This window comes from Streptomyces clavuligerus (genome assembly GCF_005519465.1).
Classification (GTDB): domain Bacteria; phylum Actinomycetota; class Actinomycetes; order Streptomycetales; family Streptomycetaceae; genus Streptomyces; species Streptomyces clavuligerus.
Genome location: NZ_CP027858.1, coordinates 573,614 through 631,284, shown reverse-complemented (window position 1 = coordinate 631,284; position 57,671 = coordinate 573,614). Strand labels below are relative to the sequence as shown.

General features: G+C 74.4%; 44 protein-coding genes and 1 pseudogene (1 of these 45 cut by a window edge). 33 read left to right on the top strand and 12 right to left on the bottom strand.

What is annotated here, in order from left to right:
• Positions 1–574 carry the 3' portion of an endonuclease V gene (locus tag CRV15_RS02545; RefSeq protein ID WP_003962468.1) on the top strand. It extends 164 nt beyond the left edge of the window, so only the last 574 of its 738 coding nucleotides appear in the window; the start codon falls outside the window, past its left edge; its stop codon occupies positions 572–574.
• Positions 575–1,017: 443 nt separating this feature from the next.
• Here CRV15_RS02545 and CRV15_RS02540 read toward each other — a convergent pair whose 3' ends face one another.
• Positions 1,018–2,217, bottom strand: coding sequence for a saccharopine dehydrogenase family protein (locus CRV15_RS02540; RefSeq protein ID WP_003962469.1), 1,200 nt, complete (start codon positions 2,215–2,217; stop codon positions 1,018–1,020).
• Between the two features lie 442 nt (positions 2,218–2,659).
• On the opposite strand from CRV15_RS02540, the gene CRV15_RS02535 reads away from it, so the two are divergent.
• From CRV15_RS02535 to CRV15_RS02525, 3 genes are all read left to right on the top strand, one after another.
• The gene (locus tag CRV15_RS02535) at positions 2,660–3,844 is read left to right on the top strand and encodes a CaiB/BaiF CoA transferase family protein (protein ID WP_003962470.1); all 1,185 of its coding nucleotides are present in this window, start codon (positions 2,660–2,662) and stop codon (positions 3,842–3,844) included.
• A 1-nt stretch (position 3,845) separates the two neighbouring features.
• Complete coding sequence (locus tag CRV15_RS02530) at positions 3,846–5,060, top strand: acetyl-CoA C-acetyltransferase (RefSeq protein WP_009997986.1); 1,215 nt, start codon at positions 3,846–3,848, stop codon at positions 5,058–5,060.
• Between the two features lie 88 nt (positions 5,061–5,148).
• Positions 5,149–7,398: a 3-hydroxyacyl-CoA dehydrogenase NAD-binding domain-containing protein gene (locus CRV15_RS02525; protein WP_003962472.1), complete on the top strand. Its 2,250-nt coding sequence runs from the start codon at positions 5,149–5,151 to the stop codon at positions 7,396–7,398.
• Between the two features lie 232 nt (positions 7,399–7,630).
• Here CRV15_RS02525 and CRV15_RS02520 read toward each other — a convergent pair.
• Positions 7,631–8,332, bottom strand: a pseudogene (locus tag CRV15_RS02520) (MerR family transcriptional regulator); the annotation flags it as partial.
• Positions 8,333–8,535: 203 nt separating this feature from the next.
• Entirely contained in the window at positions 8,536–9,615 is a 1,080-nt protein-coding gene (locus CRV15_RS02515; RefSeq protein ID WP_003962474.1) for a S1 family peptidase, read from the bottom strand.
• Positions 9,616–9,869: 254 nt separating this feature from the next.
• Here CRV15_RS02515 and CRV15_RS02510 point away from each other — a divergent pair, with 254 nt between their 5' ends.
• The 4 genes from CRV15_RS02510 (at position 9,870) to CRV15_RS02495 (ending at position 15,682) form a co-directional block, all read left to right on the top strand.
• Complete coding sequence (locus tag CRV15_RS02510; RefSeq protein ID WP_106432004.1) at positions 9,870–10,091, top strand: hypothetical protein; 222 nt, start codon at positions 9,870–9,872, stop codon at positions 10,089–10,091.
• 174 nt (positions 10,092–10,265) lie between these two features.
• Positions 10,266–12,278: a Xaa-Pro dipeptidyl-peptidase gene (locus CRV15_RS02505; protein WP_003962475.1), complete on the top strand. Its 2,013-nt coding sequence runs from the start codon at positions 10,266–10,268 to the stop codon at positions 12,276–12,278.
• Positions 12,279–12,415: 137 nt separating this feature from the next.
• Positions 12,416–13,711, top strand: a complete 1,296-nt coding sequence (locus tag CRV15_RS02500; RefSeq protein ID WP_003962476.1) for a M14 family metallopeptidase — start codon at positions 12,416–12,418, stop codon at positions 13,709–13,711.
• 348 nt (positions 13,712–14,059) lie between these two features.
• Positions 14,060–15,682, top strand: coding sequence for a BCCT family transporter (locus CRV15_RS02495; RefSeq protein ID WP_009997989.1), 1,623 nt, complete (start codon positions 14,060–14,062; stop codon positions 15,680–15,682).
• A gap of 121 nt (positions 15,683–15,803) precedes the next feature.
• Here the strand turns inward: CRV15_RS02495 and CRV15_RS02490 are convergent, their stop codons facing one another.
• Complete coding sequence (locus CRV15_RS02490; protein ID WP_003962478.1) at positions 15,804–16,772, bottom strand: FAD-dependent oxidoreductase; 969 nt, start codon at positions 16,770–16,772, stop codon at positions 15,804–15,806.
• A gap of 65 nt (positions 16,773–16,837) precedes the next feature.
• On the opposite strand from CRV15_RS02490, the gene CRV15_RS02485 reads away from it, so the two are divergent.
• Positions 16,838–17,908 (top strand): hypothetical protein, encoded by a 1,071-nt coding sequence (locus CRV15_RS02485; protein WP_003962479.1) that lies wholly within the window; start codon positions 16,838–16,840, stop codon positions 17,906–17,908.
• A gap of 41 nt (positions 17,909–17,949) precedes the next feature.
• Here the strand turns inward: CRV15_RS02485 and CRV15_RS02480 are convergent, their stop codons facing one another.
• Positions 17,950–20,310 (bottom strand): Tex family protein, encoded by a 2,361-nt coding sequence (locus tag CRV15_RS02480; protein WP_009997991.1) that lies wholly within the window; start codon positions 20,308–20,310, stop codon positions 17,950–17,952.
• A 270-nt stretch (positions 20,311–20,580) separates the two neighbouring features.
• Here CRV15_RS02480 and CRV15_RS02475 point away from each other — a divergent pair, with 270 nt between their 5' ends.
• Together CRV15_RS02475 and CRV15_RS02465 are read left to right on the top strand one after the other, a co-directional pair.
• The gene (locus CRV15_RS02475; protein ID WP_009997992.1) at positions 20,581–21,549 is read left to right on the top strand and encodes a GlxA family transcriptional regulator; all 969 of its coding nucleotides are present in this window, start codon (positions 20,581–20,583) and stop codon (positions 21,547–21,549) included.
• Between the two features lie 935 nt (positions 21,550–22,484).
• A complete protein-coding gene (locus CRV15_RS02465; RefSeq protein ID WP_009997993.1) occupies positions 22,485–23,129 on the top strand; it encodes a DJ-1/PfpI family protein in 645 nt (214 codons plus the stop codon).
• Positions 23,130–23,198: 69 nt separating this feature from the next.
• Here CRV15_RS02465 and CRV15_RS02460 read toward each other — a convergent pair whose 3' ends face one another.
• Positions 23,199–24,044: an enoyl-CoA hydratase/isomerase family protein gene (locus CRV15_RS02460; RefSeq protein WP_003962483.1), complete on the bottom strand. Its 846-nt coding sequence runs from the start codon at positions 24,042–24,044 to the stop codon at positions 23,199–23,201.
• Between the two features lie 80 nt (positions 24,045–24,124).
• Here CRV15_RS02460 and CRV15_RS02455 point away from each other — a divergent pair, with 80 nt between their 5' ends.
• Together CRV15_RS02455 and CRV15_RS02450 are read left to right on the top strand one after the other, a co-directional pair.
• The gene (locus tag CRV15_RS02455) at positions 24,125–24,709 is read left to right on the top strand and encodes an HdeD family acid-resistance protein (RefSeq protein ID WP_009997994.1); all 585 of its coding nucleotides are present in this window, start codon (positions 24,125–24,127) and stop codon (positions 24,707–24,709) included.
• Positions 24,710–25,003: 294 nt separating this feature from the next.
• Positions 25,004–25,456, top strand: a complete 453-nt coding sequence (locus CRV15_RS02450; RefSeq protein WP_003962484.1) for an ATP-binding protein — start codon at positions 25,004–25,006, stop codon at positions 25,454–25,456.
• Between the two features lie 29 nt (positions 25,457–25,485).
• Here the strand turns inward: CRV15_RS02450 and idi are convergent, their stop codons facing one another.
• The 3 genes from idi to galE all read right to left on the bottom strand — a co-directional run bounded on the left by idi (position 25,486) and on the right by galE (position 28,615).
• Positions 25,486–26,109, bottom strand: a complete 624-nt coding sequence (idi, locus tag CRV15_RS02445) for an isopentenyl-diphosphate Delta-isomerase (protein ID WP_009997996.1) — start codon at positions 26,107–26,109, stop codon at positions 25,486–25,488.
• A 277-nt stretch (positions 26,110–26,386) separates the two neighbouring features.
• Entirely contained in the window at positions 26,387–27,328 is a 942-nt protein-coding gene (locus CRV15_RS02440) for a cation diffusion facilitator family transporter (protein ID WP_003958865.1), read from the bottom strand.
• A gap of 291 nt (positions 27,329–27,619) precedes the next feature.
• On the bottom strand, positions 27,620–28,615 hold the full coding sequence (galE, locus tag CRV15_RS02435) for a UDP-glucose 4-epimerase GalE (protein WP_003958864.1): 996 nt from the start codon (positions 28,613–28,615) through the stop codon (positions 27,620–27,622).
• Between the two features lie 911 nt (positions 28,616–29,526).
• Between galE and CRV15_RS02430 the strand changes: the two genes are divergently transcribed.
• The 16 genes from CRV15_RS02430 (at position 29,527) to CRV15_RS02355 (ending at position 47,296) form a co-directional block, all read left to right on the top strand.
• On the top strand, positions 29,527–31,323 hold the full coding sequence (locus tag CRV15_RS02430; RefSeq protein WP_029183117.1) for a DUF5941 domain-containing protein: 1,797 nt from the start codon (positions 29,527–29,529) through the stop codon (positions 31,321–31,323).
• The gene (locus tag CRV15_RS02425; protein ID WP_003958863.1) at positions 31,320–32,057 is read left to right on the top strand and encodes a phosphocholine cytidylyltransferase family protein; all 738 of its coding nucleotides are present in this window, start codon (positions 31,320–31,322) and stop codon (positions 32,055–32,057) included. The genes CRV15_RS02430 and CRV15_RS02425 overlap by 4 nt, the downstream gene beginning before the upstream one ends.
• A complete protein-coding gene (locus CRV15_RS02420; RefSeq protein WP_003962487.1) occupies positions 32,045–33,106 on the top strand; it encodes an iron-containing alcohol dehydrogenase family protein in 1,062 nt (353 codons plus the stop codon). The genes CRV15_RS02425 and CRV15_RS02420 overlap by 13 nt, the downstream gene beginning before the upstream one ends.
• Entirely contained in the window at positions 33,084–33,863 is a 780-nt protein-coding gene (locus tag CRV15_RS02415) for a CDP-alcohol phosphatidyltransferase family protein (RefSeq protein ID WP_003962488.1), read from the top strand. The genes CRV15_RS02420 and CRV15_RS02415 overlap by 23 nt, the downstream gene beginning before the upstream one ends.
• 274 nt (positions 33,864–34,137) lie before the next feature.
• On the top strand, positions 34,138–35,067 hold the full coding sequence (locus tag CRV15_RS02410) for an ABC transporter permease (protein WP_003958860.1): 930 nt from the start codon (positions 34,138–34,140) through the stop codon (positions 35,065–35,067).
• Positions 35,060–35,845: an ABC transporter ATP-binding protein gene (locus CRV15_RS02405; RefSeq protein WP_003962489.1), complete on the top strand. Its 786-nt coding sequence runs from the start codon at positions 35,060–35,062 to the stop codon at positions 35,843–35,845. The genes CRV15_RS02410 and CRV15_RS02405 overlap by 8 nt, the downstream gene beginning before the upstream one ends.
• A gap of 430 nt (positions 35,846–36,275) precedes the next feature.
• Positions 36,276–37,217: a squalene synthase HpnC gene (gene hpnC, locus CRV15_RS02400; protein WP_003962491.1), complete on the top strand. Its 942-nt coding sequence runs from the start codon at positions 36,276–36,278 to the stop codon at positions 37,215–37,217.
• Entirely contained in the window at positions 37,214–38,167 is a 954-nt protein-coding gene (gene hpnD / locus CRV15_RS02395) for a presqualene diphosphate synthase HpnD (protein ID WP_003962492.1), read from the top strand. Before hpnC ends, hpnD begins: the two co-directional genes overlap by 4 nt.
• 55 nt (positions 38,168–38,222) lie before the next feature.
• Positions 38,223–39,608: a hydroxysqualene dehydroxylase HpnE gene (hpnE, locus tag CRV15_RS02390; protein WP_003962493.1), complete on the top strand. Its 1,386-nt coding sequence runs from the start codon at positions 38,223–38,225 to the stop codon at positions 39,606–39,608.
• Positions 39,609–39,646: 38 nt separating this feature from the next.
• Positions 39,647–40,714 carry a polyprenyl synthetase family protein gene (locus tag CRV15_RS02385; RefSeq protein WP_009998000.1) on the top strand — a complete coding sequence of 356 codons (1,068 nt, stop codon included), beginning with the start codon at positions 39,647–39,649 and terminating at the stop codon, positions 40,712–40,714.
• A gap of 310 nt (positions 40,715–41,024) precedes the next feature.
• Positions 41,025–43,058 (top strand): squalene--hopene cyclase, encoded by a 2,034-nt coding sequence (gene shc / locus CRV15_RS02380; protein ID WP_003962495.1) that lies wholly within the window; start codon positions 41,025–41,027, stop codon positions 43,056–43,058.
• Positions 43,058–43,795: a phosphorylase family protein gene (locus CRV15_RS02375; protein WP_009998002.1), complete on the top strand. Its 738-nt coding sequence runs from the start codon at positions 43,058–43,060 to the stop codon at positions 43,793–43,795. Before shc ends, CRV15_RS02375 begins: the two co-directional genes overlap by 1 nt.
• Before the next feature lie 5 nt (positions 43,796–43,800).
• Positions 43,801–44,823: an adenosyl-hopene transferase HpnH gene (gene hpnH, locus CRV15_RS02370; protein ID WP_003962497.1), complete on the top strand. Its 1,023-nt coding sequence runs from the start codon at positions 43,801–43,803 to the stop codon at positions 44,821–44,823.
• Positions 44,824–44,896: 73 nt separating this feature from the next.
• A complete protein-coding gene (locus CRV15_RS02365; RefSeq protein ID WP_044972271.1) occupies positions 44,897–46,324 on the top strand; it encodes an aspartate aminotransferase family protein in 1,428 nt (475 codons plus the stop codon).
• A gap of 98 nt (positions 46,325–46,422) precedes the next feature.
• Positions 46,423–47,043 carry a helix-turn-helix domain-containing protein gene (locus CRV15_RS02360; RefSeq protein ID WP_003962499.1) on the top strand — a complete coding sequence of 207 codons (621 nt, stop codon included), beginning with the start codon at positions 46,423–46,425 and terminating at the stop codon, positions 47,041–47,043.
• A 64-nt stretch (positions 47,044–47,107) separates the two neighbouring features.
• On the top strand, positions 47,108–47,296 hold the full coding sequence (locus CRV15_RS02355; RefSeq protein ID WP_009998003.1) for a DUF6126 family protein: 189 nt from the start codon (positions 47,108–47,110) through the stop codon (positions 47,294–47,296).
• A gap of 85 nt (positions 47,297–47,381) precedes the next feature.
• Here CRV15_RS02355 and CRV15_RS02350 read toward each other — a convergent pair whose 3' ends face one another.
• Complete coding sequence (locus CRV15_RS02350; protein WP_009998004.1) at positions 47,382–48,194, bottom strand: tyrosine-protein phosphatase; 813 nt, start codon at positions 48,192–48,194, stop codon at positions 47,382–47,384.
• 200 nt (positions 48,195–48,394) lie between these two features.
• Between CRV15_RS02350 and CRV15_RS02345 the strand changes: the two genes are divergently transcribed.
• The 3 genes from CRV15_RS02345 to CRV15_RS02335 all read left to right on the top strand — a co-directional run bounded on the left by CRV15_RS02345 (position 48,395) and on the right by CRV15_RS02335 (position 52,952).
• Positions 48,395–50,533, top strand: a complete 2,139-nt coding sequence (locus CRV15_RS02345) for an alpha-galactosidase (RefSeq protein ID WP_003962501.1) — start codon at positions 48,395–48,397, stop codon at positions 50,531–50,533.
• 485 nt (positions 50,534–51,018) lie between these two features.
• Positions 51,019–51,972 (top strand): peptidoglycan DD-metalloendopeptidase family protein, encoded by a 954-nt coding sequence (locus tag CRV15_RS02340; RefSeq protein ID WP_009998006.1) that lies wholly within the window; start codon positions 51,019–51,021, stop codon positions 51,970–51,972.
• A gap of 170 nt (positions 51,973–52,142) precedes the next feature.
• On the top strand, positions 52,143–52,952 hold the full coding sequence (locus CRV15_RS02335) for an SGNH/GDSL hydrolase family protein (RefSeq protein WP_003962504.1): 810 nt from the start codon (positions 52,143–52,145) through the stop codon (positions 52,950–52,952).
• A gap of 395 nt (positions 52,953–53,347) precedes the next feature.
• Here CRV15_RS02335 and CRV15_RS02330 read toward each other — a convergent pair whose 3' ends face one another.
• Positions 53,348–53,968, bottom strand: coding sequence for a TetR/AcrR family transcriptional regulator (locus tag CRV15_RS02330; protein ID WP_003962505.1), 621 nt, complete (start codon positions 53,966–53,968; stop codon positions 53,348–53,350).
• Positions 53,969–54,056: 88 nt separating this feature from the next.
• On the bottom strand, positions 54,057–55,235 hold the full coding sequence (locus tag CRV15_RS02325; protein WP_009998008.1) for a Glu/Leu/Phe/Val dehydrogenase dimerization domain-containing protein: 1,179 nt from the start codon (positions 55,233–55,235) through the stop codon (positions 54,057–54,059).
• A 503-nt stretch (positions 55,236–55,738) separates the two neighbouring features.
• Here CRV15_RS02325 and CRV15_RS02320 point away from each other — a divergent pair.
• The gene (locus tag CRV15_RS02320; RefSeq protein WP_009998009.1) at positions 55,739–57,007 is read left to right on the top strand and encodes an MBL fold metallo-hydrolase; all 1,269 of its coding nucleotides are present in this window, start codon (positions 55,739–55,741) and stop codon (positions 57,005–57,007) included.
• Positions 57,008–57,671 lie beyond the last annotated feature (664 nt).

The following is a 57,671-nucleotide window of genomic DNA, read 5'->3' as shown; positions in this document are numbered from 1 at the left end:
CGTCGCCGCGGCGGCGGTCGTGCTGGACGCGGAGACCCTGGCCGTCGTCGAGGAGGCCACCGCCGTGGGCCGGGTCGCGTTCCCCTATGTCCCCGGGCTGCTGGCGTTCCGGGAGCTTCCCGCCGTCCTCGCCGCGCTGGGGGCCCTGCGGTCCGCGCCGGGGCTCGTGGTCTGCGACGGCTACGGCCTGGCGCACCCGCGCCGGTTCGGACTCGCCGCCCACCTCGGTGTCCTGACCGGGCTGCCCGCGATCGGGGTCGCGAAGAACCCGTTCGTCCACGCCCACGGCGAACTCGGCCCGCGCAGGGGCGACACGGCCCCCCTGCGCGCCGACGACGGCACGGAGCTGGGCCGGGCGCTCCGCACCCAGCAGGGCGTCAAACCGGTGTACGTCTCGGTCGGGCACCGGGTCTCGCTCGACAACGCCTGCGCGCACACCCTCCGCCTCGCCCCCCGCTACCGGCTCCCCGAGACCACCCGGCTGGCCGACCGCCGCTGCCGGGACGCCCTCACGGCGGCCCTGACCCGCCCGGCCGACCCCGGCTCCGCGGACCCGGTCCGGGGGGTTGTCTGACGGCCGGTGCCGGACTCGTGCACTCCGGTGGCGTGGCTCTCTTCGGCCCGGTGGCCGGGGCGGTGCCTCTTTCCCGGGTGGGCGGTGCTCTCGGCCGGGCCTCATGTCCTGATCGGGGCCGGGTGGGCGGTGCCGGTCTGTGCCGTGGCACTCGGCCCGTGCTTCTCCGGGGGAGAGCCCTGGGGCAGGGGTGCCCTCCCGCGCGGGCGGGAGACGCGCCCCCCGGTCGGATCTGGTGCCCTGATCCGGGCCGGTCCGTCGGGCGGTGCCCGGTCCGTGCCGTGCCGCCCGGGCCGTGCCCGCTGGGGACCCCACGGTGCCGCGAGCGCGGAGGCGCACGCACCCGGCGCCGTGCCGCGCCGCCCACCGGCGGCCCCGCCCGCCGTCCGCGTCGGGTCGCGGGCCGGGGTCGCGGCCCGAGCGGTGCTTCCCGGCTCAGAAGGTCAGCGCTGTGCCGCGAGGCGGAAGCGGATTCCCGCCTTCTGGAGCCGGTCCAGCAGCGCGTCCCCCATCGCCGCCGCCGGGGTGACCTGCCCCGAGGAGGGCGGGAGTTCGTCGAAGGCCAGACAGAGCGCCGCCTCGGCGAAGATCTTCGCGGTCTCGTCGTAGCCGGGGTCGCCGCCGCTCACCTCCGTGTACACCGTCCGGCCGCCGCCCTCGCCGACGAACCGCACCGAGAACCAGCTCTTCGCCCGGCGCCCCGCGTCGGGCCCCTCGCCCGGTCCCAGCCGGCGCTGGAGCCAGCGCCGGGCGGCGGGCACCTGGGCCAGGCCCACCAGCGCGCAGACGGCGATCACCCCGCCCACCGCCATGGGCAGGGTCTTGACCGCCGCGTAGTGGCGGTAGCGGAAGTCGGGGCCGTACCGGGGCAGCGCCCGTGCCGAGCGGGTGACGATCTGCCTGTCCAGCAGCGGCAGCGGCAGCGCCCACGCGTGGTTCTCGGCGCTGTAGCGCGGTCCGCCGAGCGGGGAGTGCGCCCGGCGGCCGACCACCCGGGGCTCGTGCAGCCGCCGCTGACGCGCGGCCCGGAGCGACTGCCTGCCCCGGCTCATCGCGTTGAGGGCGGACGCGAACGTCCCGCCCGAGAAGGTCCCGTTGCCGCGCACGAACCCGTCCACCCTCAGCGGCACGCCCTCCGGGAGCTGCCGCACCGTGAAGTACACCCCCAGATCGCCGGGGACCGAGTCGAAGCCGCACGCGTGCACCAGCCGGGCGCCGGTCTCGCGGGCCCGCGCCTCGTGGTGGACGTACATCAGATCCACGAACTCGTTCTCACCGGTCAGGTCGAGATAGTCGGTCCCCGCCCCGGCGCACGCGGCGACCAGCGGCTCCCCGTACCAGAGATAGGGGCCCACCGTCGTCGCCACCACCCGGGCGGACTCGGCGAGCCCGCGCAGCGCCTGCGGGTCGTCCGCGCGTGCCTCGATCAACGGGAGGTCCGCACAGGACGGATGATCGGCGGTCAGCTCCTCCCGCAGCCGTTCCAGCTTGGCGCGGCTGCGGCCCGCGAGGGCCCAGCGGCAGCCGTCCGGCGCGCTCCGGGCCAAGTACCGCGCGGTCAGCACACCCACGAACCCCGTCGCCCCGAAGAGCACGATGTCATAGGGGCGCTCACCGCGACCGCTCCCGTCCTGACTGCTCACTGGTCCTCCGCCATCGGTACCGCCCGCATGCCGTCTGAGTGCCGCCCGGTGCCGTCCGGTGTCGCCCGAACGCCGTCCGAACGCCGTCTGAACACCGCCTGAGTCGTCCGTACCCGTGCCGTACCCGTGCTGTACCCGTGTCCGTACCCGTCCGGGCCGACGTCCGCACCCGACCGCCCGCCGTGCGCCGACGCGCATGGTGCCGGGGGTCCGCGAGGTGCGCGGCGGACGCCTCCGGCCCGCCGGACCGGCTCCGCCACGGCTCCGGAACCATACCGTCCCGCCCTGGAGGGAGGGTGAATCCAGGCCATCGCCCGGCTCCGGAACCTTGTACCCGGGTATGCGCGTTCTTACCATCGCTGGTGTTACATCGGTTGTGTCATGTCCAAGCTGGGGGTTCGATGGCCACGATCTCGACGACTGCGGCGAAGAGGCGGCGGCGATGACGGCGGCAGCAGCGGGATCGAACGGCCCGCTCACCGGGGTGCGGGTGGTCGAGCTGGCGGGCATAGGACCGGGCCCGTTCGCCGCCATGCTCCTCGCCGACCTCGGCGCCGACGTGGTCCGGGTGGACCGCCCCGGCGGCGCCGGCTTCGCCATCGACCCCGCGTTCGACCTCACGAACCGCAACAAACGCTCGGTGCTGATCGATCTGAAGGCCGAGGACGGCCCCGGTCAGGTGCTGGAGCTGGTCGAGCGCGCCGACATCCTGATCGAGGGCTACCGCCCCGGCGTCGCCGAACGGCTCGGCGTGGGCCCCGAGGCCGCTCTCGCGCGCAACCCCCGTCTGGTGTACGGCAGGATCACCGGCTGGGGCCAGGAGGGCCCGCTCGCCGACCGGGCGGGGCACGACATCGGGTACATCGCCGTCACCGGCACCCTCGGGATGATCGGCCGCCCCGACGAGGCGCCCACCGTCCCCGTCAACCTCGTCGGGGACTACGCGGGCGGCTCGCTCTACCTGGTCACCGGGGTGCTCGCGGCCCTGCACCACGTCCGCTCCGGCGGCGGCGCGGGGCAGGTCGTCGACGCGGCCATCGTCGACGGCGCGGCCCATCTGGCCACGATGATCCACGGCATGCGGGCCGCCGGTGGCTGGCGGGACCGGCGCGGCTCCAATCTGCTCGACGGCGGCAGCCCCTTCTACGGCTGCTACGAGACCTCCGACGGCGGCCATATGGCGGTCGGGGCGCTGGAGCAGCGGTTCTACGACGAGTTCGTCCGGGTCCTCGGCATCGCCGGAACCGTCCCCGCCCGCCAGGAGATCGAGCGCTGGGACGAGCTGCGCACCGCCGTCGCCGACGCGTTCCGCACCCGTACCCGCGCGGAGTGGACCGCCCTGTTCGAGGGCACGGACGCGTGTGTCGCCCCCGTCCTGTCGATGGCGGAGGCGCCCCGCCATCCGCATCTCGCCGCCCGGGGCACCTTCGTCGACCCCGGCGGGATCAGCCAGCCCGCCCCCGCGCCCCGGTTCTCCGGCACCCCGTGCGCCGTGCGCACACCCCCCGCGCTCCCGGGGGCCGACGCCGCCGCCGTGGCCCGGGACTGGGGGCTCCCGGCCCCTGCCGCGGGCCCCGCGCCCGATGCCCCACCCGTCGCCGCTCCCCGTTCCGCGAAAGGCCGCTGACGTGACCACCGAAGCCTATGTGTACGAGGCGATCCGCACCCCGCGCGGGCGCGGCAAGGCCAACGGCTCCCTGCACGGCACCAAGCCGATCGACCTCGTCGTCGGGCTGATCCACGAGCTGACCGCCCGGCACCCCGGGCTCGACCCGGCGGCCATCGACGACATCGTGCTCGGTGTCGTGGGCCCGGTGGGCGACCAGGGCTCCGACATCGCCCGGATCGCGGCCGTCGCCGCCGGGCTGCCCGACACCGTCGCCGGGGTGCAGGAGAACCGCTTCTGTGCCTCCGGTCTCGAAGCCGTCAACATGGCCGCGATGAAGGTCCGTTCCGGCTGGGAGGAGCTGGTGCTCGCGGGCGGGGTCGAGTCGATGTCCCGGGTGCCGATGGCGTCCGACGGCGGCGCCTGGTTCGCGGACCCCATGACCAACCACACCGTGGGCTTCGTCCCGCAGGGAATCGGCGCCGACCTCATCGCCACCCTGGAGGGCCTCGGCCGCCGCGACGTCGACGAGTACGCCGCCCTGTCGCAGGAGCGGGCCGCCGCGGCCTGGCGGGACGGCCGGTTCGCGCGCTCCGTCGTCCCCGTCCGCGACCGCAGCGGGCTGACGGTCCTCGACCACGACGAGCATCTGCGCCCGGGGACCACCGCCGACACGCTCGCCGCGCTCAAGCCCTCCTTCGCCTCCATCGGCGACCTGGGCGGCTTTGACGCGGTGGCGCTCCAGAAGTACCACTGGGTGGAGCGGATCGACCATGTGCACCACGCGGGCAACTCCTCCGGCATCGTCGACGGCGCCGCCCTCGTCGCCATCGGCTCACGGCGGATCGGCGAGCGGTACGGGCTGACGCCGCGCGCCCGGATCGTCTCCGCCGCTGTCTCCGGCTCCGAGCCGACGATCATGCTCACGGGTCCCGCGCCCGCGACCCGCAAGGCGCTCGCCAAGGCGGGGCTGACCATCGACGACATCGACCTGGTGGAGATCAACGAGGCGTTCGCGGCGGTGGTGCTGCGCTTCGCCCGGGAGCTGGGCGTCCCCCTGGACCGGATCAACGTCAACGGCGGGGCGATCGCGATGGGGCATCCGCTGGGGGCCACCGGCGCGATGATCCTCGGCACCCTCGTCGACGAGTTGGAGCGGCAGGACAAGCGGTACGGCCTCGTCACGCTCTGCGTCGGCGGCGGCATGGGCATCGCGACCGTGGTCGAGCGTCTGTAGCCGCTCCGCCCGGCCCGCCCGCCGCCGTCCGCCGCCTCCCCGCCGTCCGCCGCCCCCGCCTCTCCCACCGAACCCCGGAGACCGCGCCATGAGCCAGACCACCACGACCGACACCCCCATCCGCTGGGAACGGGACGACAGCGGAGTCGTCACCCTCGTCCTGGACGACCCCCACCGCAGCGCCAACACCCTCCACCAGGGCTTCATCGAGGCGCTGGCGGGCGTCGCCGAGCGGGCCGAGGCCGAGCGGGAGACCATCCGGGGCATCGTCGTCACCTCCGCCAAGAAGACCTTCCTCGCCGGGGGCGACCTCACCGAGCTGATCCGGCTCACCCCCGCCGACGCGCGGCGCGCCTTCGACGGCTCCATGGCGGTCAAGCACGCGCTGCGCCGGATCGAGACCCTGGGCGTGCCCGTCGTCGCCGCGATCAACGGCTCCGCGCTGGGCGGCGGATACGAGCTGGCCCTCGCCTGCCACCACCGGATCGCGCTGGACGCCCCCGGCTCCCGCGTCGGACTGCCCGAGGTCACCCTCGGAGTGCTGCCAGGCGGCGGCGGGATCACCCGGACGGTCCGGCTGCTCGGCATCACCGACGCCCTGCTGAAGGTGCTGCTCCAGGGCACCCAGTACACCCCGCGCCGGGCCCTGGAGAACGGCCTGGTGCACGAGGTGGTCGCGACCCCCGGGGAGCTGATGGAGCGGGCGCGCGCCTTCATCGACGCCCACCCCGGGTCCCGGCAGCCCTGGGACGTCCCGGGGCACCGGATTCCGGGCGGGACCCCCGCCAGCCCCCGGTTCGCCGCCGACCTGCCCGCGTTCCCCGCGAACCTGAAGAAGCAGACCGGCGGCGCGCCCTTCCCCGCGCCGCGCGACATCCTGGCCGCCGCCGTGGAGGGCGCGCAGGTCGACTTCGAGACCGCGCAGGTGATCGAGGCCCGCTACTTCACCGGACTGGTCACCGGACAGACCGCCAAGAACATGATCCAGGCGCTGTTCTTCGACCTCCAGACGGTCAACTCCGGCGCGAGCCGCCCCCCGGGCACCGAGCCCCGGCCCGTGCGCAGGGTCGCGGTGCTCGGTGCCGGGATGATGGGCGCGGGGATCGCCTACGCCTGCGCACGGGCCGGGATCGACGTCGTCCTCAAGGACGTCTCGGCCGAGGCGGCGGCGGCCGGGAAGGCGTACTCCGAGCGGCTGCTCGCCAAGGCGCTGGCCCGGGGGCGCACCACGCAGGAGAGGCGGGACGCCCTGCTGGCGCGGATCGTCCCCACCGCCGACCCGGCCGATCTCGCGGGCTGCGACGCCGTGATCGAGGCCGTCTTCGAGGACACCGCCCTCAAGCACCGGGTCCTCCAGGAGGTCCAGGAGGTCGTCGCGCCCGACGCCCTGCTCTGCTCCAACACCTCCACGCTGCCCATCACCCTGCTCGCCGAGGGCGTCGAGCGGCCCGCGGACTTCGTGGGGCTGCACTTCTTCTCGCCCGTCGACAAGATGCCGCTGGTCGAGATCGTCAAGGGGGAGCGCACCGGGGACCCCGCGCTGGCCCGCGCGTTCGACCTGGTGCGGCAGCTCAACAAGACCCCGATCGTGGTGAACGACTCACGCGGGTTCTTCACCTCGCGGGTCATCGGGCGGTTCCTCAACGAGGGCGTGGCCATGGTCGGCGAGGGCGTCCTGCCCGCCTCCGTCGAACAGGCCGCCGCCCAGGCCGGATACCCGGCGAAGGTGCTCTCCCTGATGGACGAGCTGACGCTGACGCTGGCCCGCCGCATCCGGAACGAGACCCGTACGGCGGTCGAGGAGTCCGGCGGGACCTGGACGGAGCACCCCGCGGACGCGGTCGTCGACCGGATGGTGGACGAGTTCGGCCGTACCGGACGCTCCGGCGGGGCCGGTTTCTACGAGTACGGCGAGGACGGCACCCGGCTGGGCCTCTGGCCGGGGCTGACGGAGCACTTCGGCCGCCGGGACACCACGGTGGCGGACGGTCCACAGGGCTCGAACGGCCCGGACGGTCCGGACGGGGGCGTTCCGTTCGAGGACGTGCGCGAGCGGATGCTGTTCGCGGAGGCGCTGGACGCCGTCCGCTGTCTGGAGGAGAACGTCCTGACCTCGGTCGCCGACGCCAATATCGGCTCGATCATGGGCATCGGCTTCCCCGCGTGGACCGGCGGGGTGCTCCAGTACATCAACGGGTACCCGGGAGGACCGGCCGGTTTCGCCGCCCGGGCCCGGGAGCTGGCCGAGCGGTACGGGGAGCGGTTCGCGCCGCCCGCCCTGCTGCTGGAGAAGGCGGAACGGGGGGAGGGCTTCGGCGACGGCCCCCTCGCGGTCTGACCCGGCGCGACCCGGTGGCCCTCCCGGTGCCCCGTCAGATACCGGGCGGCGCCGGACGGCCCGGCCCCTCCGGCCCCGCGTCCCCGCCCCGCTCCCGGGCCCGCCCCGGCCGTCGGTCCGGCAGCCGCTCCGTCCCGGAAGGCGGCCCGGTCGGCCCGTCCGGCCCGTCCGGCTCCGGGAGTCCGTCCGGGCCGGGGGGTGCCCCGGGTCCGCCGGCGTCCGGCGGGGAGTCGAACGCCACCCGCAGTTCCTCCTTCAGCGACCGCTGGAAGGCGGCGACCAGGGCCTGGACCACCATCGGCTGCACGGGGGCCGGGTGCGACCGCACGGCGGCCGTCTGCTCCGGGCGGGGGGTCCCCATCTCCTCCCGGAGGAGCCGGGCCAGCTCCTGGGCCGCCGCCCGGGTGTGCCGCACCAGCACCGCCCGGGCGGCGAGGATCGTCTCGTACCCGACGGGCACGTCCAGCAACTGGACCCCCAGCCGCAGCAGCCCCGGATCGACGCGATAGCCCTCCGGGCCGCCGCGGTGCCGTTGCAGGGCCCCCATCGCCGCCAGCCGGTCGATGTCGCCGTCGCTCAGCTCCCGGCCCGCCCGGCCCGCCAGACCGGCGCGGTCGGTCTCCTCGTCCGCGCCCGGGGACCAGGACGCCACCAGGGCGCGGTGCAGGGCGAGATCCTGGGCGCCGAGCCCCGCGGGCAGCCGTTCCAGATGCCGTTCGATGGCCGCGAGCGTCATGCCCTGGTGCTGGAGTTCCCCGATGAGCGCCAGCCGGGAGAGGTGCTCCTGCCCGTAGTGCCCGACCCGGCGCGGACCGATCTGCGGCGGCGGCAGCAGCCCCCGGGTGCCGTAGAAGCGGATGGTGCGTACCGTCACTCCGGCCCGCGCGGCCAGCTCGTCCACGGTGAGCGTCGGTTCCCGGTTTCCGGTCGCCATCGCTGCGCCTCGCTTTCCCCGGCGGGTCACTGATCCCCTGTGCGGTGCAACAGTATTGCTGTCGCACCGTCACTGTGAAAGCCGCGCGGGGCCGGTCGCCGCCGGGTCCTGCCGGGAGCCGGGGGTGCCCGGCGGCGGGCGGCCCCCGTCCGTTCGGCCCGGACGGGGGCCGCCCCCGGCGAGCCGCCGGGAGGTGCCGTCGCTCAGTACACCGTGACCCCGTACACGGCCAGCGGCTCGCTCACCGGCTGGTGGATCGCCGTGCCCCGGGTGCCGGTGCAGCCCGCGCTGCCCGAGTGGATGCCCAGCGCCGTCGTCCCGCTGAAGTGGGCCCCGCCGCTGTCGCCGCCCGCGGAGCAGATCGTCGTCCGGACCATGCCGTAGACCGGGCCGTCGCTGTAGTTCACGGTCACGTTCACGGCGGTCACCTGACCGCTGGTCAGCCGGGTCGTGGACCCGCTCTTCTGGAGGGACTGGCCCACGACCGCGTCGGCCGCCGACGCGACGTCCTCGAAGGAGCCGTCCCAGCGGTTGACCGTCCCGGGCGGCTGTCCCGTGGTGGTGTAGCGCACCAGGCCGAAGTCGTCGCCCGGGAAGCTGGAGCCCTCCGTGGCCCCGATCGCCGCCCCGCCGCTCCGGTCCGACCAGGTGGCCGCCGCCTCGGTGCAGTGTCCCGCCGTCAGGAAGTAGTACGCCCCGCCCCGTGACACGTTGAAGGCGGCCGAGCAGCGGTAGCCGCCGCCGTGGACGGCGTCGCCGCCCGCGACCTCGCGGGTGAAGACCCCGGGGACCCGTTCGATCCGCACCGCGCCCCGCAGGCCCGCGGCCACCCGGGCGAGCCGGGCCAGCGAGGCGGCGGGGACCGAGGAGTCGGCCTGGACCGCGATCTGGTTGGTGGAGGGGTCGAGCCCCCACGAGGTACCGGTGATCTTCGCCTGGGACTCCAGGGCGGTCACGGCGGCCCGCAGCTCGGCCGGGCCGCGCCGCACGATCTCCGCGCGGGCGCCCTGGGCCTCCACCTCGGCCGCGGCCTCCGCGGAGGTGACGGTGACGACCAGCTCCCCGGAGCGCGGGTCGAGATAGGCGCCCGCCGTGTCGTCGCCGAGGGTCCGCTCCAGCCGGTCGCTGAGCCGGTACTGATCGGGGGAGGCGGCGACCCCCTGCTCCGGCACCGGGACCGGGGACGGGTCGGGGGCGGCCCCGGCCGTACCGGTGCCGAGTCCGAGCGCGGGCAGGGTGAGCAGGACGGTGAGACAGATACGCGCGCGGAGCGAGCGTCTCATGGGGCTTCTCCTTCGCTGTGTCCGTGAGGGGCTGCCGGGAAGCGGTGGGCCGGTGGACCGGCCGTGACCAATGTGGCATGCCCCTGTCAGGCAGACAAGAGGGGTGCGGAGTCATCGGTTCCGTGCCGCGTCCCGGCGGAAACCCGCCGCCGTCCGGGGCTCTTGGGTGCGCCATGCAGCACTCTGCCCCTCTATCGGGTGATACGGGAGGGGAGTTCCGGTCCGGGGCGGGGAGGCGGACTAGGTTCCCCGGCATGACGCGATCGCACCCGGTTCCCCCGAACTGCTCCCTGTGCCCCGATCGTCCGCCGCTGTGGAAGGACACGACGACCGCGGCCCTGCACCGTCCGGAGCGCTGGCTGTGGTACTGCGCCGGGTGCCGACGGCGGTGGGAGCCCACCGGAGCCGACCGGCAGGGCTTCACCTGGGGTGTCACCGGACCGGAGCGGCTCCCGCGGGAGCACTGCGCACGATGACGGCCGTCCGGCCCGGGTTGGCTGGCCGGTGCAACCATCCCACCAGCCGGGATGGCCGACGGCCCGCCGTCCGGTGCCCGTCCGCGGGCACCGGTGCCCACCGTCGGGGTGCACCTGTCACCACGCGTGGATTGTCCTCTGTTGCGGACCGGACCCGGGGGGTACCGTCCCGCCATGCCGATATCCGCGCGGGGCACCCGTCTCCCGTACAGATCGCTCGTAGTGGCGGCTTTAGCCGCCCTGATGACCGTGACCCTCTCCCCGGCCGGGGCGTTCGGCGCTCCCGATGCCCGGGGGCCAGGCGAGAGCACCCCCGTCCACTCCTACGAGGACGCGATACGGGAGTCCGTCTGGGTGGACACCGGGCTCGACGGCGACGGCAACGGCCGTACCGACCGGGTCGCCGTCGACATCATCCGCCCCCGCGAAGCCGCGCGGCAGGGCCGCTCCATTCCCGTGATCATGGACCCCAGCCCCTACTACTCCTGCTGTGGACGGGGGAACGAAAGACAGCGCAAGACCTACGACGCGGACGGCAGGCCCGCCCAGTTCCCGCTCTACTACGACAATTACTTCGTCCCCCGCGGCTACGGCTACATCGCCGTCGATCTGACCGGAACCAGCCGCTCGGACGGCTGTATCGACGTCGGCGGCGCCTCGGACGTCCAGTCCGCCAAGGCCGTGGTCGACTGGCTCAACGGCCGCGCCGACGGCTACACCAGCCGTACCGGGACCGTCCGCGCCTCCGCCGCCTGGAGCAACGGCGAGACCGGGATGATCGGCAAGAGCTACGACGGGACCGTTGCCAACGCCGTCGCCGCCACCGGGGTGGAGGGCCTGAAGACCATCGTCTCCATCGGCGCCATCTCCACCTGGTACGACTACTACTTCGCCAAGGGCGCCCCGCTCTACGGCACCGGACCCGACTGGCTCTCCTACCACGTCAACAGCCCTGCCGCCCGGCAGCGCTGCCAGGGGGTGCAGCAGCGGCTGATCGACGGGGCCCCGCGCACCGGCGATCTGACCCCGCTCTGGGCCGAACGGGACTACGTCCCCGACGCCGCCAAGGTGACCGCCAGCGTCTTCGCCGTCCACGGCACCCAGGACCTCAACGTCCGGGCCAAACACCTCGGCCAGTGGTGGGACGCGCTCGCGGCCCACGGGGTGGAGCGCAAGCTCTGGCTCTCGCAGACCGGCCATGTCGACCCGTTCGACTTCCGCCGGGCCCACTGGGTCAGCACGCTCCACCGCTGGTTCGACCACTACCTGATGGGCCATGACAACGGTATCGACGACGAACCCATGGCCGATGTCGAGCACGCCCCCGACCGGTGGACCACCGACTCCTCCTGGCCCCCGCGCGGCACCGCGCCCGTCGAACTCCGCCCGGGGAACGGCGCCCGGCCCGGCGCGGGCACGCTCTCCACGATCCCGGCGCTGCCCGGCGCGAGTGAGACCTTCACCGACGACCCGGCCCTGAGCGAGGCCGACTGGGCCGGCCGCATCCACCGGCCCACCGGCGCCCAGGCCGGGTTCATCAGCCGTCCCCTCACCCGCGACCTGCGGATCTCGGGGTCCGGAACGGTACGGGTCACCGCGACGCCCAGCACCTCCAGCGCCCATCTGTCGGCGGTCCTGGTGGACCTCGGACCCGACACCATCCGGGACTACGCCGACGTCGGCGAAGGGATCACCACCCTGAGCCGGCGCACCTGCTGGGGGCCGAGCGGCTCCGGTGACAGCTCCTGCTACAAGGAGACCCGGGCCCGGACCAAGGCCGTCGACTACACCGTCTTCAGCCGGGGCTGGGCCGACCTCGGCAACCACGCGTCCGACGCCGAGGGCAGGGCCCTGACCCCCGGCCGGGCCTACACCATCACCCTCGATCTGCACGCCGCCGACCAGGTGATCCCCGCCGGGCACCGGCTCGCGCTGATCATCGCGGGTACCGACCGGGGGCTGATCGACCCGCCCGCGAGCACCCCGACGCTCACCCTCGACCTGAGCCGCACCTCGGCCCGGCTGCCGGTCGTCGGCGGGCTGCCCGCCCTGCTCGGGGCCACCGCCGGAGCCGGTGTGCCGGTCGCCGCGGACGCCGCCGCCCGGCCGCTGCGCGGTGTCGACGGCCCGCGTGCCGCCCGTCCGCTCCCCGGGGGCGACGGCCCCCGGAGGGGCGGCGGGCGCTGAGCCGAGGGGCCCGGGCCGCTCGCCGCCCGGGCCCCCGGTGGACCCCACCCTCCGTGGCCCGGTCCCGCCCCCGCGGCGGGGCCGGGCCGCGCGCACGGCACGACCACGCCCACCGTTCCCCCCACGGAAGAGGACCGATGACCCCCTGGCCGCGCACGCTCCTGCTCACCGCCCTGGCCGCGGCGCTCGCCGTACCGCTGCTCACCGTCCCGGCCACGGCCACCGCCGAAGGACCGCCCCCGCCCCGTACCGGATTCGAACGCAGCGACGGCGCGCGCTGGACCGGACAGGACGAGGAGCAGGAGTTCCTCGCCGCCGTCGGCCGGGCCGCCGGGGACCGGGTCCGCGTCGGCCGGATCGGGACCACCGCGCAGGGGCGCCCGCTCCGGCTCGTGGCGCTCGGCGACCGGCGGGCCCCCACCACGGTGCTGCTGGTCTGCTCCCAGCACGGGGACGAGCCCGCCGGGCGGGAAGCCTGTCTGACCACCATCAGGGATCTCGCGCTCGCCCGGGACCGGCAGACCCGCGCCCGGCTCGCCCGTACCCGGCTGCTCGTCGTCCCCACCGCCAACCCCGACGGCCGGGCCGCCGACACCCGGCGCAACTCCCACGGCGTCGACGTCAACCGCGACCACCTCGCCCTGGAGAGCGCGGAAGGGCGGGCGCTGGCCGCCGCCGTCCGCGACCACGCCCCCGACGTCGTCTACGACCTGCACGAGTACGGCGCCACCCCGCCGTACTACCACCGTGAACTCATCGATCTGTGGCCGCGCAACCTCAACACCGACGCCCGGGTCCACCAGGAGTCCCGGACCCTGTCCGAACGGTACGTCCGCCCGGCGGCCGGACGGGCGGGGTACACCACCGGCACCTACGGCATCTGGACCGACCCCGTCACCGGGGAGCCGATCCGGCAGACCGCGGGCGACGGCCAGGAGCGCATCCTGCGCAACGCCACGGGCGTCAAGAACGCGATCGGGCTGCTCATCGAGAGCCGGGTGGACGCCCTCACCGACGCGGAGCGCGCCGACGAGGCCCTGAACAACCGCCGCAGGGTGCACAGCCAACTCGCCGCGCTCAAGGGCCTGATGTCCTTCGCCGACGAACGGCGCGGCCCGATCGGGCGGGCGACCGCCGGGGCCCGGCTCGCGGGCTTCGCCGACCGCGGCCCCGTCTATCTCGGCGGCGCCGACAACGCCCCCGCCGAGCCCGGACAGATCCTGGCCGACCCGCCCTGCGGCTACCGTCTCGACGCCGCGCAGTTCACCGGTGTGCGCGACGAACTCGCCCTGCACGGTGTGGTGGCGCTGCCCGACGGCGCGGGCGGCGCGCTGGTGCCGCTGCGGCAGTCCCGGCGGAAGCTGATCCCGCTGCTGCTGGACTCCCGGGCGGGTCATCACCTCACAAAGGGAACGCCCCTCACCGCCTGTTGACCGTGCGCGGTGCCCGTCCTGTGGTAGGGGGTAGCGGGGGACCAAATGGTTCTTCCGCGGACATCTCGCGCACATGGCGCGCAGACCCTGAAAGGTGCCACGGTGGCGGACGGAAAACGACCGGATCGGCGGGCCGGAGACGGGCGGGGCGAGGGAGACGGAGGGAGCGGAGGAGACCGAAGAAGTGGGAGGGACGGAGGAGGCGGAGGGAGCGGGCGGCAGGGGACGGGCGGGGCCGGAGGCGACGCGGACGGCGGGGAGGGACGGGACGGCGGCCGGGCCCACCGGCCGGCGACCACCGGGCTCCCCGGCCACCCCCACGAGGCCGGGAGCCCCGTCACGGACCGGGTGGTCTTCGGCGTCACCGCCGTGCTCACCCTCGCCTTCGTCGTCTGGGGCGCCGTCGCCACCGAGACCCTGGAGAACCTCGCGGGCTCCCTGCTCTCGGCACTGATCCACAACGGCGGCTGGGCCTTCGTCCTGTGCGCCTCCGGCTTCGTGGTCTTCGCCCTCTGGCTGGCCATCAGCCGCTATGGCCGGATTCCGCTCGGCGGCGAGGGGGAGGAGCCGGACTTCCGCACTGTCTCCTGGGTGGCGATGATGTTCAGCGCGGGCATGGGCATCGGGCTGATGTTCTACGGGGTGAGCGAACCGCTGGCCCACTACATCGACCCGCCGCCCGGCACCGAGCCGAAGGACTCGGCGGATGCCATGCAGATCGCCATGGCCACCACGCTCTTCCACTGGACCCTGCACCCCTGGGCCATCTACGCCGTCGTCGGGCTCGCCATCGCCTACAGCACCTTCCGCCGCAGACGCCGCCAGACCATCAGCGCCGTCTTCGAACCGCTGCTGGGGGAGCGGCACTCCCGGGGCGGGGTGGGGCGGTTCATCGACATCCTCGCCATCTTCGCCACCCTCTTCGGCTCGGCCGCCTCCCTGGGCCTCGGCGCCCTCCAGATCAGCAGCGGCTTCCACGAGCTGAACTGGCTGGAGAGGACCGGGACCGGGCTGCTCGTCGCCATCATCGCCGTGCTCACGGTCGCGTTCGTCCTCTCCGCCGTCTCCGGTGTCGAGAAGGGCATCCAGTGGCTGTCCAACACCAATATGGTGCTGGCGCTGCTGCTGGCGCTGTTCGTCTTCGTCGCGGGCCCCACCATCCTGGTGCTCGATCTGCTGCCGACCTCCATCGCCGCCTACTTCGGCGAACTGCCGCAGCTCGCCGGGCGCACCGAGGCCACCGGGGGCGAGGGCGTCGCCGAGTGGCTCGGCAACTGGACCGTCTTCTACTGGGCCTGGTGGATCTCCTGGACCCCGTTCGTCGGCATGTTCATCGCCCGGATCAGCCGGGGGCGGACGATCCGTCAGTTCGTGGGCGGGGTCATCCTGGTGCCGAGCACCGTCAGCCTGGTCTGGTTCTCGGTCTTCGGAGGTACGGCGATGAAGCTCCAGGAGGGCGGGAGGCTCGGCGACGAGGCCACCCCGGAGGGGCAGCTCTTCGCCGTGCTCCAGCAGTTCCCCGGGGCCACGGTCATGAGCATCCTGGTGATGGTGCTGGTCGGGATCTTCTTCGTCTCCGGCGCCGACGCCGCCTCGGTGGTCATGGGCACGCTCTCGCAGAAGGGCACCTTCGAACCGGCCCGGCTGGTCGTGGTCTTCTGGGGCGTCGTCACCGGCGGAGTCGCCGCGATCATGCTGCTGGTCGGCGAGGGCGGGGGCGACGCGCTCGCCGGCTTGCAGAATCTGACCATCCTGGTCGCCGCGCCGTTCGTGGTCGTGATGGTGGGCATGTGCGTGGCCCTGATGCGCGATCTGCGGCACGACCCGCTGATCGTCCGGAGCGAGATGGGCGTGGAGGTCATCGAGTCCGCGGTGATCGCGGGGCATGAGCAGTACGACGGGGACTTCGAGATCCGGATCGGGCCCGGCACCGGACCGGAGGACGGCCGCGACCCGGTGGGCCCCCGCTGAAAGGCCCTCCGCCCGGCCCCGGGTGCCCGCCGTGTCCGAGCGGCGGGCACACAGGCCGGTACAGGCCGGGCACAGGCCGGACCCGGCCCCGGACCGCGGGCACGGGCGGGCCCAGCCGGGCTCAGGCCGCGGGCACCAGCGCCGCCGCCGCCCGCGCACAGCCCCAGGCGACCGTCACCCCCGCACCGCCGTGACCGTAGTTGTGCACCAGCAGCCCCCCGCCCGGCAGCGGCTCCGCCCCGATCCGCACCCCCGCCGGGCGGAGCGGGCGCAGCCCCACCCGGTGGCCCAGCACCCGGGCCTTCGCCACCCCGGGGAAGAAGCGGGCGCAGCGCGCCACGATCGCCGCCGCCGTCGCCGGGTCGGGCTCCAGCCGCCGGTCGCCGTCCTCCACCGTCCCGCCCAGGACCAGCCGCCCCGGCTGCGGCAGCAGATAGGTACTGAGGGACGCGGCCTCCTCGGCCTCGTCCTCCAGACAGAACCACTCGGTGACGCCGGGGTTCTCCACCAGCACCAACTGGCCCCGCAGCGGGCGCACCCCCGGATCGGGCACCAGCTCCCGGGCGGCCAGCCCCGTGCAGTTCACCACCGTGGCCGCCGTCGCGGCGGCCTCCGTCAGCGAGCCGACGGCCCGGGACTCGACCGCGCCGCCCGCCGCTTCGAGCCGCCGCCGCAGCCACCCCAGATGGGCGGGCATGTCGATCAGCGGCAGCCGCGCCCGCGCCCCCCGCGGGTGGGCGCCGCGCAGCTCCCCGGACCGTGCCGTCCGCACCCCGCCGACCTGCCGCGCCCACGCCCCCAGGGAGTCGGGGGACTGGCCCGCCAGGACCCCCGGGACCATCCGCACCCCGGTGGTCCCCGGGTCGGCCGCGCACTCCTCGTACACCGCGAACGACTCCACCGACCACCGCGCGACCTGCTCCCCGGGCTCGATCCGGTACGGCAGCCACAACCCGCCCGCCACCGCGGACGTCGTCAGCTCCGCGGGCTCCCGGGTCCGCACCCGCACCCGGTGGCCCTGTTCGGCCAGGACGACGGCGGTCGTCAGCCCGCTGACGCCGCCCCCCACCACGATCACCTCACCGGTCATACCGAGACCGTAGCGAACGCCGCGCCGCGCGTTCGGAACAGGTGGCCGACGGGGATACTCGGCATATGTCTGCCGAATACGCGAGCTTCGGACTGGCACCGGCGGTGCGGACCGGGGGATTCCCGCCGGACGGCACCCCGGCCGCGCCCGCGGACCCGGGCCCGCCGGGCCCGCCGGACCGGCTGGACTTCGTCGTCGACGGCCTGCCCCTGCTCGTCCGGCTCAGCGCGGGGGACGCCGTCTCCCCGCTCGCCGCCGACCTGCCCCCGGCGATCCCCCGGGCCGAGATCGCGCGCCTGCTGCCCGGGACCCCCGCCCTCCTCGGCGGCGGACGGCGGGTGATCTACGCCTGCTCCGACTGCGCCTCCCTGGGCTGCGGCGCGGTCACCGCCGTCGTCGAACGCGCCGACTCCGCCGTGATCTGGCGGGACTTCGCCTGGCAGACCGACGAGCCGGTGGATCTGGAACGGGAGGGGTACGCGCAGGTGGGACCGTTCCGCTTCCGGCCGGAGGAGTACCGCGCCACACTGACGGAACTGCTGGCCGACCCGGCCGGGGACGGCGCGGGACTCCCGCGGGTCCTGCTGATCGGGGAGCGCGCCCGGCACCTCACCCGGCTCGCCGCCGCGCTGCGGCCCCAGGGCGTACGGGCCGACACCGCCCGGGACGCGGCGGACGCCGGGCGGATTCCCGCCGCCGGGCTGCGCTCCTACGGGGCCGTGGTCCTCGGCCCCACGGCCGCCCCCGGGGAGCGCGCCGCCGTCCGGGACCTCCTCGCGGCGGCGGGCGCCGGGGCCGTGTGCGTCGACGGGCTCGCCCCGGTCGTCCCGCTGCTGCTCGCGCAGATCGAGGAGGCGCTGGACCGGCGGCCGTGCGCGGTGCGGCGGCTGGGCGGGCTGACGGCCGGGCCCGGCGGGGCGGGCGTGGACGTGGCCTCTGCCTGCCGGGTGCGGCTGACCGCCTATCGGCCGGACCGCGTCCACCGCACCCGGGGCCGGACCCTCTTCGACGGCACCCTGCCGCCCGGGCACCACCGGATCCCGCTGGACCCCGGCACCGTCCGCGCCCGCGACCGGGCCTTCCTGGTGGCCCGGACCCTCGGCCAGGTCCTGGTGACCCCGGCGGCGGCCCCCTGACCCCACGGGCTGTCAGGGGCCGCCGGACACCGGGGGACCGCTCAGGTCAGACCCGCCCGGCGCAGGGCGTCGGCCATGGCGCTGTTCGCCGGGGGCGGGGCCTGCCGCCCCTCGCCCCGGCGCTGCTGCGGACGTCCGCCGCGCTCCTTCTGCGGACGCTGCTGCTGCCGCTCGCCCCGGCGCTGCTGCGCACGTTCACCACCGCCACCACCGGCGGCGGCCTCGTCGTCCAGCCGGAGCGTCAGCGAGATCCGCTTCCGCGGGACATCGACGTCGAGCACCTTCACCTTCACGACGTCCCCCGGCTTCACCACGTCCCGGGGGTCCTTCACAAAGGTCTTCGACATCGCGGACACATGCACCAGACCGTCCTGGTGCACCCCGATGTCCACGAACGCCCCGAACGCCGCCACATTGGTGACGACCCCCTCCAGCACCATCCCGGGCGCCAGGTCCCCGATCTTCTCCACGCCCTCCTTGAACGAGGCCGTGCGGAACGCGGGACGCGGGTCGCGCCCCGGCTTCTCCAGCTCCCGCAGGATGTCCGTCACCGTCGGCAGCCCGAAGGTCTCGTCCACGAACTCCTCGGGCCGCAGCGACCGCAGCGTCCCGGCGTTGCCGATCAGCGCCGCGACCTCGCCACCCGTCCGCTTCACCATCCGCCGCACCACCGGATACGCCTCCGGGTGCACGCTCGACGCGTCCAGCGGGTCGTCCCCGCCCCGGATGCGCAGAAAGCCCGCGCACTGCTCGTACGCCTTCGGACCCAGCCGGGACACGTCCTTGAGACCCCGCCGGGAGCGGAACGGGCCATGGGTGTCCCGATGGGTGACGATGTTCTCGGCCAGCCCGGCGCTGATGCCGGAGACCCGGGCCAGCAGCGGGGCCGACGCCGTGTTCACGTCCACCCCGACCCCGTTCACACAGTCCTCGACGACCGCGTCCAGCGAGCGCGACAGCTTCACCTCGGACAGGTCGTGCTGGTACTGCCCCACCCCGATCGACCTGGGGTCGATCTTCACCAGCTCGGCCAGCGGGTCCTGGAGCCTGCGCGCGATGGAGACCGCGCCGCGCAGCGAGACATCGAGCCCCGGCAGCTCCTGCGAGGCGAACGCGGACGCCGAGTACACCGAGGCGCCCGCCTCCGAGACTATCACCTTGGTGAGCTTCAGCTCCGGGTGGCGCGCGAGCAGTTCGGCCGCGAGCCGGTCGGTCTCCCGGGAGGCCGTGCCGTTGCCGATCGCGACCAGCTCGACGGAGTGCTCCCGGGCCAGCCGGGCGAGCGTCGCCAGCGACTCGTCCCACCGGTTCGCCGGGACGTGCGGATGGATGGTGTCGGTGGCCACCACCTTGCCGGTCGCGTCCACGACGGCGACCTTCACCCCGGTACGGAAACCGGGGTCGAGCCCCAGCGTGGCCCGGGTCCCGGCGGGCGCGGCGAGCAGCAGGTCCCGCAGGTTCGCCGCGAAGACCCGGACCGCCTCGTCCTCCGCCGCCGTCCGCAGCCGCAGCCGCAGATCGATGCCGAGGTGGACCAGGACGCGGGTGCGCCAGGCCCAGCGGACGGTGTCCCGGAGCCAGGCGTCGCCGGGGCGCCCCCGGTCGGCGACGCCGAAGCGGTGGGCCACGGCGGCCTCGTAGCCGGACGGTGCCCCCTCGGCCGCCCGTTCCGCCGCGGGCTCCGGGTCCAGGACCAGATCGAGGACGTCCTCCTTCTCGCCCCGCAGCAGCGCGAGCACCCGGTGCGAGGGCAGCTCCGTGAACGGCTCGGCGAAGTCGAAGTAGTCGGCGAACTTGGCGCCCGCCTCCTCCTTGCCCTCACGCACCTTCGCCGCGAGGCGGCCCCGGGTCCACATCCGCTCCCGCAGTTCGCCGATGAGGTCGGCGTCCTCGGAGAACCGCTCGGCCAGAATGGCCCGTGCGCCCTCCAGCGCGGCGGCCGGGTCGGCGACCCCCCGGTCCGCGTCCACGAAGGCGGCGGCCGCCGCCGCCGGCTCCACCGAGGGGTCCCCGAGCAGCCCGTCCGCCAGCGGCTCCAGACCGGCCTCGCGCGCGATCTGCGCCTTGGTGCGGCGCTTGGGCTTGAAGGGGAGATAGATGTCCTCCAGCCGGGCCTTGGTGTCGGCGGCCCGGATACGGGCCTCCAGCTCCCCGTCCAGCTTCCCCTGCTCGCGCACCGACTCCAGGATCGTGGCGCGCCGGTCCTCCAGCTCCCGCAGATAGCGCAGCCGCTCCTCCAGCGTGCGCAACTGCGCGTCGTCGAGCATCTCGGTCGCCTCTTTGCGGTACCGGGCGATGAACGGCACGGTCGAACCGCCGTCGAGGAGTTCGACGGCGGCCCTGACCTGCCGCTCCCGTACCCCGAGCTCCTCGGCGATCCTGCCTTCGATGGACGTCGTCACGATTCCCCGACTCGCCTTCCCTGCTGGCTGTGCTGGAGAGTGCATTGTGCCGGGTGGACCCGGCGCGTGTCGCGTCCGCCCCGGTGTGCCGGGATGTCGCCCGCCGCGCGCCGCGCCCGGGCCGGGCCGGGCGCGGCTGTCCCGGACGCCGTCGCGCGGACGGCGGGACCGGCCCGTTCCGCGCCCGCGCGCCCGTCCCCGGCGGTATGGCGCGAAGAGTGGGTTCCCCGTCATTGCCGCCATCCCGGTCCCCCCGGAAGGATGGCCCGCATGAACGAGCGATCCGTGCTTGTCGTGCTGTTCGACGATGTCCAGAGCCTCGATGTGACCGGCCCCGTCGAGGTGTTCACCGGAGCGGGGCGCGCTGTGGGCGACCCCGGCGCGTACCCCGTGCGCACCGCCACCCTCGACGGCGGCCCGGTCCGCACCACCAGCGGTCTCACCCTCGTACCGGACGGGCCGCTCGGCGCCGCGCCCCGTCCGCACACCCTCCTGGTCCCCGGCGGCGAGGGCACCCGGACCGCCGACCCGGCGCTGATCGACTGGCTGCGTACGCACGGCCCGCGCGCCGAACGCCTGGTCGCCGTCTGCACGGGTTCCCTGCTGCTCGCCGCCGCCGGGCTGCTCGACGGCCACCGGGCCACCACCCACTGGGCCGCCTGCGAACTCCTCGCCCGCGCCCATCCCGAGGTCGCGGTCGACCCCGATCCGATCTTCATACGGGATGGCAGGGTCGCCACCTCCGCCGGGGTGACCGCGGGCATCGACCTCGCGCTCGCGCTGGTCGAGGAGGACCACGGGCGCGACGCCGCCCTCGCCGTCGCCCGCCACCTGGTGGTCTTTCTGCGGCGCCCGGGAAACCAGGCCCAGTTCAGCGCCCAGCTCGCCGCGCAGACCGCGCGCCGCGAGCCGCTGCGGGAGGTCCAGCGCTGGATCGCCGAGCACCCCGCGGCCGATCTGTCCGTACCGGCGCTGGCCGCCCGCGCCGCGCTGTCGCCCCGGCACTTCACGCGCGCCTTCCGGGCGGAGACCGGGGTGACCCCCGGGCGGTACGCCGAACGCGTCCGCCTGGAACACGCCCGGCGGCTCCTGGAGGACACCGGCGGCGGTGTGGAGGAGATCTCCCGCGCCTGCGGCTACGGCACGCCCGAGGCGATGCGCCGCGCCTTCGTGAAGACCCTGGGCACCCCGCCCGCCGAGTACCGCCGCCGCTTCCGCCCGCCCGCGGGCGGGTACTAGCCCGTGCCGCCGGCGCCCTCCCCGCCCCGGACGCGCAGGCGTCCTGCCGCCCTCTCCTCCGCGCCGCCCCCGGCGGAGCGAAGGGGCGGCCCGGTGTGTCCGTCGCCGCCGGTCGCGGATGAAGCCGTGGTGGTCCGGCGGCCTCCTTCGCCGCGGGACCCGCTCCTCCGCGAGGGAGTGCCGGGCCCCGCCGTCCGGATCGTCCGGCGCCCCGGTGCGCGGTGGCCGCCTCTGCGGCAGGGGCCTGCCCCGGGCGCGGCGGAACGAGGGGGCGGCTCCCGCCACCGTGACGGCACTCCCCGGCGGGGCGCGGGCCCGGCGGTGCCCGGACGGTCACACGTCCCGCCGCCCCCGGCGGAAGGGGTTCGTCACGGCCGGTCGCCGATGGAGCGGCGGCGGCCCGGCCGGAAGGCCCCCGCCGGGAACACTCCTGCCCGGAGCGCCCGCGTCGGTGTCCGCCACCCCGTCATCGGCTTCCGCGCCCCGCCGGAACGTGACCCGTGCCAGCGGCGGAAGCGGGCGCTCCGGAGTCCGGCCGCCCGCAGCACCGGTGAGGCGGTCCGCCGGGCCCGCCCCAGCGCGTTCAGCGCCCCCGCGAGCCGTGGCCGCCCCCGGGCCCGGCGGCCCGGCCGGTACCTCCGCCACCGCTGGTGCGTCCGCACACGCCGTGCCCCGGTGCCCGCGCTCCGGGGGACGCTCTTCCGGCTTGGGCTTCGGGGCGACCGCGCTCCGGGCGGACCCCGCCGGCGACGGCACTCCCCGGCGGGGCGCGGCGGTCCGCCGGGGGCTCGGCCGCGACCCGCCGCGCGGCCCTCACACTCCGCTCTGTCCAGGTTGGGCCGGACCATCCGGCTCCCCGGCCCGGACAGAACGGGGCCGGGCCCCTGTGCCCGGCCGTCCCGTTGAACTCGTTGATCCCGTCGAAAGGACATGTCATGCAGATTGCCGTTCTGCTCTACGACCGCTTCACCACGCTCGACGCCATCGGCCCCTACGAACTCCTCGGCCGCGCCCCCGGCGTCGAGACCGTCTTCGTCGCCCGGCGGCCCGGTCCGGTCCGGGGCGATCAGGGATCGGTCGCGCTCGTCGCCGACGCGGCCCTCGCCGAGGTGACCGCGCCCGACATCGTGCTGGTGCCCGGTGGGCCCGGTTCGCGGGAGGTCATGCGGGACGAGGAGATCCTCGACTGGGTGCGGACCGCCGACGCCGCCACCACCTGGACCACGTCCGTCTGCACCGGCTCGCACATCCTCGCCGCCGCCGGGCTGCTGGCGGGCCGCCGGGCGACCTCGTACTGGCCCACCCTGGACGAACTGGTGCCGTTCGGGGCCGAACCGACCGGTGAGCGGGTCGTCTTCGACGGGAAGTACGTCACCGCGGCCGGGGTGTCCTCCGGCATCGACATGGCCCTGCATCTGCTGGCCCGGATCGGTGGCGACGAACTGGCCCAGCAGATGCAGCTCCTGACGGAGTACGACCCGCAGCCTCCCTATGACGCCGGTTCGCCCGACCGGGCCCCGGCCGCGGTCGTCGCCCGGGTGCGGGCCGGATGGGCGGAGACGGACCGGACCGGGAGCTGAGGGACGGGGGGCGCGGGTCCGGCGGGGGAGCCGGGCCCGCGTCCCCCGGGGCCGACGCCCGGCGGCGGCTCAGTCGCCGGGCCCGGTCCAGGTGAAGCGGGGCGTCCGGCGCTCCAGGAAGGCCGCGACCCCCTCGGCGGTGTCACCGCCGGGCTCCGCCTGCTCCCGCGCCTGACGCTCCCAGTACGCGGCCCGCCCCGGCGGTACGTCCCCCGCCACGAACTCCTTGGCCGCCGTCTGCGTCAGCAGGGAACGCCGGGTGAGGACGGCCGTGAACGCGGCGACCCGCCCGGCCAGCCCGCCGGGCGGCAGCACCTCGTCCACCAGACCGGTGCGCAGCGCCCGCGCGGTGTCGACCGGCTCCCCCGAGAACAGCAGATACTTCGCGGTCGACGGTCCCGTGAGCGCGACCAGCCGCCGGACGGCGGAGGGCGGGTAGACCACACCGAGCCGGGCCGGGGGCACCGCGAAGAGCGCCCCCTCCTCGGCGAACCGCAGATCGCAGGCCGCCGCGAGCTGGCAGCCGCCGCCCGCGCAGTGGCCGCGCACCGCCGCGAGCGTCGGCCGGGGGAACGCGGCCAGCGCCTCCTCGGCGAGCACGGCCAGCTCCCGCGGGGAGGGGCCGGGCTCCCGCAGCGAGGCGATGTCCGCGCCCGCGCAGAAGGTCTCCCCGTCGCCGGTCAGCACCAGCACCCGCACCGCGGGGTCGGCGGCGAGCGCGTCCAGCAGCTCCGGCAGCGCCCGCCACATCGCCGCGGTCATCGCGTTCCGTTTGGCCGGGTTGCTGATCACGACGGTGGCGACCCCGTCCGTGACGGTGTGCGTCAGCCGCGGCGGCCCCGCCCCGTCCGCCGCCCCGCCCGGCCGGCCCCGCCCGGTGTCCCGCTCCGCCGCGTGCTCCCCGCTCCGCTCCATGCGCCGGATGCTATCCGGCGCCGGCGGATCTACGATCAAGGATGGGGCGGATACGAGGGGGGTGCGGCGAGGAGGAAGCGATGGCCGGTACCAGTACGGAGCCCCGGAAGCTGAAGCGCAGCTTCGGCCTGCTGGCCACCCTCGGAGTGATCCTGGTGATCGCCGGTGTCGTCGGCCTCGTCTACACCGGGTTCGCCACCCTGACCTCGATGCTGCTCTTCGGCTGGCTGCTGCTGATCGGCGGGCTGGTCGGCCTGGTGCACGCGATCGAGTCCCGGGGCAGCGACTACTTCTGGCTGGCGGTGGTGGTCGCCGCCCTGAACATCGCGGCCGGTGTGGTGGTGATCCTGCATCCCCGGGGGTCGGCCGAGGCCCTGACCCTCTTCGCCGCCCTGCTCTTCCTGACCGGTGGCCTGTTCCGGCTGGTGGGCAGTCTGGTGGTACGGGGACCGCAGTTCGGCTGGATGCTCTTCCAGGGCGCCGTGGGACTGCTGCTGGGCATCCTGGTGCTCGCGAACTGGCCCGAGAGCAGCCGTTATGTCCTTGGGCTCTTCTTCTCGCTGGCGCTGCTCTTCGACGGGCTCGGGCTGATCGCGATCGGGGTCGGCGGACGCCGGATCGTCGGCATGGTCGCCGAGGGCGAGCCACCCGGCCGGACCTACTGAGACACCCCGCGCGTCCGGTCCGGACGCGTCCCCCGGGGCCGGGCCGGACCTCCGCCCCGGCCCCGGAAGCCGGGTGCCCCGGGGCCGGGGCAGACGGGGTCAGTGCCGCATACCCGGGCGAACGGCCGCAAGCGGATCAGGATGAGTCGCGCAAGCGCCTCTGTCATACGCACCCGGTCAGAAGCCGTCGATTGACGCTGACTTGCGTTCAGTCACCTGGCGCGGACCGACTCCCCGCCAACACTGGTGCTCCGATGGTCCGTGACGGTCGAGCAGAGAGTGGGTGCCGGATTCATGGAGAGCCGCGGGAGCGTACCCGTTCGGCCACTGTCCTACGACGGAGTCTGGCGCTTCACCGTCCCCACGATCGAGGTGTCGGTGCCCCGGGCCCGCGCCGCCGTCCGGGGAGTGCTGCGCGGGGAGGGCTTACCCCTCCAGGAGGACATCGAGGCGGGGGTGCTGCTGATCGTCTCCGAGCTGGTGACCAACGCCGTACGGCACGCGGCCGTGGTCTCGCCCGAGGCCACCGTCGAGGTCGCCGTACGGGGCGGCTGGATCCGGATCTCCGTCGAGGACCGCCACCCCTACCGCCCCCGGGCGGTGGAGACCGACGGCGGGCAGACCGGGGGCCGCGGTCTGCTGCTCGTCCGGGAGATCACGCTGGAGGCGGGCGGCCGGTGCGACGTGGAGCGCACCGCGAACGGCGGCAAGGCCGTCTGGGCCGAGCTGCCGCTCAAACTCGCCTGACCCCCGAAGGCCCCCGCCCCGGGCCCCGGCTACCAGCCGCCGGAGGGGCCCGTCAGCTCCCTGATCGCCGGACGGGCCGCGTCCAGGACCGTCATGAACCAGGACGAGAACGGCGCCGCGGCATGCCGCTCGGCCAGCTCGCCGGGGGTCACGAAGACCGTCCCGCCGACCTCCTCCGGGTCCGGCTCGGGCGACGCCTGCACCAGCCCGACGAAGAGGTGGTTGTACTCCTGCTCCACCAGGCCGGAATCCGGGTCCGGGTGGTTGTAGCGGACCGTGCCCGCCTCCGCCAGCAGCGCGGGCGAGATCCCCAGCTCCTCATGGGTGCGCCGGGCCGCCGCCGCGAAGGGGGCCTCACCCGGGTAGGGGTGGCCGCAGCAGGTGTTCGACCAGACGCCGGGGGAGTGGTACTTCCCCAGTGCGCGCTGCTGGAGCAGCAGCCGTCCGCGGTCGTCGAAGAGGAAGACCGAGAAGGCGCGGTGCAGCAGCCCCGGGGGCTGATGGGCGGCCAGCTTCTCCGCGGTGCCGATCGTGGTCCCGTGCTCATCGACCAGTTCGAGCAGGATCTCCCGCGCGGCGCCGTCCGGCACATCGTTCGAAGTGCCGTTCGACACGCTGTTCGCGGCGGTCGGTGAGGTCGGTGAGGTCGGCATAACCATCCTTCGCTGTGGTCTCGCCCTGTGGGCCTGATCAGTCTGCCGTACACAACTGCTTTGTCCGCACTCCGCAGACCCTGGCATGTCCCGGCCCGCGCCGTCGGCTCCGTCGCGACGGCCCGGCGGACTACCGGATCGTGCCCAGGCGGACCCCCGGGGAACCATCCCCCGGGAGCCCGGATCGGACACCGGGTCCACGGCCCGGATCATGATCGAACAGGACATCGAACAGGACTCCGACGCCGCCCCCCGCCCGGCCCCGGCGGCGAGGCCCTCAGTGGCAGAGCCCCGCTTCGTGCGCGGCGTGTCCGGCCGGTTCGAGCTGGAAGGTGCAGTGCGCGACGTCGAAGTGGTCCCCCAGGCACTCCTGGAGGTCGTGCAGCATCTTCTCGTGGCCGACCGAGTCCAGGATGCCCGGACTGACCACCACATGAGCCGAGAGCACCGGCATGCCGGAGGTGATCGTCCAGGCGTGGAGGTCGTGGACGTCCTCCACCCCGGGCAGCTCCAGGATATGGGTGCGGACCTCGGCCATGTCGACGCCCTTGGGGGCCGCCTCCAGCAGGACGTTCACCGTCTCCCGCAGCAGCTTCACCGTACGCGGGACGATCATCAGGCCGATCACGATCGAGGCGATGGGGTCGGCCGCCTGCCAGCCGGTGGTGAGGATGATCGTGGCCGAGACCAGGACGGCGACCGAGCCGAGGGCGTCGTTCAGCACCTCCAGATAGGCGCCGCGCACATTGAGGCTGTCCTTCTGCCCGCGCATCAGCAGCGAGAGCGAGATCACGTTCGCGACCAGGCCGACCAGCGCGAAGACGATCGTCAGCCCGCCCTCGGTCTGGGTCGGGGTGATGAAGCGCTGCACCGCCTCGAAGACCACATAGGTACCGACGCCGAACAGCAGCAGACAGTTGGCGAGCGCCGCGAGTATCTCGGCCCGCGCGAACCCGAAGGTCCGGTTGACGCTCGCCGGGCGGTTGGCGAAGTGGATCGCCAGCAGCGCCATGCCGAGCCCGATGGCGTCCGTCGCCATATGGGCCGCGTCGGCGACGAGGGCGAGGGAGCCCGTCACAAAGCCGCCGACGATCTCCAGCACCATCACACTCAGGGTGATGGTCAGTGCGATCCGCAGCCGCCCCTTGTAGGCGGCGGCCGCGGTGCCCGTGGGAAGGGACCCTCCGTGGCTGTGTCCGTGATCGTGCCCAGCCCCCATGAAATGCCTCCGGATCGTCGCGGGAACCGCTCTGACGAGACCCCAGTGAACTACGGGAGGGGGGTATGGGCAACACGGCACTGAACACCGTTGTCATTACCCCTGACCTGCGGAAACGATCCGCAGGTCAGACGTTTGTACGGATCGCGGCGAGGGGTGCGCGCCCCTGGTGCGGAGCGCGCCCGGCGCGCTGGGCGCACCCGGTACGCCCCCGGCCGCGGGGCCGGTCGCCGCTCAGGCCCGGCGTCCGGCCGTCCCCCGTGTCCGGCCGGTGCGGTTGGTCACGGACGGTCATGGGCGGTCACCGCGGGCCGCGGCCCCGGGGTGGCGCAGACACCAGCCCTCCCAGGCCGACTCGACCATCTCGCGCACCCCGTACGAGGCCGACCACCCCAGCTCCCGGGCGATCAGCTCCACGGAGGCGACCGCCCGCGCGGCGTCCCCCGGGCGGCGCGGCTCGACGACCGGCTTCAGCGGCACCCCGGTGACCTCGCCCACCAGGGAGGCCAGCTCCCGCACCGAGACACCCTCGCCGCGCCCGATGTTCACGGTGAGATCGCCGGGCCGCTCCCCGTCCGCCAGCCGGCGGGCCACGGCCAGATGCGCGTCGGCGAGATCGGCGACATGGATGTAGTCGCGGATACAGGTGCCGTCGGGCGTCGGATAGTCGTCGCCGAAGATCCTCGGCTCCTCGCCGCGGGTGATCCGGTCGAAGAACATCGGGATGATGTTGAAGACACCGGTGTCCGCCAGCTCGGGCCGGGCCGCGCCGGCGACGTTGAAGTAGCGCAGACAGGCCGTCGCCAGCCCGTGCGCCCGGCCGGTGGCGCGCACCAGCCACTCGCCGGCCAGCTTGGTCTCCCCGTACGGGTTGATCGGCGCGCAGGGGGCCGACTCCGCGATCAGGGTCTGATCGGGGACCCCGTAGACCGCGGCCGAGGAGGAGAAGACGAAGGTGCGGACGTCCGCCGCGACCACGGCTTCGAGGAGGACGGTCAGTCCGTGCACGTTCTCCCGGTAGTAGCGCAGTGGCTGCGCCACCGACTCGCCGACCTGCTTGCGGGCCGCCAGGTGGACCACGCCGGTGATCCGGTGCTCGGCGAGGACCCGGTCCAGGGCGGGGCGGTCCCCGATCCCGCCCCGCACCAGCGGGACTCCGGCGGGGAGCCGCCCGGCGACACCCGACGACAGGTCGTCCAGGACGACCACCGCCTCGCCCGCCTGTGTCATCGCGTGCGCCACATGCGCGCCGATGTAGCCCGCTCCACCTGTGATCAGCCAAGTCATGACCGCCAGCCTAGATCCTGCGGCGTGGGGGCCGTCGCGCCGAGTCCCTGACGGTGGGGCTTGGCCTGCGCGTGTTCAGCGTCGTGGGGGTGCCCGAATTTCAGCCTCTCCGGCGATTGAGGAGCGGGGGTTCGGGGGCTGGCCCCCGACGACGGGGCTGCGCGGGGGCGGTCGGCTTGCGCGTGAGGCTTTCCGCTGGTGCGGGGTCCGTCCTCAAACGCCGGACGGGCTTGTTTTGTGCGGGTCCGCCTGTGCCCAGGGGCGGTCGGGGTGCCGGCGGACCCACCGTGCGGGATGTGGGGGCCTCCGGGCTCGACTCCTCAGGGCCGGCAGACCGGACGTCCGATGTCTGGACGCGGGCGGTTCTCCGCCGGTCCCTTCCGGGGACGACCCTGCACCCCCCACCACGGGGCCGGGCCGTCCCGGTGCCGGAAGTGGGCACCGTCCCGCCCGGTGGGAGAGACGGCCCCGGCCCGTATCGGGTGGGCCCCCGGCGTGGGGAGACGGCCCGCCCGGGTGCGGGGAGTGGGCACAGTGCCGTCCGGTGGGGGACGGACGCCTCGGGTCCCGTCAGGGGCTCCACTGCGGGAAGCGGGCACACTCCCGCCCGGTGGGAGACGGACGGCGCCAGCCCGCATCGGGTGGGCCCCCGCCGCGGGGAGACGGCCGTCCGGCGCCGGAGGCGGGCACGGTCCTCCGGGGGAGAGGACGGCGCGGGTTTTGCCGGGGAAGCGGTGATCGACGATGATGATCTACAGCCGCGGGGCCCGCAGGGCAGTGAAACGGCCCGTGGGTTCCCGCCCCAGCGCATCCGATAGCCTCTGCCGAAGCCTTCGCCGACGTGCCGCCGCCCATGTCCTCGGGCCGGGCCGCCGCGCGCCCACACCCTCGGTCCCAAGGAGTGAGTTCGTCTGTCGACCGCCATCCTCACCGGTCCGCCCGTGCCCGGTTCGTCGCTTGAGGGCGATCTGCGGTCGCTGGGCTTCGACGTACGGGTCTCCCCGGGCGCCGAGGAGACCGCCGCGCTGATCGCCGCCGCCCCCGCGGCCGACCGGGTCGCCGTCGTGGACACCCGCTTCGTGGGCCACGTCCACGCGCTGCGGCTCGCCCTCACCGACCCCCGCTTCCCGGCCGCCGCCGTCCCCGGCGCGCTCACCGCGCGCCCCGAGGCCCGCGGGGCGCTGACCCGCGCCCTCGCCGGGGCCGCCACCGGCCCCGCCGGGGCCGGGGTGCTGCCCGACACCCTCGCCGGGGCCCTGGCCGACTCCGGGACCGCCGTGCACCACCCGGAGCTGGGCTCCCTGGTCGCGACCGTGCCCGGCGACGACGGGTCCCGCGAGGAGGCCGTCGCCGCCGTCGCCGCCGTCGACGACGAGGCCGTGCGGCTGCGCTCCGCGGTCAAGGCCCGCGACGGCTTCTTCACCACGTACGGCGTCAGCCCCTACTCGCGCTACATCGCGCGCTGGTGCGCCCGCCGGGGCCTCACCCCCAACCAGGTCACCACGGCCTCCCTGTTCACCGCGCTGATCGCGGCGGGCTGCGCGGCCACCGGCACCCGCGGCGGCTATGTCGCCGCCGGGGTGCTCCTGATCGTCTCCTTCGTCCTGGACTGCACGGACGGGCAGCTCGCCCGCTACTCCCTCCAGTACTCGACGATGGGCGCCTGGCTGGACGCCACCTTCGACCGCGCCAAGGAGTACGCCTACTACGCGGGCCTCGCCCTCGGGGCCGCCCGGGGCGGCGACGACGTCTGGGCCCTGGCGCTCGGCGCGATGGTGCTCCAGACCTGCCGGCATGTCGTGGACTTCTCGTTCAACGAGGCCAACCATGACGCCGTCGCCAACACCAGCCCCACCGCCGCCCTCTCCGGTCGGCTCGACAGCGTGGGCTGGACGGTCTGGGTCCGCCGCATGATCGTGCTGCCGATCGGCGAGCGCTGGGCCATGATCGCCGTGCTGACGGCCCTGACCACGCCCCGGATCGTCTTCTGGGCCCTGCTCATCGGCTGCGGCTTCGCCGCCTGCTACACCACCGCCGGGCGGCTGCTGCGCTCGGTGACCCGCAAGGCCGTGCGGACGGACCGCGCCGCACAGGCCCTCGCCGACCTCGCGGACTCCGGCCCGCTCGCCGGGGCCGTCGCCCGGGTCACCGCCCCGCTCGCCCGCAGGCTGCCCGCCCTGGCCGCCCCCGTCATCGCCCTGCTGGGCGCCGTCGCGGTGACCGCGACGGCCGCCCTCGCCGACTTCGGCTCCCCCTGGCCGCTCGCCGCCGCCGCGGTGTACGTCCTGACCTCGGGGATCGCCGTCGCCCGCCCGCTGAAGGGCGCCCTCGACTGGCTGGTCCCCCCGTTCTTCCGGGCCGCCGAGTACGGCACGGTCCTGGCGCTCGCCGCCCGCGCGGACGCCCCGGGCGCGCTCCCGGCGGCCTTCGGGCTGGTGGCCGCGGTCGCCTACCATCACTACGACACGGTCTACCGCATCCGGGGAGGCACCGGAGCGCCGCCCCGGTGGCTGGTGCGGGTGATCGGCGGGCACGAGGGCCGAGTCCTGGCCGTCACCCTGCTGGCCGCCCTCGTCGCCGCCCCGGACTTCCGCTGGGCGCTCACCGCCCTGGCCGCCGCCGTCGCGCTCGTGGTGCTGGTGGAGAGCGTCCGCTTCTGGGTGTCCTCCGGGGCACCCGCCGTACACGACGAAGGAGAACTCGCATGATCGGCCTCGTACTGGCCGCCGGTGCCGGACGCCGTCTGCGTCCCTACACCGACACCCTGCCGAAGGCCCTCGTGCCCGTGGACGGCGACAAGACCGTGCTCGACCTCACCCTGGCGAACTTCGCCGAGGTGGGCCTCACCGAGGCCGCGATCGTCGTCGGCTACCGCAAGGAGGCCGTGTACGAGCGCCAGGCCGCCCTGGAGGCCCGCTACGGGATCAAGCTCACCCTGGTCGAGAACGACAAGGCCGAGGAGTGGAACAACGCCTACTCCCTGTGGTGCGCCCGTGACGTCCTGAAGCGGGGCGTCATCCTCGCCAACGGCGACACCGTCCACCCGGTCTCCGTCGAGCGCACCCTGCTGGCCGCGCGCGGGGACGGCAAGAAGATCATCCTCGCTCTCGACACGGTGAAGTCCCTCGCCGACGAGGAGATGAAGGTCATCTGCGCGGACGGCCGCGGTGTGCGCCGGATCACCAAGCTGATGGACCCCGCGGGCGCGACCGGCGAGTACATCGGCGTCACCCTGATCGAGCCCGAGGCCGCCGCGGAGCTGGCCGACGCGCTGAAGGCGACCTTCGAGCGCGACCCCGACCTCTACTACGAGGACGGCTACCAGGAGCTGGTCGACCGCGGCCACACCGTCGACGTGGCCCCCATCGGGGACATCCGCTGGGTCGAGATCGACAACCACGACGACCTCGCGAAGGGCCGTGAGATCGCGTGCCAGTACTGACCCGGCTGATCCCGTCGCCGGTCGTCGTCGACATCCGGTCGGGAGCGCTGGACGATCTGGCCGGTCTCCTCGCCGACCAGCGGATCTCCGCCTCCGGCAAGCTCGCCGTCGCCCTCAGCGGCGGCTCGGGCCGGGCGCTGCGGACCAGGCTGGCCCCGCTGCTGCCCGGAGCCGACTGGTACGAGGTCGCCGACGGCACCATCGACGCGGCCGTCCGGCTCGCCGACGAGATCCGGGGCCGCCACTACGACGCGGTCGTCGCCCTCGGCGGCGGCAAGATCATCGACGTCACCAAGTACGCGGCGGCCCGCGTCGGGCTGCCGATGGTGTCGGTCGCCACGAACCTGGCGCACGACGGCATCTGCTCCCCGGTCGCCACCCTGGACAACGACAACGGGCGCGGCTCCTACGGGGTGCCCTCGCCGATCGCCATGGTCATCGACCTCGATGTGATCCGCGACGCACCCGCCCGCTACATCCGCTCCGGCATCGGCGACACCGTCTCCAACCTCTCCGCCCTCGCGGACTGGGAGCTGTCCCAGCGGATCAACGGGGAGAACGTCGACGGCCTCGCCGCCGCCATGGCCCGCACCGCGGGCGAGTCCGTGCTGCGCCACCCCGGCGGTGTCGGGGACGACGAGTTCCTGATCGTGCTCGCCGAGGCCCTGGTGCTCACCGGGATCGCGATGTCGATCAGCGGGGACACCCGGCCGTCCTCCGGCGCCTGCCACGAGATCAGCCACGCCTTCGACCTGCTGTACCCGCAGCGCGCGGCCAGCCACGGCGAGCAGGTCGGCCTCGGTGCCGCGTTCGCCATGCATCTGCGCGGCGCCCCGGAGCAGGCGGGCCTCTTCGCCGATGTGCTGCGCCGCCACGGGCTCCCGGTGCTCCCCGAGGACATCGGTTTCGGCGTCGACGAGTTCATCCGCGCCGTGGAGTACGCGCCGCGGACCCGGCCCGGCCGCTTCACCATCCTCGAACACCTCGACCTCACCACCGACCAGATCAGGGACGCGTACGCCGACTATGCCAAGACCATCCGTAGCTGAGCTCCGCCCCGTCGTCCACCCCGAGGGCGTGAAGGACCGGCGCAGCGGCGAGCACTGGGCCGGCCGCCTGTACATGCGCGAGATCTCGCTGCGCTGCGACCCGTATCTGGTCAACACCCGGATCACCCCCAACCAGCTCACCTACCTCATGATCGTGGTGGGGGTCATAGGCGGCGCCGCCCTGCTGATCCCGGGGCTGACCGGGGCGATCCTCGCGGCGGTGCTCTTCCAGATCTATCTGCTGCTCGACTGCGTCGACGGCGAGGTGGCCCGCTGGCGCGGCCAGACCTCGATCACCGGGGTCTACCTCGACCGGATCGGCCACTACCTCTGCGAGGCGGCGCTGCTGATCGGCTTCGGGCTGCGGGGCGCCGACCTCTTCGGCGCGGGCGACCCCGCGTGGCTGTGGGCCTTCCTGGGCACCCTCGCCGCGCTCGGCGCGATCCTGATCAAGGCCGAGACCGATCTGGTGGACGTGGCCCGCTCCCGCAGCGGACTGCCCGCCGTCAAGGACGAGGCGTCCGTGCCCCGCTCCTCCGGTCTGGCGCTGGCCCGGCGGGCCGCTGCGGCGCTCAAGTTCCACCGGCTCGTCGGCGGTATCGAGGCCAGCCTCTTCATCCTGGTGATGGCGGTGCTCGACCTGGTCCAGGGGGACCTGTTCTTCACCCGCCTCGGGATCGCGGTCCTCGCCGGGATCGCCGTGCTCCAGACCCTGCTGCACCTGGTGTCGATCCTGGCCTCCAGCAGGCTTCGGTGACTCGCCCCGCCGGGCCCGCCGCCCGGCGGGAGATGCTTCTCATGGGCTTGTTCCCCGGTCCGGAGGGGCCGGCTCGCCCCGCCGGGCCCGCTGCCCGGCGGGAGATGCCTCTCAGGGGCCCGTCCCCGGGCCGGGGAGGACCGCGAGGCCCCCGGACCGACTGGGCCGGTCCCCGGTGATCTGACAAGCTGGGGCCCCGAGCACTCCGGGTTCCCGGCGTCGCCCGGGGCCGCGCCCCCACTGCCGCGCATCTCGAAGACGAAAGTTTCCACTTGTGAGTGACACAACCCCCGACGGAGCGACCGTGACGACCGCCCGGCCATCGGCCGACGACGGTCTGTCCCCGGCGCAGCTCGCCGCGAAGTACGGTCTTTCGGTCAGCGGCGCCCGGCCGGGTCTGGTCGAGTACATCCGCCAGCTCTGGGGCCGGCGCCACTTCATCCTGGCGTTCTCGCAGGCCAAGCTGACCGCTCAGTACAGCAAGGCCAAGCTGGGACAGCTCTGGCAGGTGGTGACCCCGCTGCTCAACGCGCTGGTCTACTACCTGATCTTCGGTCTGATCCTCGGGACGAAGAACGGTTTCTCGAACGATGTCTTCGTGCCGTTCCTGGTGACGGGTGTGTTCGTCTTCACCTTCACCCAGAGTTCGGTGATGTCGGGCGTACGGGCGATCTCCGGCAATCTGGGCCTGGTGCGGGCCCTGCATTTCCCGCGCGCCTCGCTGCCCATCTCGTTCGCCCTCCAGCAGCTCCAGCAGCTCCTGTTCTCGATGGTCGTGCTGCTGGCGATCGTGGTCGGCTTCGGCAGCTACCCCTCGCTCTCCTGGCTGCTGGTGCTCCCGGCGCTGCTGCTCCAGTTCGTCTTCAACACCGGGCTCGCGATGATCATGGCCCGGCTCGGCAGCAAGACGCCCGACCTGGCCCAGCTCATGCCGTTCGTCATGCGGACCTGGATGTACGCGTCCGGTGTGATGTTCTCCATCCCGATGATGCTGAAGGACAAGCCCGCGTGGATCGCGGACATCCTCCAGTGGAACCCCGCCGCCGTGTACATGGACCTGATCCGCTTCGCGCTGATCGACGGCTATGGCTCGGAGAACCTGCCGGACCATGTCTGGGCGCTGGCCCTGGGCTGGTCGCTGCTGATCGGCGTCTTCGGTTTTGTGTATTTCTGGAAGGCGGAGGAGCGGTACGGCCGTGGCTGAGAACAACACCGGACGGATTCCCACCGTCATCGCCGACGATGTGCACATCGTCTACCGGGTGAGCGGCGGCGCCGGGGGCAAGGGCAGCGCCACCGCGGCCCTCAGCCGCATCCTGCGCGGCAAGAAGGGCCAGAAGCAGCGCGGCATGCGCGAGGTGCACGCTGTGCGGGGCGTCTCCTTCACCGCCTACCGGGGCGAGGCCATCGGGCTGATCGGCACCAACGGCTCCGGCAAGTCGACCCTGCTGCGCGCCATAGCCGGGCTGCTGCCCACCGAGCGCGGCCATGTCTACACCGACGGCCAGCCCTCGCTGCTCGGCGTGAACGCGGCCATGATGAACGATCTCACCGGTGAACGGAACGTGATCCTCGGCGGTCTGGCCATGGGCATGTCCCGGGAGCAGATCCGGGAGCGCTACCAGTCGATCGTCGACTTCTCCGGGATCAATGAGAAGGGCGACTTCATCACCCTGCCCATGCGCACGTACTCCTCCGGCATGGGCGCCCGGCTGCGGTTCTCCATCGCGGCGGCCAAGGACCACGACGTCCTGATGATCGACGAGGCGCTGGCCACCGGTGACCGCAAGTTCCAGATCCGCTCCGAGCAGCGGATCCGGGAGCTGCGCAAGCAGGCGGGCACCGTCTTCCTGGTCAGCCACAGCAACAAGTCGATCCGGGACACCTGTGACCGGGTGCTCTGGCTGGAGCACGGCAAGCTGCTGATGGACGGCCCCACCGACGAGGTGCTGAAGGCGTACGAGAAGGAAACCGGCAAGTAGCCGCCGGGCCGCGGGAGCGGGGGCGTCGGCCGCTTCGGCTCCCCGGCCGGGTCCCCGCCGCACTGTGCGGGCGGGGCCCCGGCCCTGTCCGGCCCGCCGCCCCTCCCCGCAGGGGTGGCGCGGGGCCCAAGTCCGGACCCGGGGGGCGCGGTTGGCCGCCCCTGACGCGCCGCTGCCGCAAGGACCCCGCCCGGACGCAGGCCGGGCCAGGGGGCAACGTAAGCTGTACCGGGTATGGAATCGCGGTAAGTGTGGCGATACATCCCTGATGCCGTGTCCGGCGGACGGACCCCCCGCAGTCCTGATGACCAGCGGCGTGTCCGAAATAGGATGGATTGGATCGGCAGTGTAGAACGGGAGCTGTGACGGCAATGATCAAAGATCTCCAGCTTCGCGAGGCTTTCGCCGTCCCCGCACCCGGCGGCCACGCATGACCGAGACCCGTCAGACGCCTGCCGAGGCCCCCGCGGACCCCGTCACGCGCCACACACTCGACCAGGCCACGGCCGAGAACTTCCCGGTGGCCCCCTTCTTCCTGCCCCGCGCCTGGCGCCATGACCTCATGGCCCTCTACGGCTACGCCCGCCTGGTGGACGACATCGGCGACGGCGACCTCGCCCCCGGCGGCGGCGACGCCCGGCTGCTGGGGGTCCCCCCCGAGGCCGCCGACGACCGGCTCGCCCTCCTCGACGCCCTCGAAGCGGATCTGCGCCGGGTCTTCGACCCCGCCCCCGGCGGCGTCCCCGGCCCGCGCCACCCGCTGCTGCGGGCCCTGCGCTCGCCGGTGCGGGACCGTTCCCTCACCATCGAGCCGTTTCTTGGCCTGATCGCGGCCAACCGGCAGGACCAGCTCGTCCGGCGCTACGCGACCTACGAGGAGCTGCTCGCGTACTGCGAACTCTCCGCCAACCCCGTGGGCCTTCTCGTCCTCCAGGTCAGCGGAACCCTCACCCCCGAGCGGCTGCGCAGGTCGAACGCGGTGTGCACCGCGCTCCAGATCGTCGAGCACCTCCAGGACGTGAGCGAGGACCTCGCCCGCGACCGGATCTACCTCCCCGCCGAGGACCTGCGACGCTTCCACGTCAGCGAGAACGATCTCGCCGCCCCGACCGGGAACGCTTCCGTCCGCGCCCTCGTTGCCTATCAGGCGGACCGGGCCCACCGACTGCTGGACGAAGGAGTCCCGCTGGTGGGCAGTGTCCACGGCCGGCTGCGTCTGCTGCTCGCCGGCTTCGTCGGCGGTGGCCGGGCGGCGCTGGCCGCCATCGCCGCCGCCGGGTACGACGTTCTGCCCGGACCGCCCAGACCAGCAAGGACGCGACTTCTGCACGATGTGGGAGCCGTACTGCGCAGAGCGCGTAAGGAGAGGTGAGCCGGACCGTGGAGCACACCACCCATCCCCCGGCACCGGTGCAGGCCGCCTACAGCTACTGCGAGGCCGTCACCGGCGCGCAGGCACGCAATTTCGCCTATGGCATCCGGCTGCTGCCCACCGACAAACGCCAGGCCATGTCGGCGCTCTACGCGCTCTCGCGCCGGGTGGACGACATCGGCGACGGCACCCTCGCGCCCGCCGCCAAGCGGGAGCGCCTCCAGGCCACCCGGGAACTGCTCGCGCGGGTCCGCGCCGGGGCCGTCGCCGACGACGACACCGACCCCGTCGCCGTGGCCCTCGCCGACACCGCGCGCCGCTTCCCCGTCCCGCTCGACGCCCTCGACGAGCTGATCGACGGGGTGCTCATGGACGTCCGCGGCGCCACCTACGAGACCTGGGACGACCTCAGGGCCTACTGCCGCTGTGTCGCCGGGGCCATCGGACGGCTCTCCCTCGGCGTCTTCGGCACCCAGAGCGGCGCCCCGGGCGCCGAGCGGGCCCCCGAGTACGCCGACACCCTCGGGCTCGCCCTCCAACTCACCAACATCCTGCGGGACCTGAGGGAGGACGCGGCGAACGGGCGCACCTATCTGCCCGCCGACGACCTCGCCAAATTCGGCTGCTCCGCCGGGTTCCACACCCCGGTCCCGCCCGCCGGGTCCGACTTCGCCGGGCTCGTCCACTACGAAGTGCGGCGCGCCCGCGCCCTCTTCGCCGAGGGCTACCGGCTGCTGCCCCTGCTCGACCGGCGCAGCGGCGCCTGCGTCGCCGCCATGGCCGGGATCTACCGCCGTCTCCTCGACCGGATCGAGCGCGACCCCGGGGCCGTGCTGCGCGGCCGGGTCTCGCTCCCGGGCCGGGAGAAGGCGTATGTGGCCGTGCGCGGCCTCTCCGGGCTCGACGCCCGGCACATCGGCCGGCTGACGGCCCCGAGGGGGCGGGTGTGATGACCCCGCGGCCCGGCCCCGCGGCCCCCGCCCCGCGCGCCGTGGCGGCACCCCGATGACCGGCCACGACGCCCCGCGCCCCCGTGCCGTCGTGATCGGCGGCGGGCTCGCCGGGACCACCGCCGCGCTCCGGCTCGCCGACGCCGGGAGCGAGGTCACCCTGGTGGAGAGCAGGCCCCGGCTCGGCGGCCTCGCCTTCTCCTTCCAGCGCGGCGAGCTGACCGTCGACAACGGACAGCATGTGTATCTGCGCTGCTGCACCGCCTACCGCTGGTTCCTGGACCGGATCGACGGCGCGCATCTCGCCCCCGTGCAGGACCGGTTGGACGTGCCCGTCGTCGACCCGCGCAGGCCCGAAGGGGCCCGGCTGGGACGGCTGCGGCGCAGCGCCCTGCCCGTTCCCCTGCATCTGGCCGCCAGCCTCGCGACCTACCCCCATCTCTCGCTCGCCGAGCGGGCCGGGGCGGCCCGTGCGGCGCTCGCGCTCGGCGGCCTCGACCCCGCCGACCCCGCGCTCGACGGCATCGACTTCGCCACCTGGCTCGGCCGCCACGGCCAGGGCCCGCGCGCCGTCGAGGCCCTGTGGGACCTCGTCGGCGTCGCCACGCTGAACGCCACCGCCCCCCATGTCTCCATGGGTCTGGCCGCGATGGTCTTCAAGACCGGGCTGCTCTCCGACCCCTCGGCCGCCGACATCGGCTGGGCCCGGGTGCCGCTGGGCGAACTCCACGACACCCTCGCCCGCAAGGCCCTCGCGGCGGCCGGTGTCCGTACCGTGACCGGCCTGCGGGTACGGGGAATCAGCCGCACTCACGACGCCCTCTGGTCCGTCGCGACCGACGGTGAGATCCTTCAGGCCGATGCGGTGGTCCTCGCCGTGGCCCAGCGCGAGGCCCATGCCCTGTTGCCCGAGGGGGCGCTCGACGACCCCGACCGGCTGCTGGACATCGGCACCGCACCGATCCTCAACATCCATGTCCGTTACGACCGCACAGTGCTGCGCCGCCCCTTCTTCGCCGCGATCGGCAGCCCCGTCCAGTGGGTGTTCGACCGCACCGAGGCAGCCGGACTGACCGAGGGCCAGTATCTGGCGCTCTCCCAGTCCGCGGCCGAGGACGAGATCGACACACCCGTGGCCGAGCTGCGCGAGCGCTATCTGCCCGAGCTGGAGCGGCTGTTGCCACCCGCACGGAACGCCGGGGTACGCGACTTCTTCGTCACCCGGGAGCGCACGGCGACCTTCGCCCCCGCTCCCGGCGTCGGCAGACTGCGTCCCGGCGCGCACACCCGTGCGCCCGGCCTGTACCTTGCGGGCGCGTGGACGGCCACCGGCTGGCCTGCGACCATGGAGGGCGCCGTACGCAGCGGTTTCACCGCCGCGGGCGCGGCGCTCCGTGCTCTCGGCCGCCCCCACGAACATCCGCTCAAGGAGGCGGCGTGAGTCCGAGTACCGGAACAAGAGGAGAGACCGTGCCGACTGTGCCTTCGGCGAACCCGGCTGACGACACCGCGGCGGGCGTGGACATCGCCGCGCTGCTGGAACGCGGAAGAGCCATGTCGACGCCGGTGCTGCGCGCCGCCGTCGACCGGCTGGCCAGCCCCATGGACACCGTCGCGGCCTACCACTTCGGCTGGATCGACGCCCAGGGGCGGCCCGCCGACGGCGACGGCGGCAAGGCCGTGCGCCCCGCGCTCGCCCTGCTGTCCGCCGAGGCCGCGGGCGCCCCGCCCGAGATCGGCGTCCCCGGCGCCGTCGCCGTGGAGCTGGTGCACAACTTCTCGCTGCTGCACGACGACCTGATGGACGGCGACGAGCAGCGCCGCCACCGGGACACGGTGTGGAAGGTGCACGGGCCCGCGCAGGCGATCCTCGTCGGCGACGCCCTCTTCGCGCTCGCCAACGAGATCCTGCTGGAGCTGGACACGGTCGAGGCGGGCCGGGCCACCCGCCGCCTCACCACCGCGACCCTCCGCCTCATCGACGGCCAGGCCCAGGACATCTCCTACGAGCACCGCGAGCGGGTCACCGTCGAGGAGTGCCTGGAGATGGAGGGCAACAAGACGGGCGCGCTGCTCGCCTGCGCCGTCTCCATCGGCGCCGTGCTCGGCGGCGCGGACGACCGTACCGCCGACGCCCTGGAGGCGTACGGCTACCACCTCGGCCTTGCCTTCCAGGCCGTCGACGACCTGCTCGGCATCTGGGGCGACCCCGAGGCCACCGGCAAGCAGACCTGGAGCGATCTGCGCCAGCGCAAGAAGTCCCTGCCCGTCGTCGCCGCCCTCGCGGCCCAGGGCCCCGCCTCCGCCCGGCTGGGCGAACTGCTCGCGGCCGACGCCAAGAGCCCGGACCTCGACGGCTTCTCCGAGGAGGAGTTCGCCACCCGCGCGGCCCTGATCGAGGAGGCGGGCGGCCGGGAGTGGACCACCCAGGAGGCCCGCCGCCAGCACGCGATCGCCGTCGCCGCGCTCGACGACGTCGCCATGCCCGGCCTGGTCAAGGCCCAGCTCACCGCCCTCGCGGACTTCGTCGTCGTCCGCAAGCGGTGATCGGGTCCGGCACGGCCCCCGTCCGCCCCCGGACGGTGACCAAAGCCGTCCCCGGGCGTTGACGCTGTCACAGGCCCGCGCCGCCGGTCCACCGCCCGGCGGCGCGCCACCCCCGAACACCCCGTGACCCCGGGAGACCACCGGACCATGCAGCCTCCCCGCCGTCCGGCACCGCCGCCCCGTCCCTTCCCGGCACCCCGGGCCTCCTCCATAGCCGTCGCCGCCGACGGCCGGTGACCGGCTGACCCCGTTCACCCGCTGACGGCGATCCCCGCACAGCACCAGGCACCACGCACGGCAAGGGGAAGCGATGACAGCGACGACCGATTCCGACGGCGGGCCCCTCAGGCCGGCGGCGACCGGCACGGCGGCGGACACGGCGGGCCGGCGGCCCCCCGTACCGGGCCGGCCGGGAGCGCCCGGCACCCCCGGGCTCACCGAGACGGCCCGATGGGCCACCACCCGTTCGGTCGAGCACCTGCTCGGCCGGCAGCACAGCCAGGGCTGGTGGAAGGGCGACCTCCAGACCAATGTGACGATGGACGCCGAGGATCTGCTGCTGCGGCAGTTCCTCGGCATCCTGGACGCCCGCACCGCCGAGGCCGCGGCCCGGTTCATCCGCGGCGAGCAGCGCTCCGACGGGGCGTGGGCCACCTTCCACGGCGGCCCCGGCGATCTGTCCACCACCGTCGAGGCGTATGTGGCCCTCCGGCTCGCCGGGGACCTGCCCGGGGACCCGCACCTGGCCGGTGCCTCCGCCTGGGTCCGCCACCACGGCGGCATCGCCGGGACCCGGGTCTTCACCCGGATCTGGCTGGCCCTCTTCGGCTGGTGGCCCTGGGACGAACTGCCCGAGCTGCCACCCGAGCTGATCTTCCTGCCCTCCTGGTTCCCGTTGAACATCTACGACTTCGGCTGCTGGGCCCGGCAGACGATCGTCCCGCTCACCGTCGTCTCCGCGATGCGGCCCGTGCGCGCCGCGCCCTTCGCCCTGGACGAGCTGCACACCGACCCCGCGAACCCCCGGCCGCCGCGCCCGCTCGCCCCGGCCACCACCTGGGACGGACTCTTCCAACGCGCGGACCGGACGCTGCGCCGCCACCGGCGGCTGGTGCCGCGCCGGCTGCGCCGGGCGGCCCTGGCCGCCGCCGCCCGCTGGATCGTGGAACGGCAGGAGAGCGACGGCTGCTGGGGCGGAATCCAGCCACCCGCCGTCTACTCCCTCATCGCCCTGAACCTCCTCGGCCACGATCTGGACCACCCGGTGCTCCGGTCCGGCATCGCCTCCCTGGACCGCTTCGCCGTGTGGCGCCCCGACGGCTCCCGGATGGTGGAGGCGTGTCAGTCGCCGGTCTGGGACACCGCCCTCGCCACCGTCGCCCTCGCCGACGCCGGGCTGCCCGCCGACCACCCGGCCCTGGTCCGGGCCGCCGAGTGGCTCCTCGGCGAGGAGGTCGTGCGGACCGGGGACTGGGCGGTGCGCCGCCCCGGACTCGCCCCCGGCGGCTGGGCCTTCGAGTTCCACAACGACACCTACCCCGACATCGACGACACCGCCGAGGTGATCCTCGCGCTGCGCCGGGTCAGCCATCCCGACCCCGCCCGGGTGGACGCCGCCGTCGCCCGCGCCGGGCGCTGGACGCTGGGCATGCAGTCGGCCGAGGGCGGCTGGGCCGCGTTCGACGCCGACAACACCAGCCCCTTCCCCGACCTGCTCCCGTTCTGCGACTTCGGCGAGGTGACCGACCCGCCGTCGGCCGACGTCACCGCGCATGTCGTGGAGATGCTGGCGTACGAGGGCCGCGCCCACCATCCGCGCGCCCGCCGGGGCATCGACTGGCTGCTGGAGCGGCAGGAGAGCTGCGGCGCCTGGTTCGGCCGCTGGGGCACCAACTACCTCTACGGGACGGGGGCGGTGGTCCCGGCCCTGATCGCGGCCGGAATCCCGGCGGCCCACCCGGCGGTGCGCCGCGCCGTGCACTGGCTGGTCTCCGTGCAGAACGACGACGGCGGCTGGGGCGAGGACCAGCGCTCCTACCAGGAGGAGGGCTGGGCGGGCCGCGGCGCGTCGACGGCGTCCCAGACGGCCTGGGCGCTGCTGGCGCTGCTCGCCGCCGGGGAGCGCGACGGCGGGGCGGCCGAGCGGGGCGTGGCGTATCTGGCCGGTACCCAGCGGGGCGACGGCTCCTGGGACGAGCCGCACTACACGGGGACCGGCTTCCCGTGGGACTTCTCCATCAACTACCACCTGTACCGGCAGGTCTTCCCGCTCACCGCGCTCGGCCGCTATCTGCACGGCGAGGGCGCGGCGGCCGTCGCCGCCCCTCTCCGGCAGGGCGGCTGATGGCCCGCCCCGAGCCACCGGGGCCCGGGACGGGGCGGGCGCCCGCCCCGTCCGGCCCGGGAACGGCTCCCGGTGCCGGGCCGGGCGGCCCCGGGGAGCCCGTCCGGCCGGACGGCCCGGGGCCGCTGCTCCTCGTCTGCGCGCTCGGGGTCGAGCGCCTCGCCCTCCGCGAGGCCCGCCCGCCGGGGCCGGTGACCGTGCTCCGGACCGGCATGGGACCCGCCCGGGCCGGCCGCGCCGTGGCCGCGGCGCTCGCCGACGGTCCGCCGCGGGGCACGCCGGTCCTGGTGTCCGGCTTCTGCGCCGGTCTGGTCCCGGGCATGCGCCCCGGGGACGTCGTGGTCGCCGACGCGGTCGGCGGCGGCCCCTTCGGCGCCGTCGTCCGCTGCACCGCCACCGCGCTGCTGGCCGCCGCCGTCGCACGGGCCGTCCCCGGCCACCGGGTGCGCACCGGCCCGCTGCTCTGCTCCGGCCATGTGGTCCGGGGCGCCGAGCGGGCCCGGCTGCGCACCACCGGGGCCCTCGCCGTCGACATGGAGTCCGCCGCCGTGCTGCGGGCCGCCCTGGCCGCCGGTGCCCGCCCGGTTGCGGCCGTCCGGGTGGTCGTGGACGCCCCCGGGCACGAGCTGATCCGCCCGGGCACGGTACGCGGTGGAGTATCGGCTTTCCGTGTACTTCGTGCCGTGCTGCCCGCGTTCCACGAATGGCACCGTTCCCTGCCGCTCCCCAGGAGGTGAGCCAGATGGCCATGCCGCTCCGCCAGACCATCCGGATCGGGACATATCTCTTCCGTCAGAAGCTGCGCAAGCGGGAGAAGTTTCCGCTGATCGTCGAATTGGAGCCGCTGTACGCCTGCAATCTCGCCTGCGAGGGCTGTGGAAAGATCCAGCACCCGGCCGGGGTGCTCAAGCAGCGGATGCCGGTCGCCCAGGCCGTCGGCGCGGTGCTGGAGTCCGGCGCCCCCATGGTCTCCATCGCGGGCGGCGAACCGCTGATGCACCCGCAGATCGACGAGATCGTGCGCGAACTCGTGGCCCGGCGGAAATACGTCTTCCTCTGCACCAACGCCCTGCTGCTCCGCAAGAAGCTCGACAAGTTCACCCCGTCCCGCTACTTCGCCTTCGCCGTGCACATCGACGGACTGCGGGAGCGGCACGACGCGTCCGTCGCGAAGGAGGGCGTGTTCGACGAGGCGGTGGCGGCGATCAAGGAGGCCCAGGCGCGCGGCTTCCGGACCACCACCAACTCGACCTTCTTCAACACGGACACCCCCCAGACCGTCGTGGAAGTGCTCGACTACCTCAACGACGAGCTGCGGGTGGACCAGATGATGATCTCGCCCGCGTACGCCTATGAGAAGGCGCCCGACCAGGAGCACTTCCTCGGCGTCGAACAGACCCGGGAACTGTTCCGCCGGGCGTTCGCGAACGGCAACCGGCGGCGCTGGCGGCTCAACCACTCGCCGCTCTTCCTGGACTTCCTGGAGGGCAGGGCCGACTTCCCCTGCACGGCGTGGGCGATCCCCAACTACTCCCTCTTCGGCTGGCAGCGGCCCTGCTATCTGATGAGCGACGGCTATGTCCCCACCTACCGGCAGCTCGTCGAGGAGACCGACTGGGAGAAGTACGGACGGGGCCGCGACCCGCGCTGCGCCAACTGCATGGCGCACTGCGGCTACGAACCCACCGCCGTGCTCGCCACCATGGGTTCCCTCCGGGAGTCCCTGCGCGCGGCCCGCGAGACCGTGTCGGGGAACCGTGGCTGAGCCCCCGGCGCCGCCCGGGGCCCCCGGCCCCGCGGCGGCCGGACCCCGCGGCGGCCCCGGGCGGCCCGTACCGGTGTCCGCGCCCGCCGGGGCCGGGACGGCGCCGCCGCCCGGCTTCGATCTGCGGGCGCTGCTCGCCGCCCGCGGGGGCGAGCGCCACGAGCTGCACAGCCGCCACCTCAACCCCCAACTGCCGAGGATGCTGCGGACCATCGGCTTCGACCGCGTCTACGAACGCGCCGAGGGCGCCTACCTCTGGGACGCGGACGGCCTCGACTACCTCGACATGCTCGCGGGCTTCGGCGTGATGGGCCTCGGCCGCCACCACCCCGTGGTCCGCCGGGCCCTCCACGACGTCCTCGACGCCTCTCTCGCCGACCTCACCCGCTTCGACTGCCCGCCGCTGCCCGGACTGCTCGCCGAGCGGCTGCTCGTCCACAGCCCCCATCTGGACCGGGTCTTCTTCGGCAACAGCGGCACGGAGGCCGTCGAGACCGCGCTCAAGTTCGCCCGCTGCGCCACGGGCCGCCCCCGAGTCCTCTACTGCGAGCACGCCTTCCACGGACTGACCTGCGGCTCCCTCTCGGTGAACGGGGAGGACTGCTTCCGCGACGGCTTCGGGCCGCTGCTCCCCGACACCGCCGTCCCGCTGGGCGACCTCGCCGCGCTGGAACGGGAGCTGGCGCGCGGCGACGTGGCCGCGCTGGTGGTGGAGCCCATCCAGGGCAAGGGGGTCCACGAGGCCCCGCCCGGCTTTCTGCGCGCCGCCCAGGAGGCGCTGCGCCGCCACGGGGCCCTGCTCGTCGCCGACGAGGTGCAGACCGGTCTGGGCCGCACGGGGGACTTCTACGCGTACCAGCACGAGCCCGGTGTCGAGCCCGATCTGATCTGTGTGGCGAAGGCGCTCTCGGGCGGCTCGGTCCCGGTCGGGGCCACCCTCGGCCGGGACCGGATCTTCCGCGCCGTCTACTCCTCGATGGACCGGGTACTGGTCCACTCGGCCAGCTTCGGCGGCAACGCCCAGGCCATGGCCGCCGGACTCGCGGTCCTCTCGGTCATCGAGGACGAGCGGCTGACCGAGCGCGCCAGGACCACCGGCGGGCTGCTGCGGGAGCGGCTGGCCGCGCTGGTGGACCGGTACGAGTTCCTGCACGCGGTGCGCGGCCGGGGGCTGATGATCGGGATCGAGTTCGGCCGCCCCCGCTCCTTGGGGCTGCGGGCCCGCTGGAGCATGCTCCAGGCGGCCAGGCCCGGGCTCTTCGCCCAGATGGTGGTGGCCCCGCTGCTGCACCGGCACCGGATTCTCACCCAGGTCTCCGGCGATCGGCTGGAGGTGATCAAGCTGATCCCGCCCCTGACGATCGGCGAGCGGGAGGTGGACCGCTTTGTGACGGCCTTCACAGCGGTGATGGACGACGCCCACGGCGGGGGCGGACTGATCTGGGAGTTCGGCCGGACCCTGGCCGGGCAGGCCCTGGCACAGCCGCGCCGACCGCGCTGACCTGGGCCGATCCCGAAGAAGAGCCCGGGGAAACCGGCGGATTTTGCCTCTGAGGCAAGAAACTTGCCTCAGAGGCAGTTTCCTGGCGCAATGGTCCTATGCAGACCCCTCCCGGGGGCCACCCCCCGGACCTCCGAACCCCCGCGGGGCAGCTCCCGGCCGAGCTGCCCGACGTGGCGCCCCGGCTGCGCGACCTGCGCCGCCTCCGGGGGCTCACCCTGGAGGCCGCGGCCCAGCGGGCAGGGCTCTCACCCGCCCACCTCTCCCGGCTGGAGACCGGCCGACGGCAGCCCTCGCTGCCGATGCTGCTCTCCCTCGCCCGTATCTACGGTACGACGATCGCCGAGCTGCTGGGCGAGTCGGCCCCGCAGAGCGACCCGGTCGTCCGGGCGGGGCGGCGCGAGCCCGCGGCGGCCGACGGCTGGACCTACCACCAGGCGGGCGTCCCCGGCCGCGCCATGCAGCCACTGCGGCTGCTCGTGCCGTACGGGGCCCAGGGCGATCTGGTCCGCGTCCACCCGGGCGAGGAGTGGATGTACGTCCTCGACGGGCGGCTGCGCCTCACCCTCGGGGAGGCCGTGCACGAGCTGGGCCCCGGGGACAGCGCGCACTTCGACTCGCTGACCCCGCACCGGCTGGCGGCGGCCGGACGGGAGGGCGCCGAGCTGCTGTTCGTCCACACCCTGTTGCAGAGCCCCGACCTCCATCCGCACCCCTGAGCGCCCCGTCCGCCGTGCCCTGTCCGGCTCTCTTCGCCCATCGCTATTCGCTATGAGGAGCGACATGTCCGAGATATCTGACAACTCCGCAGGCTCCGCCCCCTCCGCCGCGGCACCGCTGCCCGGGAGGACCCAGGGCAAGCAGGAGGGGAAGTTCCCCCGGGGGCTCGTGATCCGGCTCTTCGCCTATCTGATCGCGGGCCATGTCTTCGCCTTCTTCCTCTATCTGCTCTTCGAGGTCGGCGCGAAGTGACGGCGGGCGGCCGGCCGGACCCGGACGGCCCCTGGGGTCCGGCCGCCGCCGGGCATCCGTGCGGCGGCGGCCGGACCCCGTGGGGTCACTCCTTGTCGAGCAGCCGCTCCCGCAGGCGTTCACGCGTCGCCGGGGCGAGCCCCAGCCCCCGGCCGAGATAGCCCTCGACGCTTCCCCAGGTCCGCTCCATGGTCTCGAAGGCGGCCCGCAGATACTCCAGCCGCGCGTCGAAGAGCGGCGCGAGCAGCTCCATCACCTCCGGTGCCATCGCGGCCGGGGAGTCGTCGCGGCGGCGCACCCGGTAGCGGCGGTGCGGATCGTTCGACACCAGATAGTCGGCCTCGACCGCCTCCCGCTCCACCCCCACCGCGAGCAGCGTCACCGCTATGGAGAGCCCCGCCCGGTCCTTGCCCGCGGCGCAGTGCATCAGCGCGGGCACGCTGTCCTCCGCGAGGGCACGCAGCAGACGGCCGTGCTCGCCGGTCCGCTCCAGGACCATCGACCGATAGGAATCGGTCATCCGCGCGGCACCCCTGCCCTCGGCCAGGATCGAGCGGAGCTGGTCCAGATCGCCCTCGCGGACCATCCGCCAGAACTCCGCCCCGGCCGCCGGGTCGCTCAGCGGCATGCTCACCAGCCGCACCCCGGGCAGCTCCACGTCCGGGCCCTCCAGGCGGACGTCGGCGGCGTTGCGGAAGTCGAAGACGGTGTGCAGCCCCAGTGTGTCCAGGAAGGCGGCGTCGGCCTCGGTCGCGTGGGCCAGATGGCCACTGCGGAAGAGGCGTCCGTGCCGCACCCGGCGGCCGTCCGTGGTCGGCAGTCCGCCCACGTCGCGGAAGTTGCGCACCCCGGTCAGCTCGGGCTCGGTCGACGGGACCCGCGGCAGCTGCTGCGTCACCAAGTCTCCTTCGGTCACGGCCGTCGGCGCGGCTCGCCGACGGTGGCATTTTCCTGACGATACGGCACCCGTTTCCGTCTGTTTACGCGCGTTTCCGAGCGGCCTGGCGGACGAGGGCCCGTTGCACCCCGCTCCCTCCCGACGGATGATGTGCGGACCTGTGCGGACCTGTGAGTATCTGCGGCAGACGGAGGGGTCGGATGATCGAGACCGTCGGACAGGGGCGTACGTGGGTCCTCTCCGGCCCCTCGGGCAGCTACGCGCTCCACCTCACGGACCGCGACGAGCTGCTGCACCTCCACTGGGGGCCCCGGATCACGGGCGCGGACGCCGAGGAGCTGGCCGTCGGCGCGCTGCCGCCCTACTGGCCCTTCGAATCCCCGCTGGACGGCCATGAGGAGTACCCCGTCGAGGGCGGCCCGCGCTTCGTCCGGCCCGCGCTCTCGGTCCGCACCCCCGAGGCCCGCGGCACCGAGTGGCGCTTCACGGGCGCGTCCGTCAGCGGGCCCGGCGGCCCCGGTCGCCCCGGCGGGCCCGGGGACGGCGAGGAGCTGCGCCTCGGCTTCCACGACCCCGTCCACGGCCTCGGCCTCGTCCTCCACTACCGGCTGCGCGAGGGCTTCGACGTCGTCGAACGCCACGTCACCCTGACGCACGAGGGGGACGGGCCCGCGCTGGAGCTGCTGCGGGCCGACTCCGCCGCCTGGACCCTGCCGGGACGCGACTCCTGGCGGCTGAGCAAGCTGCACGGGCGGTGGGCGGCCGAGTCCCGGCTCGAACGCACCCCGCTGGCCCACGGCGAGCAGATCATCGGCAGCCGCCGGGGCCACACCGGCCATCAGCATCTGCCCTGGGTCGCCCTGGACGCCGAGGGGGCCACCGAGGAGAGCGGCGAGGTGTACGGCTGCGCGCTGGGCTGGTCCGGCTCCTGGCGCATCGCCGTCCAGCGGCTGCCCGACGGACAGGTGCAGATCACCGGGGGCGCCGGGCACGACGGGTCGGGGCTGCTCCGGCTCGCCCCCGGGGAGTCCTGGACCTCACCCGTCTTCGCCGGGCTCTGGAGCCCGGACGGCTTCGGCGGCGCCAGCAGGACCTGGCACGCCTGGCAGCTCGCCCATGTCGTCCCGGGCGCCGCGGGGGAGCGGCCCGTCCTCTACAACTCCTGGGAGGCCACCGGCTTCGACATCTCCGCGGACCAGCAGCTTGCGCTGGCCCGCCGGGCCGCCGGTCTCGGGGTGGAGCTGTTCGTCGTCGACGACGCCTGGTTCGGCGCGCGCACCAGCGACCGCGCCGGGCTCGGCGACTGGACCCCCAACCCGGAGCGGTTCCCCGGCGGGCTCGCACCGCTCGCCGACGCGGTGCACGCGCTCGGGATGGGCTTCGGCATCTGGGTCGAACCGGAGATGGTCAACCAGGACAGCGACCTCTACCGCGCCCACCCCGACTGGGTCCAGCACCACCCCGGCCGCACCCGGACCGAGCTGCGCCATCAGCTCGTCCTGAACGCGGCCCGCCCCGATGTCCGCGAACATCTGTGGCGGCAGCTCGACCGGCTGCTCGGCAGCGCCCGGATCGACTATGTGAAATGGGACTTCAACCGCTGCTTCACGGACCCGGGCTGGCCCGGCGACCCCTATCCGCAGCGGCTGTGGGTCGAGCATGTCGAGGGCCTGTACGGGCTGCTCGACCGGTTGCGGGCGGCGTATCCGGCGGTGGCGTTCGAGTCCTGCTCCGGCGGCGGCGGCCGGATCGACCTGGGCGTCCTCTCCCGTACGGACCAGGTGTGGACCTCCGACAACACCGACCCGCTGGACCGGCTGGCCATCCAGCACGGCTTCACCCAGATCCATCCGGCGCGGGTGATGGCGGCCTGGGTCACCGACAGCCCCAACACCCAGCTCAACGGGCGGCGCAGCTCGCTCCGCTTCCGTTTCGTCAGCGCCATGGCCGGGGTGCTCGGCATCGGGGGGCAGCTCACCGGGTGGAGCGAGGCGGAGCTGGCCGAGGCACGCGACTGGGTGGCGCTGTACAAACGCATCCGCCCGCTGGTGCAGCACGGCGAGCTGTACCGGCTGCGGCCCCCCGGGGGCGGGCTGAGCGCGGTGCAGTATCTGCGGGGCGGGGAGAGTGTGGTGCTCGCCTGGCTCCAGGCCCAGCACTACGGGGAGCGTCCGCCCCGGCTGCGGCTGCGCGGTCTCGATCCGGCGGCCGTCTATGTCCGTCCGGAGACGGGGGAGACCCATCGGGGCGCGGTCCTGCTCCACCACGGGCTGCACACCGGTCTCAGCGGGGATCTGGACGCCGAGGTGATCCGGCTTCAGCGTCAGCCATCACCGTGAATGGCCCTGTCCATCACTTCTGACCGTTTTGAGTGATTCATCGCGCATGCCCCATCTTGCGGCGTGGGGCGCCCCGTTGGTGAGCAGGATCATAGTGGTGACCGTCCGTGCGGTATGACTCCGCGTCAAGGGAGGGCGGGTTCTCGGAGTTAACGGTTCCGGTTCTACGGAGGGTGACGGACCGGGGTGCCGTCGTCACTCTGTGGATCTTCGTTCCCTTGGTGGAGCGGCTTGTTCCGGTTGGCGGCGTTCGTCTACGGTCCTGGCCGTCCGGGCGGACCGCCGAGTCCTGCCGCCGTCCGGACCTCCCATCGGACAGCACCGTGTGGCAGGAGCGGGGGACCCAGGTACCCCAGGTACAGCGCCGGACGGCCGCGCACACCGCGCGCCGGACGGCTCGGGGTGAAGCCGCGCGCGAGCGCGGCCGGGCAGCTCCAGCCCGAACCCGACAGCTCACCTCGCAGGCGCCGGAGAGGAACAGCGCCATGCCCCAGGGCAAGCACCGACGTACCCGGAACCGCTCGATCACCCGTGGGCTCCTCGCCGCGGGGACCGGAGGGGCGGCCCTCGCGCTGCCGCTGATCGGCGCCTCCGGCGCCCATGCCGCCTCCGCCTCCGCCGCGGCCCCCTCGGCCGCCGTGGCCCCGGCCACCGCCGAGCGGAGCGCCGCCGCGCCCGCCGGTGCGGCGCGGGACGGCGCTCCGGAGGCGGCCGTCCACCGTGTCGTCGCCGGGGACCATCTGGCCCGGATCGCCGAGGAGCGGCAGATCCCCGGCGGCTGGCAGCGGCTCTACGCCGACAACCGGGAGGCCGTGGGCGGCGACCCCGCGCTGATCCACCCCGGGCTCGAACTGACCCTGGCGGCGGGCGCGGACGGCCGCGACCGCGACCGGGGTGACGACCGTCCGGCCGCCCGCGCCGCCGCCGCTGCGGGCGGCCAGGGCCCGGCCGCAGCCCCGGCTCCCGCCGTGCCGACCGCTCCCGCCGTGGCGGCCGTCCCGCAGGCCGAGGAGCCCGCCGCCCCCGCCTCCGGCGGGTGGACCACCCCGCTCGCCTCCGGCGGCGTCACCACCCCCTACCGCGCCACCGGCTCCCTGTGGTCCAGCGGCTACCACACCGGCGTCGACTTCTCCGCCGCCACCGGCACCCCGGTCCGCTCGGTGGGCCCGGGCACCGTCGTCTCCGCGGGCTGGAACGGCGCGTACGGCAACGAGATCGTCGTCCGGCACGCCGACGGCACCTACTCCCAGTACGCCCATCTCTCCGCCGTCTCCGTCGCCGCGGGCCAGGGCGTGACCGGTGGCCAGGAGATCGGTCTCGTCGGCTCCACCGGCAACTCCAGCGGACCCCATCTGCACCTGGAGATCCGCACCGGCACCGGCTACGGCTCGGACATCGACCCCGTCGCCCATCTGCGCCAGTACGGCGTCACCCTCTGACCCGTGGCCCGCGCCCCCGGCCCGGGGCACTGCAGCCCATCCGTCCCCCGTACCGCTCCGGCGGTCCGGGGGACCGGCGTATTCCCCCCGCGCGTGATATCGATGGTGGTAAACATCACGCCGCGTCAACCCCTCCTTACGGTCGCGTAGGTCACATCCGTGCGGACAAGATGGTTGCCGTGGCAGACGATTCGAGAACAAAGAACGTGAATGGAATCGGCGGAATCGGGTCGTACGCGGCGATCGGTGACAGTTTCACCGAGGGTGTCGGGGACCCCGGGCCGGACGGAGCGTATGTCGGCTGGGCGGACCGGTTCGCGGTCCTGCTCGCCGACCGGGTGCCGGAGCACAGCTTCCGGTACGCCAATCTCGCGGTACGCGGCCGGCTCCTCGACCAGATCGTGGCCGAGCAGGTGCCGAGGGCCAAGGCGCTCGCACCGGACCTGGTCTCGTTCTGCGCCGGGGGCAATGACATCATCCGGCCCGGCAGCGACCCCGACGACGTGGCCGAACGCTTCGAGCGCGCCGTCGCCGAGCTGACCGGTGCCGTGGGCACGGTGATGGTGACGACCGGGTTCGACACCCGGGGCGTGCCGGTCCTGCGCCATCTGCGCGGCAAGGTCGCCACCTACACCGCGCACGTCCGGGCCATCGCCGACCGCTACGGCTGCCCGGTCCTCGACCTGTGGTCGCTGCGGTCCGTGCAGGACCGGCGCGCCTGGGACGACGATCGGCTCCACCTCTCCCCCGAGGGGCACACCCGGGTCGCCCTGCGCGCCGCCCAGGTGCTGGGGCTCCCGGCCCCCGCCGACCCCGACCAGCCCTGGCCGCCGCTGCCGCCCCGGGGCACCCTGGAGGTGCGGCGCGACGACGTCCAGTGGGCGCGCGAGTATCTGGCGCCCTGGATCGGGCGGCGGCTGCGCGGCGTCAGCTCGGGCGACGACATCGAGGCGAAGCGTCCGGACCTGCTCCCGCTCTGACCCGTCCGGCCGGTTGGTTCCACGGCGGGGCGCGGAACCGTCGGCTCCGCCCGCCCGGCCAACGTGCCCGCGCCCATACGGGCGTGGGCGCCCGCCACTTCGCCGAGCCGCGCGAGCGGCACCGGTCCCGGACCGTCCGGTCCGACCAGTCGCCGCCGGTGCAGTCGATCAGGGTGGCGTCGAGCCCCAGGGCCCGGCAGCCCGGGGTGACACGGCCACTCCCGGACCGGTCCGACGGGGTGCGCGTCGGCGAGCGGCACCGGCAGGGCGTCCACCCGGACGACGGTGTCGCCCCTCGTGCCGCCGGTCACCAGGACGTCGCAGGGGCGGGGCGGACCGCCGGGAAACGGGCCCGGCACTCCCGGGCGGGGGAGCGGGCGATACGGCGGCGGGGCTCAGCGGACGGCGGCGGTCAGCGCGTCCCGGTCGAGCCCCAGCTCACGGGCGAGGGCCTCGTCGGTCCACGCCAGCATGGCCGCCCGCGACAGCGACCCCGCGTAGGAGGTCATCTGGACCGCGAGCCCGTCCAGGAAGGCCGTGAGCCGCCAGGCGGCCTGGGCCGGGTCGGCGCAGGGGAACTCGCCGTTCGCCGCGCCCTCGGCGATCACCTCGGTCAGCGCGGCCTTCCACTGCTGGTCGAGATCGCGCGCCACCTCCCGCAGCGCGGGCTCGCGCAGCGCCACCGCCCAGCCCTCGATCCACAGCCGCCAGCCCTTGGCGGTGCCCGTGGGCGCGTACCAGCGGACCGCGCTGCGCAGTCGGCGCAGCGCGGTGGTGCGGCGGCTCAGCAGCTTGCGCAGATGGGCGAGGTCGGCGTCGGCGGCGTGCGTGAAGGCGGCGGCCACCAGCTTCTCCTTGGTGGAGAAGTGGTACAGCACCAGGGCGTTGCTCACCCCGAGCGCCGAGGCGACGTCCGCGATCCGCACCGCGGCGACGCCCCGCTGTTCGATCTGTTCGACCGCGGCACCGAGAAGTTCCTCACGCCGCTCCGCAACGCTCAACCGCACTCTGGCCATTGGGCCAGCGTACACAGCGGCTCCGGGGCGGACCCGGCCGGTGTCCTCCCGCCGGAGCGGGGCGGAGGGACGCCGTCCGGGCGGGGGCTCAGCCGTACCAGCCGAAGCGCTCGGTGATCACCGGGAGGCGGTCGGCCGCTATCGCGTGGGCGGCGGCGCGGGGGCTGATGCCGTCGGCGTCCGCCCGTTCCAGCATTCGGCCCGTCAGCTCCCGCATGGAGCGCCGGACATGGGCGAACGCCTCCTCGGCGTCGGCGCCGATGTCCCCGAAGAGGGTCCACCACCACCAGGCGTTGGTGGCGGAGTTCACGACCACGTCGGGCAGGACCGTCACCCCGCGCCGGGCGAGCCGCGCCTCGGCCTCCGGCAGGACGGGCATGTTCGCGGCCTCGGCGATCCACCGGGCCCGCACCCCGGACTCGTTGGCGGTGTCCACGGCGTACGAGACCGCCGCCGGAACCAGGACGTCCGCGTCGACGGCGAGCCAGGAATCGCCGGGCAGTTCCCGGTCCCCGGGCCGCAGCGCCGCGCGGTCGACGGCGCCGTGCGCGTCCCGCCCGGCGAGCAGCCGGGCCACGTCCAGGCCGCCGGGGTTGGCCATGGTGCCCTTGATGTCGGCGACCGCCACGATCCGCAGTCCCGCCCGGTCGAGGAAGTAGGCGGTGGCCCCGCCCATCGTCCCGAAGCCCTGGAGGCCGACCCGGGTGCCCCGGTGCGGGACCCCGGCCCGGTCCAGGGCGGTGAGCACCGACTCGGCGACCCCGCAGCCGCCCACCAGTTCGTCGAGCCCCCTGCCGTCGACCGTGACCGCGAACGCGTCGGCCAGCCGTCGCCGGGCTGCGGTCTCGTCGTCGAGCAGCCGGTACACGGCCTGGACGGAGGAGACGAGACCGGCCTCGGCCATGGCCCGGTCCACCGTGTCCTGGCTCAGCCCCAGATCCTCCCCGGTGGTCCACAGATGCTCGACATAGGGCCGCATGGCGCGCAGATAGCGCACCAGGATGCCGAAGGCGCGTGGGTCCTGGGGGTCGCAGTCGATGCCGCCCTTGGCGCCGCCGAGCGGTATGTACTTGCCCTCGGGGTTGTAGTGGAGGGCTTCCTTCATGGTCATCCCCCGGGCGAGGCCCGCCACTTCCTCCAGGGTGCAGCCCTCGCGCATCCGCAGGCCGCCGCTCGCGACGCCGCGCACCAGCCGGTCCACGACGAGGTGGCCCCGGCGGCCGGTGACATGGTCGGTCCAGGTGAGCGACAACAGGGGGGTGGTCATCGAGGGCTCCTCGGGGGTGGTGAGGGACAGCGGTCGTCGGCCCCGGCGGCACCGGGCCGGCCGGGGCGCGTCACCCGTCACGCCTCTTGACTGAACAGTCGGTCAGTATGCCGGAGCGGTGACGCCCGCTGTCAACATGATCACCGACAGCGGCGGGCCGGATTGGCGTGGACTGTACCGCGCGGTAGCCCCGCCCCGGGGACGGGCCCCGGCCGCCCGGAGCCCGCCGTGCCGCCCCGGCCCCGCCCGGTGCCCCGCTGCCCGCCCAGGAACACCCCTGGCGCCCGGGACGTTGGTCCGTGCGTGACCGAGCATGTCCGCCCCCGGGTCCCACCCGGGGCCACGGCCGGGCGCCGCACCGGCCCCGGCCCGCGCGGACGGGCGCCGCACCGGCCCGGTGCGGCGCCCGGGTCACGGTCCGCGGGCGCTCCCGTGCGGCGGCACTCCAGCCGCGCTGCGGCGACCCGCGCACATAATAGGAAGACCCGACACCAGGAGGTGCCGTGACCGGCGCTGGCTATCCCCGCTCGCTGACGACCCGGCTGCGCTCCCTGCGCCCGGCGGCCTTCGGTGCCGACCCCGCCGGCGCCCGGATGGAGCGAATCCGCCGCTCACCGCAGTTCGCCGACGGGTCCTTCCAGAACCCCCTGGGGGCCAGGACCCGGCCGTCGGGCGCCTCGCTGGCAGAGTTCGCCAAGATCTACTTCCAGCGTGAGGCCCGGGTCCGCAGGGCGCCCGCGGGCCCGGTGCCCCTCCACCCCACCACCCGCGCGGATCTCGCCGTCCCCCCGGCGAGCGGACTGCGGCTCACCTGGATGGGCCATTCGAGCGTGCTCGCGGAGATCGACGGGGCCCGGCTGCTCTTCGACCCGGTCTGGGGCGAGCGCTGCTCCCCCTTCGCCTTCGCCGGGCCCAAGCGGCTCCACCCGGTGCCCGCCCCGCTCGCCGCCCTCGGCTCCGTCCACGCCGTCGTGATCTCGCACGACCACTACGACCACCTCGACCTGCCCACCATCAGGGCACTGGCCGCCACCGGCACCGTCTTCGCGGTCCCGCTGGGCGTCGGCGCCCATCTCGAACGGTGGGGGGTCGCCCCCGACCGGCTGCGCGAGCTGGACTGGAACGAGACCACCCAGGTGGCGGGCGTCCGGCTGACGGCCACCCCGGCGCGGCACTTCTGCGGACGCGGGCTGCGCAACCGGCAGCACGCCCTGTGGGCCTCCTGGGCCGTCGCGGGGCCCGAGCACCGGATCTACCACAGCGGGGACACGGGGTACTTCCCCGGATTCCGCGACATCGGCGCCGGACACGGCCCCTTCGACGCCACCATGATCCAGATCGGTGCGTACAGCGAGTACTGGCCCGACATCCATATGACACCCGCCGAGGGGATGCGGGCCCATCTCGACCTCCAGGGCGGCCGTCCCTCCGGGGCGATGCTGCCGATCCACTGGGGCACCTTCAACCTCGCTCCGCACCCGTGGTCCGAGCCCGCCGAGGGCACGGCCGCCGCGGCGGCGGAGAGCGGCGCGGCGATCGCGCTGCCCCGGCCCGGCGAGCCCTTCGAGCCCACTGCGGGCGCCCTCCCCGCCGAGCACTGGTGGCGCGCCGTCGCGGTGCCCGACCGCTCCGGCGGGCCCGGCGCGCCCGCCGGGTCCCCGGTCACCGTCCGTGAGGCCGGGTCGGCCCCGGCGGGGGTGGGCTCCGGCCCCGGCGGCCCCGAGGGGACGGGCGGCACCGGCACCCCGGGCCTGGCGGCCCCCACCTCCTGAGGACACCGCCGGGCCCGGCGGCCTCCACCTCCTGAAGGCGCCTCCGGGCCCGGCCCGCCCTCCGGCCGGCCCCACTGCCCGACGCCGCCCTCGCGCCACTCCCGGCCCGCCGTCCGATCGGGGCCCGGGCCCCTCCGGCTCCGGGCCTCCCGCCCCTCCGGCGGGGGGTTCCGCCGCGTTGGCCGGGTTCCTTGGGGCCCGGGGCATGCGTCACTCCCGCGCCGGCCCCCCGGCTGCCGTATGGCTCGGTGCGCCACTTCCGGCCCGCGCCCCGGCCCCCCGGCCCGCCGGTCGAGGCCGCCCGCGCGTGACGTGCCCCGGTCCGCCGCCCGGTCCACCGCCGGACCCCCGCCCTGCGACGGGGGCCGCCCGTCTCCCGGCCCGGCCCCTGCGGCACCCGGCGGCACCGCGCGGGCGTCGAACGCGGACATCGCGCGGGCGACCGCGCCCGGTCGCGGGTTGACGCCGGACACCCGGTCGCGCGGCGCCGTTTTCGTACCGGAGTACGGGGCCTCATACCAGAGCAGGGTGAATAGCGGGGAAGTTTGTCAACTCCCCCGCATCTTTGCTCGTTGGACGACTACCGTGTGTGGCCGGTGATCAACGGTGGGCTGATCCCGCCCGTGCCGGAACGCCGTTGACCGCGTCGTGCCCCCACCGAGCG

Excerpts from the sequence above, each read along its gene's own strand:
- hpnC (WP_003962491.1), top strand. The coding sequence starts at position 36,276 with ATGACCGAGACCCGTCAGACGCCTGCCGAGGCCCCCGCGGACCCCGTC.
- CRV15_RS02505 (WP_003962475.1), top strand. The coding sequence starts at position 10,266 with ATGCCGATATCCGCGCGGGGCACCCGTCTCCCGTACAGATCGCTCGTA.
- CRV15_RS02450 (WP_003962484.1), top strand. The coding sequence starts at position 25,004 with ATGGAGAGCCGCGGGAGCGTACCCGTTCGGCCACTGTCCTACGACGGA.
- CRV15_RS02515 (WP_003962474.1), bottom strand. The coding sequence starts at position 9,615 with ATGAGACGCTCGCTCCGCGCGCGTATCTGTCTCACCGTCCTGCTCACC.
- CRV15_RS02375 (WP_009998002.1), top strand. The coding sequence starts at position 43,058 with ATGGCCCGCCCCGAGCCACCGGGGCCCGGGACGGGGCGGGCGCCCGCC.
- CRV15_RS02510 (WP_106432004.1), top strand. The coding sequence starts at position 9,870 with ATGACGCGATCGCACCCGGTTCCCCCGAACTGCTCCCTGTGCCCCGAT.
- CRV15_RS02535 (WP_003962470.1), top strand. The coding sequence starts at position 2,660 with ATGACGGCGGCAGCAGCGGGATCGAACGGCCCGCTCACCGGGGTGCGG.
- CRV15_RS02490 (WP_003962478.1), bottom strand. The coding sequence starts at position 16,772 with ATGACCGGTGAGGTGATCGTGGTGGGGGGCGGCGTCAGCGGGCTGACG.
- CRV15_RS02525 (WP_003962472.1), top strand. The coding sequence starts at position 5,149 with ATGAGCCAGACCACCACGACCGACACCCCCATCCGCTGGGAACGGGAC.
- CRV15_RS02415 (WP_003962488.1), top strand. The coding sequence starts at position 33,084 with ATGCCAAGACCATCCGTAGCTGAGCTCCGCCCCGTCGTCCACCCCGAG.
- CRV15_RS02340 (WP_009998006.1), top strand. The coding sequence starts at position 51,019 with ATGCCCCAGGGCAAGCACCGACGTACCCGGAACCGCTCGATCACCCGT.
- galE (WP_003958864.1), bottom strand. The coding sequence starts at position 28,615 with ATGACTTGGCTGATCACAGGTGGAGCGGGCTACATCGGCGCGCATGTG.
- CRV15_RS02425 (WP_003958863.1), top strand. The coding sequence starts at position 31,320 with ATGATCGGCCTCGTACTGGCCGCCGGTGCCGGACGCCGTCTGCGTCCC.
- CRV15_RS02500 (WP_003962476.1), top strand. The coding sequence starts at position 12,416 with ATGACCCCCTGGCCGCGCACGCTCCTGCTCACCGCCCTGGCCGCGGCG.
- CRV15_RS02360 (WP_003962499.1), top strand. The coding sequence starts at position 46,423 with ATGCAGACCCCTCCCGGGGGCCACCCCCCGGACCTCCGAACCCCCGCG.
- hpnH (WP_003962497.1), top strand. The coding sequence starts at position 43,801 with ATGGCCATGCCGCTCCGCCAGACCATCCGGATCGGGACATATCTCTTC.
- shc (WP_003962495.1), top strand. The coding sequence starts at position 41,025 with ATGACAGCGACGACCGATTCCGACGGCGGGCCCCTCAGGCCGGCGGCG.
- CRV15_RS02345 (WP_003962501.1), top strand. The coding sequence starts at position 48,395 with ATGATCGAGACCGTCGGACAGGGGCGTACGTGGGTCCTCTCCGGCCCC.
- CRV15_RS02330 (WP_003962505.1), bottom strand. The coding sequence starts at position 53,968 with ATGGCCAGAGTGCGGTTGAGCGTTGCGGAGCGGCGTGAGGAACTTCTC.
- CRV15_RS02335 (WP_003962504.1), top strand. The coding sequence starts at position 52,143 with ATGGTTGCCGTGGCAGACGATTCGAGAACAAAGAACGTGAATGGAATC.
- CRV15_RS02465 (WP_009997993.1), top strand. The coding sequence starts at position 22,485 with ATGCAGATTGCCGTTCTGCTCTACGACCGCTTCACCACGCTCGACGCC.
- CRV15_RS02455 (WP_009997994.1), top strand. The coding sequence starts at position 24,125 with ATGGCCGGTACCAGTACGGAGCCCCGGAAGCTGAAGCGCAGCTTCGGC.
- CRV15_RS02475 (WP_009997992.1), top strand. The coding sequence starts at position 20,581 with ATGAACGAGCGATCCGTGCTTGTCGTGCTGTTCGACGATGTCCAGAGC.
- CRV15_RS02325 (WP_009998008.1), bottom strand. The coding sequence starts at position 55,235 with ATGACCACCCCCCTGTTGTCGCTCACCTGGACCGACCATGTCACCGGC.
- CRV15_RS02440 (WP_003958865.1), bottom strand. The coding sequence starts at position 27,328 with ATGGGGGCTGGGCACGATCACGGACACAGCCACGGAGGGTCCCTTCCC.
- idi (WP_009997996.1), bottom strand. The coding sequence starts at position 26,109 with ATGCCGACCTCACCGACCTCACCGACCGCCGCGAACAGCGTGTCGAAC.
- hpnE (WP_003962493.1), top strand. The coding sequence starts at position 38,223 with ATGACCGGCCACGACGCCCCGCGCCCCCGTGCCGTCGTGATCGGCGGC.
- CRV15_RS02355 (WP_009998003.1), top strand. The coding sequence starts at position 47,108 with ATGTCCGAGATATCTGACAACTCCGCAGGCTCCGCCCCCTCCGCCGCG.
- CRV15_RS02485 (WP_003962479.1), top strand. The coding sequence starts at position 16,838 with ATGTCTGCCGAATACGCGAGCTTCGGACTGGCACCGGCGGTGCGGACC.
- CRV15_RS02460 (WP_003962483.1), bottom strand. The coding sequence starts at position 24,044 with ATGGAGCGGAGCGGGGAGCACGCGGCGGAGCGGGACACCGGGCGGGGC.